Source organism: Pseudomonas sp. OV546 (genome assembly GCF_900116845.1).
In the GTDB taxonomy this organism is placed as follows: Bacteria; Pseudomonadota; Gammaproteobacteria; order Pseudomonadales; family Pseudomonadaceae; genus Aquipseudomonas; species Aquipseudomonas petroselini.
Window position 1 is genome coordinate 57,672 of record NZ_FPCE01000015.1, and the last position, 57,671, is coordinate 115,342.

53 protein-coding genes (2 of these 53 cut by a window edge) are annotated in these 57,671 nt (G+C 59.3%); 29 read left to right on the plus strand and 24 right to left on the minus strand.

Going from position 1 to position 57,671, the window contains the following annotated elements; all coding sequences use genetic code 11:
* The 3 genes in view from BM403_RS26495 to BM403_RS26505 are tightly spaced (at most 3 nt apart) and all read right to left on the minus strand, a layout consistent with a single transcriptional unit that may run on beyond the window.
* Positions 1-261: the 5' end (the start) of an ABC transporter permease gene (locus BM403_RS26495; RefSeq protein ID WP_012722920.1), read on the minus strand. 597 nt of this gene lie to the left of the window's left edge; only the first 261 of its 858 coding nucleotides appear in the window; it begins with the start codon at positions 259-261; its stop codon lies off the left edge, out of view.
* Complete coding sequence (locus BM403_RS26500) at positions 258-1,205, minus strand: ABC transporter permease (protein WP_093545939.1); 948 nt, start codon at positions 1,203-1,205, stop codon at positions 258-260. The genes BM403_RS26495 and BM403_RS26500 overlap by 4 nt, the downstream gene beginning before the upstream one ends.
* A 3-nt stretch (positions 1,206-1,208) precedes the next feature.
* The gene (locus tag BM403_RS26505; protein WP_012722918.1) at positions 1,209-2,096 is read right to left on the minus strand and encodes a proline iminopeptidase-family hydrolase; all 888 of its coding nucleotides are present in this window, start codon (positions 2,094-2,096) and stop codon (positions 1,209-1,211) included.
* Positions 2,097-2,278: 182 nt separating this feature from the next.
* On the opposite strand from BM403_RS26505, the gene BM403_RS26510 reads away from it, so the two are divergent.
* Together BM403_RS26510 and BM403_RS26515 are read left to right on the plus strand one after the other, a co-directional pair.
* The gene (locus tag BM403_RS26510) at positions 2,279-3,043 is read left to right on the plus strand and encodes a LuxR family transcriptional regulator (protein ID WP_012722917.1); all 765 of its coding nucleotides are present in this window, start codon (positions 2,279-2,281) and stop codon (positions 3,041-3,043) included.
* 92 nt (positions 3,044-3,135) lie between these two features.
* Positions 3,136-4,068 carry a proline iminopeptidase-family hydrolase gene (locus BM403_RS26515; RefSeq protein WP_012722916.1) on the plus strand — a complete coding sequence of 311 codons (933 nt, stop codon included), beginning with the start codon at positions 3,136-3,138 and terminating at the stop codon, positions 4,066-4,068.
* Positions 4,069-4,184: 116 nt separating this feature from the next.
* Here BM403_RS26515 and BM403_RS26520 read toward each other — a convergent pair whose 3' ends face one another.
* Positions 4,185-5,687 carry a nucleobase:cation symporter-2 family protein gene (locus BM403_RS26520; protein WP_093546036.1) on the minus strand — a complete coding sequence of 501 codons (1,503 nt, stop codon included), beginning with the start codon at positions 5,685-5,687 and terminating at the stop codon, positions 4,185-4,187.
* A gap of 158 nt (positions 5,688-5,845) precedes the next feature.
* On the opposite strand from BM403_RS26520, the gene BM403_RS26525 reads away from it, so the two are divergent.
* Positions 5,846-6,679 carry a nucleoside-binding protein gene (locus BM403_RS26525; RefSeq protein ID WP_093545942.1) on the plus strand — a complete coding sequence of 278 codons (834 nt, stop codon included), beginning with the start codon at positions 5,846-5,848 and terminating at the stop codon, positions 6,677-6,679.
* Positions 6,680-6,807: 128 nt separating this feature from the next.
* On the opposite strand, the gene punC is transcribed toward BM403_RS26525, so the two are convergent.
* The gene (gene punC, locus BM403_RS26530) at positions 6,808-7,992 is read right to left on the minus strand and encodes a purine nucleoside transporter PunC (protein ID WP_046035080.1); all 1,185 of its coding nucleotides are present in this window, start codon (positions 7,990-7,992) and stop codon (positions 6,808-6,810) included.
* 122 nt (positions 7,993-8,114) lie between these two features.
* Here punC and punR point away from each other — a divergent pair, with 122 nt between their 5' ends.
* Entirely contained in the window at positions 8,115-9,029 is a 915-nt protein-coding gene (gene punR, locus BM403_RS26535; protein WP_093545945.1) for a DNA-binding transcriptional activator PunR, read from the plus strand.
* Positions 9,030-9,151: 122 nt separating this feature from the next.
* Here the strand turns inward: punR and BM403_RS26540 are convergent, their stop codons facing one another.
* Entirely contained in the window at positions 9,152-10,321 is a 1,170-nt protein-coding gene (locus BM403_RS26540) for an aspartate aminotransferase family protein (protein WP_093545948.1), read from the minus strand.
* A gap of 102 nt (positions 10,322-10,423) precedes the next feature.
* On the opposite strand from BM403_RS26540, the gene BM403_RS26545 reads away from it, so the two are divergent.
* The gene (locus BM403_RS26545) at positions 10,424-11,329 is read left to right on the plus strand and encodes a LysR family transcriptional regulator (protein ID WP_012722910.1); all 906 of its coding nucleotides are present in this window, start codon (positions 10,424-10,426) and stop codon (positions 11,327-11,329) included.
* A gap of 275 nt (positions 11,330-11,604) precedes the next feature.
* The gene (locus tag BM403_RS26550; protein WP_256577224.1) at positions 11,605-12,834 is read left to right on the plus strand and encodes a CyaA/EF/ExoY family adenylyl cyclase toxin; all 1,230 of its coding nucleotides are present in this window, start codon (positions 11,605-11,607) and stop codon (positions 12,832-12,834) included.
* Positions 12,835-12,912: 78 nt separating this feature from the next.
* On the opposite strand, the gene fabV is transcribed toward BM403_RS26550, so the two are convergent.
* Positions 12,913-14,106: an enoyl-ACP reductase FabV gene (gene fabV / locus BM403_RS26555; protein ID WP_012722908.1), complete on the minus strand. Its 1,194-nt coding sequence runs from the start codon at positions 14,104-14,106 to the stop codon at positions 12,913-12,915.
* Positions 14,107-14,416: 310 nt separating this feature from the next.
* Here fabV and BM403_RS26560 point away from each other — a divergent pair, with 310 nt between their 5' ends.
* The 4 genes from BM403_RS26560 (at position 14,417) to BM403_RS26575 (ending at position 17,874) form a co-directional block, all read left to right on the plus strand.
* Entirely contained in the window at positions 14,417-15,241 is an 825-nt protein-coding gene (locus BM403_RS26560; protein ID WP_012722907.1) for an aspartyl/asparaginyl beta-hydroxylase domain-containing protein, read from the plus strand.
* Between the two features lie 150 nt (positions 15,242-15,391).
* The gene (gene ppnN / locus BM403_RS26565) at positions 15,392-16,765 is read left to right on the plus strand and encodes a nucleotide 5'-monophosphate nucleosidase PpnN (protein WP_025856956.1); all 1,374 of its coding nucleotides are present in this window, start codon (positions 15,392-15,394) and stop codon (positions 16,763-16,765) included.
* Positions 16,766-17,041: 276 nt separating this feature from the next.
* Positions 17,042-17,299, plus strand: coding sequence for an AbrB/MazE/SpoVT family DNA-binding domain-containing protein (locus tag BM403_RS26570; RefSeq protein WP_043204978.1), 258 nt, complete (start codon positions 17,042-17,044; stop codon positions 17,297-17,299).
* Between the two features lie 200 nt (positions 17,300-17,499).
* Positions 17,500-17,874 carry a hypothetical protein gene (locus BM403_RS26575; RefSeq protein ID WP_046035083.1) on the plus strand — a complete coding sequence of 125 codons (375 nt, stop codon included), beginning with the start codon at positions 17,500-17,502 and terminating at the stop codon, positions 17,872-17,874.
* 7 nt (positions 17,875-17,881) lie between these two features.
* Here the strand turns inward: BM403_RS26575 and BM403_RS26580 are convergent, their stop codons facing one another.
* Positions 17,882-18,211: a YXWGXW repeat-containing protein gene (locus tag BM403_RS26580; RefSeq protein ID WP_043204977.1), complete on the minus strand. Its 330-nt coding sequence runs from the start codon at positions 18,209-18,211 to the stop codon at positions 17,882-17,884.
* Between the two features lie 176 nt (positions 18,212-18,387).
* A complete protein-coding gene (locus tag BM403_RS26585) occupies positions 18,388-19,284 on the minus strand; it encodes a LysR family transcriptional regulator (protein WP_012722902.1) in 897 nt (298 codons plus the stop codon).
* A gap of 100 nt (positions 19,285-19,384) precedes the next feature.
* On the opposite strand from BM403_RS26585, the gene BM403_RS26590 reads away from it, so the two are divergent.
* Positions 19,385-20,050, plus strand: coding sequence for an NADPH-dependent F420 reductase (locus tag BM403_RS26590; protein WP_093545954.1), 666 nt, complete (start codon positions 19,385-19,387; stop codon positions 20,048-20,050).
* 85 nt (positions 20,051-20,135) lie between these two features.
* On the opposite strand, the gene mqo is transcribed toward BM403_RS26590, so the two are convergent.
* Entirely contained in the window at positions 20,136-21,782 is a 1,647-nt protein-coding gene (gene mqo / locus BM403_RS26595) for a malate dehydrogenase (quinone) (RefSeq protein WP_012722900.1), read from the minus strand.
* Positions 21,783-22,163: 381 nt separating this feature from the next.
* On the opposite strand from mqo, the gene BM403_RS26600 reads away from it, so the two are divergent.
* The 6 genes from BM403_RS26600 to BM403_RS26625 are packed head-to-tail and all read left to right on the plus strand — an operon-like array spanning position 22,164 to position 27,959.
* Positions 22,164-22,736: a fimbrial protein gene (locus BM403_RS26600; protein ID WP_046035085.1), complete on the plus strand. Its 573-nt coding sequence runs from the start codon at positions 22,164-22,166 to the stop codon at positions 22,734-22,736.
* Positions 22,737-22,794: 58 nt separating this feature from the next.
* On the plus strand, positions 22,795-23,493 hold the full coding sequence (locus BM403_RS26605; protein ID WP_046035086.1) for a fimbrial biogenesis chaperone: 699 nt from the start codon (positions 22,795-22,797) through the stop codon (positions 23,491-23,493).
* Between the two features lie 30 nt (positions 23,494-23,523).
* Entirely contained in the window at positions 23,524-26,100 is a 2,577-nt protein-coding gene (locus BM403_RS26610; RefSeq protein ID WP_052958863.1) for a fimbria/pilus outer membrane usher protein, read from the plus strand.
* A 2-nt stretch (positions 26,101-26,102) separates the two neighbouring features.
* A complete protein-coding gene (locus tag BM403_RS26615; protein WP_244886029.1) occupies positions 26,103-26,996 on the plus strand; it encodes a fimbrial protein in 894 nt (297 codons plus the stop codon).
* A 10-nt stretch (positions 26,997-27,006) separates the two neighbouring features.
* Complete coding sequence (locus BM403_RS26620) at positions 27,007-27,474, plus strand: fimbrial protein (protein ID WP_046035087.1); 468 nt, start codon at positions 27,007-27,009, stop codon at positions 27,472-27,474.
* Complete coding sequence (locus BM403_RS26625) at positions 27,471-27,959, plus strand: fimbrial protein (RefSeq protein WP_046035088.1); 489 nt, start codon at positions 27,471-27,473, stop codon at positions 27,957-27,959. The genes BM403_RS26620 and BM403_RS26625 overlap by 4 nt, the downstream gene beginning before the upstream one ends.
* Here the strand turns inward: BM403_RS26625 and BM403_RS26630 are convergent, their stop codons facing one another.
* The 4 genes from BM403_RS26630 to BM403_RS26645 all read right to left on the minus strand — a co-directional run bounded on the left by BM403_RS26630 (position 27,960) and on the right by BM403_RS26645 (position 35,665).
* Entirely contained in the window at positions 27,960-28,607 is a 648-nt protein-coding gene (locus tag BM403_RS26630) for a response regulator (protein ID WP_046035089.1), read from the minus strand. It abuts the gene before it with no gap.
* The gene (locus tag BM403_RS26635) at positions 28,607-31,522 is read right to left on the minus strand and encodes an ATP-binding protein (protein ID WP_093545957.1); all 2,916 of its coding nucleotides are present in this window, start codon (positions 31,520-31,522) and stop codon (positions 28,607-28,609) included. The genes BM403_RS26630 and BM403_RS26635 overlap by 1 nt, the downstream gene beginning before the upstream one ends.
* 124 nt (positions 31,523-31,646) lie before the next feature.
* Positions 31,647-32,846 (minus strand): response regulator cyclic di-GMP phosphodiesterase PvrR, encoded by a 1,200-nt coding sequence (locus BM403_RS26640; protein ID WP_093545960.1) that lies wholly within the window; start codon positions 32,844-32,846, stop codon positions 31,647-31,649.
* Positions 32,843-35,665: an ATP-binding protein gene (locus BM403_RS26645; RefSeq protein WP_093545963.1), complete on the minus strand. Its 2,823-nt coding sequence runs from the start codon at positions 35,663-35,665 to the stop codon at positions 32,843-32,845. Before BM403_RS26645 ends, BM403_RS26640 begins: the two co-directional genes overlap by 4 nt.
* 156 nt (positions 35,666-35,821) lie before the next feature.
* On the opposite strand from BM403_RS26645, the gene BM403_RS26650 reads away from it, so the two are divergent.
* Positions 35,822-37,009, plus strand: a complete 1,188-nt coding sequence (locus BM403_RS26650) for an MFS transporter (protein ID WP_093545966.1) — start codon at positions 35,822-35,824, stop codon at positions 37,007-37,009.
* A 100-nt stretch (positions 37,010-37,109) separates the two neighbouring features.
* Here the strand turns inward: BM403_RS26650 and BM403_RS32300 are convergent, their stop codons facing one another.
* Positions 37,110-37,331, minus strand: coding sequence for a hypothetical protein (locus tag BM403_RS32300; protein ID WP_093545969.1), 222 nt, complete (start codon positions 37,329-37,331; stop codon positions 37,110-37,112).
* A gap of 145 nt (positions 37,332-37,476) precedes the next feature.
* Positions 37,477-37,842, minus strand: coding sequence for a DUF6124 family protein (locus BM403_RS26660; protein ID WP_093545972.1), 366 nt, complete (start codon positions 37,840-37,842; stop codon positions 37,477-37,479).
* 1,453 nt (positions 37,843-39,295) lie between these two features.
* Between BM403_RS26660 and BM403_RS26665 the strand changes: the two genes are divergently transcribed.
* The 5 genes from BM403_RS26665 (at position 39,296) to tal (ending at position 45,911) form a co-directional block, all read left to right on the plus strand.
* Positions 39,296-41,131, plus strand: a complete 1,836-nt coding sequence (locus BM403_RS26665; protein ID WP_093545975.1) for an AAA family ATPase — start codon at positions 39,296-39,298, stop codon at positions 41,129-41,131.
* 889 nt (positions 41,132-42,020) lie between these two features.
* Positions 42,021-43,370, plus strand: a complete 1,350-nt coding sequence (locus BM403_RS26670) for a RelA/SpoT domain-containing protein (protein WP_175538111.1) — start codon at positions 42,021-42,023, stop codon at positions 43,368-43,370.
* A gap of 52 nt (positions 43,371-43,422) precedes the next feature.
* Positions 43,423-43,602: a hypothetical protein gene (locus tag BM403_RS31730; protein WP_139238006.1), complete on the plus strand. Its 180-nt coding sequence runs from the start codon at positions 43,423-43,425 to the stop codon at positions 43,600-43,602.
* Positions 43,603-43,743: 141 nt separating this feature from the next.
* The gene (dusA, locus tag BM403_RS26675) at positions 43,744-44,730 is read left to right on the plus strand and encodes a tRNA dihydrouridine(20/20a) synthase DusA (RefSeq protein WP_064052306.1); all 987 of its coding nucleotides are present in this window, start codon (positions 43,744-43,746) and stop codon (positions 44,728-44,730) included.
* A gap of 254 nt (positions 44,731-44,984) precedes the next feature.
* Complete coding sequence (gene tal, locus BM403_RS26680) at positions 44,985-45,911, plus strand: transaldolase (protein WP_012722872.1); 927 nt, start codon at positions 44,985-44,987, stop codon at positions 45,909-45,911.
* A 200-nt stretch (positions 45,912-46,111) separates the two neighbouring features.
* Here the strand turns inward: tal and rssC are convergent, their stop codons facing one another.
* Both rssC and rssB read right to left on the minus strand, forming a co-directional pair.
* The gene (rssC, locus tag BM403_RS26685) at positions 46,112-46,594 is read right to left on the minus strand and encodes an anti-sigma factor antagonist RssC (protein ID WP_003172602.1); all 483 of its coding nucleotides are present in this window, start codon (positions 46,592-46,594) and stop codon (positions 46,112-46,114) included.
* A complete protein-coding gene (gene rssB / locus BM403_RS26690; RefSeq protein ID WP_012722871.1) occupies positions 46,594-47,775 on the minus strand; it encodes a two-component system response regulator RssB in 1,182 nt (393 codons plus the stop codon). The genes rssC and rssB overlap by 1 nt, the downstream gene beginning before the upstream one ends.
* Positions 47,776-48,051: 276 nt before the next feature.
* Between rssB and BM403_RS26700 the strand changes: the two genes are divergently transcribed.
* Entirely contained in the window at positions 48,052-48,348 is a 297-nt protein-coding gene (locus BM403_RS26700; RefSeq protein ID WP_012722870.1) for a PilZ domain-containing protein, read from the plus strand.
* A gap of 239 nt (positions 48,349-48,587) precedes the next feature.
* On the opposite strand, the gene BM403_RS26705 is transcribed toward BM403_RS26700, so the two are convergent.
* The gene (locus tag BM403_RS26705; RefSeq protein ID WP_012722869.1) at positions 48,588-49,277 is read right to left on the minus strand and encodes an MlaA family lipoprotein; all 690 of its coding nucleotides are present in this window, start codon (positions 49,275-49,277) and stop codon (positions 48,588-48,590) included.
* 195 nt (positions 49,278-49,472) lie between these two features.
* On the opposite strand from BM403_RS26705, the gene BM403_RS26710 reads away from it, so the two are divergent.
* The gene (locus BM403_RS26710; protein ID WP_093545981.1) at positions 49,473-50,081 is read left to right on the plus strand and encodes an HAD superfamily inactivated hydrolase PcrP; all 609 of its coding nucleotides are present in this window, start codon (positions 49,473-49,475) and stop codon (positions 50,079-50,081) included.
* Between the two features lie 110 nt (positions 50,082-50,191).
* Positions 50,192-50,458 (plus strand): DUF4404 family protein, encoded by a 267-nt coding sequence (locus BM403_RS26715; RefSeq protein ID WP_012722867.1) that lies wholly within the window; start codon positions 50,192-50,194, stop codon positions 50,456-50,458.
* A gap of 62 nt (positions 50,459-50,520) precedes the next feature.
* Here BM403_RS26715 and queF read toward each other — a convergent pair whose 3' ends face one another.
* Together queF and BM403_RS26725 are read right to left on the minus strand one after the other, a co-directional pair.
* Positions 50,521-51,351 (minus strand): NADPH-dependent 7-cyano-7-deazaguanine reductase QueF, encoded by an 831-nt coding sequence (gene queF / locus BM403_RS26720; RefSeq protein WP_012722866.1) that lies wholly within the window; start codon positions 51,349-51,351, stop codon positions 50,521-50,523.
* A gap of 69 nt (positions 51,352-51,420) precedes the next feature.
* On the minus strand, positions 51,421-51,933 hold the full coding sequence (locus BM403_RS26725) for a copper-resistant cuproprotein CopI (protein WP_046035142.1): 513 nt from the start codon (positions 51,931-51,933) through the stop codon (positions 51,421-51,423).
* A 154-nt stretch (positions 51,934-52,087) separates the two neighbouring features.
* On the opposite strand from BM403_RS26725, the gene BM403_RS26730 reads away from it, so the two are divergent.
* Entirely contained in the window at positions 52,088-52,768 is a 681-nt protein-coding gene (locus BM403_RS26730; protein ID WP_012722864.1) for a heavy metal response regulator transcription factor, read from the plus strand.
* A complete protein-coding gene (locus tag BM403_RS26735) occupies positions 52,765-54,111 on the plus strand; it encodes a heavy metal sensor histidine kinase (RefSeq protein WP_093545983.1) in 1,347 nt (448 codons plus the stop codon). The genes BM403_RS26730 and BM403_RS26735 overlap by 4 nt, the downstream gene beginning before the upstream one ends.
* Before the next feature lie 106 nt (positions 54,112-54,217).
* Here BM403_RS26735 and BM403_RS26740 read toward each other — a convergent pair whose 3' ends face one another.
* From BM403_RS26740 to BM403_RS26750, 3 genes are all read right to left on the minus strand, one after another.
* A complete protein-coding gene (locus BM403_RS26740; RefSeq protein WP_093545986.1) occupies positions 54,218-55,462 on the minus strand; it encodes a lipoprotein-releasing ABC transporter permease subunit in 1,245 nt (414 codons plus the stop codon).
* 61 nt (positions 55,463-55,523) lie between these two features.
* Positions 55,524-56,207, minus strand: coding sequence for a lipoprotein-releasing ABC transporter ATP-binding protein LolD (gene lolD / locus BM403_RS26745; protein ID WP_012722861.1), 684 nt, complete (start codon positions 56,205-56,207; stop codon positions 55,524-55,526).
* Between the two features lie 7 nt (positions 56,208-56,214).
* Positions 56,215-57,465, minus strand: coding sequence for a lipoprotein-releasing ABC transporter permease subunit (locus tag BM403_RS26750; protein ID WP_012722860.1), 1,251 nt, complete (start codon positions 57,463-57,465; stop codon positions 56,215-56,217).
* A 94-nt stretch (positions 57,466-57,559) separates the two neighbouring features.
* Between BM403_RS26750 and BM403_RS26755 the strand changes: the two genes are divergently transcribed.
* On the plus strand, positions 57,560-57,671 hold the 5' portion of the coding sequence (locus BM403_RS26755; protein WP_012722859.1) for a PilZ domain-containing protein. It continues 473 nt past the right edge of the window; the window shows 112 of its 585 coding nt (coding positions 1-112); it begins with the start codon at positions 57,560-57,562; its stop codon lies off the right edge, out of view.

Sequence of the window (57,671 nt, forward strand, 5' to 3'; positions counted from 1 at the left end):
AATGCGCGCGCCCCAGATGACCCGCGACAGGATGTCCCTACCGTAGTTATCCGTGCCAAAGGGATGAGCAAGGCTCGGGCCGAGCAAACTGATATCGGTGTTTTGCGCAATCGGGTCATAAGGTGCAATCCACGGCGCACACAGCGCCAGCGCCAGCCACACCAGCAAAATCAACAGGCCCCACGCAGCCGTCAGCCGGCCATTGCGAAAACCAAAACGCAGGCGCAGACGCCACGGGGCAATCAACGGGCGGCTGCTCATTGCATCTTCACCCGTGGGTCGAGGGCCACGGTCACCACGTCGGCGATGAAGTTGACCACCACTGTCGCGCAGGCGAGCACCATGGCGACGCCCTGCACCACCATGTAGTCGCGGGTGAAAATGCCGCGCACCAGCAACTGGCCGATGCCGGGAATGGCAAACAGGCTTTCGATCACCACCGTGCCGCTGATCAGCCAGCCGATATTCACCGCCAGCAGGTTGACCGCCGGCACCAGGGAATTGGGCAACACATGGCGGCGAAACACGGCGGCTTCCGACAGCCCACGAGCCCGGGCGGCGGTGACATGGTCAGCCTGCAACGCCATCAGCATGCTCGCCCGCAGGTTGCGCACCAACACCGCCGACAGCGCCAGGGCGATGGTCAGGCACGGCAGCACCATGTGATGCGCCTTGTCCAGCCAGGTGCGACCGTAACCGGACACAGGAAACAAGCCCCACTGCACGCTCAGCAACAGGATCAGCATCAAGCCCAGCCAGAACGCCGGCATGCCCAGGCCGACCGTGGTGAACACGCGGATCAGGTTATCCGCCCAGCCGCCCTTGTTACGCGCGGCCAACGTCGCCAGCGGCACCGCGATCAGCAGCGCCAGCACCACGCTGCCGAGCACCAATACCAGCGTGGGTTCGATGCGGGTGACGATCAGCTTGAGCGCGTCGACCTTGTACAGCAGCGATTGGCCGAGGTCGCCCTTGAGCAGATTTTTCAGGAAGTAGAAATATTGCAGCCACAACGGCTGGTCGAGGCCGTACTGGGCGCGGATTTTCAGCAAGGCGTCCGGCGTGCTGCGCGAACCCAGCAGGGCACGGGCCGGGTCGCCGGGAATCGAGCGCACCAGCACAAAGGTAATCAGGCTGATGCCAAACAGCACCGGCAGCAACTGCAGCGGCCGGGACAGGACAAAACGGTAGCGCGCCAGGTTCATCCGTCAGCCTCGATGACGCGCAAGGAAGTCCAACAGCACCGGGAAGTACGCCTGGGGTTCCTCATAAAAGGGCATATGGCTGCTGTTGGGGAAAACGTGCAATTGGGCGTGTTTGGCCGCCATTTTCATGCGCAGGGCACAGGCCGGGGTGAGTTCGTCGTGCTGGCCGGTGGTGATCAGGATCGGCATCGTGAACGCGGCCATCTCAGGGATGCGGTTCCAGTCCTTGAGGTTACCGATGTAGAGGAATTCGTTGGGGCCTTGCATGGTTTCGTAAGGGCCCATGTTCCAGTCGCCGAGGGAACGTTTGACCGGCTCGGGCCATTCGTCGAGACGGCACACGTGGCGGTAGTTGAGCAAGGTGATCGCGGCCTGGTACTGCGGGTGGTCCAGGGTGCCCATGGCTTCGTGGCGCTGCATCATCGCCACGGTTTCGCTGCCGAGGGCGCCACGCAGGCGTTCGAGCTCCTGGGACAGGTGCGGAATGTCACCGACGGTGTTTTCGAGGATCAGGCTTTTCAGCGCGTCGGGGTAATGGATGGCGTATTCGATGCCCAGCCAGCCGCCCCAGGAATGCCCGAGCAGATGCACGCGGCCCAGGCCCAGGGCTTGGCGCACGGTTTCGACTTCTTCGACATATCGGCCGATTTCCCACAGCGAAACGTCGGTGGGTCTGGCTGATGCGCCCGTGCCAAGCTGGTCGAATGCAACCACTCGCAGGTTGTGTTCCTTGAGCCAGCCATGGGCGTCGCGCAGGTAGTCACACGGCAGGCCCGGCCCGCCGTTGAGGCACAGCAGCACCTCATCGCCTTCGCCAAAGCTGTAGACCACGAGGTTATGGCCGTCGACTTGCACGTTGTACTGCTGGTCGGGGGCAATTTCACGCCACATGCATACATTCCTTGTGTTGTGTCGGCCTGGCAGGTAGCGGCCGTTTATCGACCAACACTACCGAGGATGCCGCGCGTCCATAACCTAGCATTTCTTATAGGTTTGGCCTGGCAGTCCTTCGCCGGGGCGTGGCATTCTACTTGCAGCAAGTCGAGATTCAAATGAATTCGGGAGCAGAACGGATGCTGGCCAAGCTTACTGCCTTAAATCACCGTCTGATGCCGGGCAGGAGCCTGGACGAGCAGATGGACAACACGTTTATCCTCGCCCAGCAGTTGGGTTTCGATGCACTGGTGTATGACTACACCCCGGTGCCGATCGACCAGGATGGCGCCTTGATCACCCCTTCGGTGCTGGAACTGCGCAACACCCCGCCCGACTGGCACGCCTTATGGTGCAGCAAGGGCTTCTACCAGATCGATCCGGTGCAACATCTGGCCCTGAGTACGGTGTCGCCCTTCGTGTGGTCCTACGATGTCAAGGTCGACACCCCCCTGCAAAAGATCATCGATCCCTGCCACGCCCCGGTGTCGACCTACCTGCATGACCAGCAGTTGACCTGCGGCGTCAGCGTGCCGATCCACCTGCCACGCGGCGGCTTCGCCTCGCTGACCGGCTTGCGTACCGGCAAGGCCCACAGTGTGCTGCAGGATGCGCAGCAGACCTTGTCGGATTTCAGCCTGATTTCCCACGCCTTGCAGGAAGCAGCCTACCCGCTGTTCAGCAAGGAACTGCGCACTTACCCGCATATTCACCTGACCAAACGCGAACGCGAGTGCCTCAAATGGGCCGCCGACGGCCTGACCGCCGCTGAAATAGCCACGCAACTGAGCCGCTCATTGGCGGTGGTCACCCTGCACCTGGCCTCGGCGATGCACAAGCTGGGGGCCAAGAACCGCGTACAGGCGGTGGTTCGCGCCACTCATTACCGCCTGCTGGAGGACTGACCGTCCGGCAAAACCTAGCTGTTTTGCTAGTTACTTAAATTTCCATGACGCCTTATCGTGTCCCTGATCCTTTTTTCAGAGCAGGGCACGAAATGGAATTCATCGAAAAGATCCGCGAAGGCTATGCGGCGTTTGGCGCCTACCAAACCTGGTACCGCGTCACCGGTGACCTCTCCAGCGGCCGCACCCCCTTGGTGGTTATCCACGGCGGCCCCGGATGCACGCATGACTATGTAGACGCCTTCAAGGACGTCGCCGCCAGCGGCCACGCCGTGATCCACTACGACCAGTTGGGCAACGGCCGCTCCACCCATCTGCCTGACAAAGACCCGTCCTTCTGGACCGTGGGCCTGTTCCTCGAAGAACTGAACAACCTGCTGGACCACCTGCAGATCAGCGATAACTACGCGATCCTCGGCCAGTCCTGGGGTGGCATGCTCGGCAGTGAACATGCGATTTTGCAACCCAAGGGCCTGCGCGCCTTCATCCCGGCCAACTCGCCGACGTGCATGCGCACCTGGGTCAGCGAAGCCAACCGCCTGCGCAAATTGCTGCCGGAAGGTGTGCATGAAACCCTGCTCAAGCATGAAGCCGCCGGCACCTATCAGGACCCGGAATACCTCGCGGCGTCGCGGGTGTTTTATGACCATCACGTGTGCCGGGTCAACCCTTGGCCGGAAGAAGTGGCACGCACTTTCGCCCAGGTCGATGCGGACCCGACGGTGTACCACGCCATGAGCGGCCCGACCGAATTCCATGTGATCGGCAGCTTGAAGGACTGGAAATCCATTGGCCGCCTGTCGGCCATCAACGTGCCGACGCTGGTGATTTCCGGCCGGCACGACGAAGCGACGCCGTTGGTGGTCAAGCCGTTCCTGGATGAAATCGCAGATGTGCGCTGGGCGCTGTTTGAAGACTCCAGCCACATGCCGCATGTGGAAGAACGCCAGGCGTGCATGGGGACCGTGGTGAAGTTTCTGGATGAGGTGTGTTCAGTACCGCACAACGTGCTCAAGGCGGGCTGAATGCTCAAGCTGGATGCATTCCAATTGTGGGAGGGGGCTTGCCCCCCGATAGCGGTGTGTCAGGAGCCAATCACTCAGCTGATACACCGTAATCGGGGGCAAGCCCCCTCCCACATTCAGGCCTCGCTAGCCTCGGGTTTGGTGACCTTCCTAGGCACCTCCGCCACCAACGGGATCTCCCTGCCCTCGGCATCAAACAGCTTGCCGCCTTTGAAGTAATCCCCATCACGCAGTTCCGACACATCACGGAAGCACAAACTGCGCTCAGTCCCCGCCACAAACACCGATTGCTGGTCCGAATTGCCCACGGTGAAATGGTTGAACGCCAGGTTCAGCAGGATCGCCATGATCGCCGAGGAGCTGATCCCCGAGTGAAAGATGGTCGCAAACCAACTCGGAAAGTGATCGTAGAAGCTCGGCGCAGCAATCGGGATCATGCCAAAACCGATGGATGTCGCCACGATGATCAAGTTCATGTTGTTGCGGTAATCGACCTTTGACAAAGTGCGGATACCGCTGGCTGCCACAGTGCCGAACAGCACAATCCCCGCCCCGCCCAGCACCGAGGTGGGCACCGCCGCGATCACTCGCCCCATAAAAGGCAGCAGGCCGAGGACCACCAGGAACAGCCCGCCCGTGGCCACCACAAAGCGGCTCTTGACCCCGGTAACCGCGACCAGGCCGACGTTCTGGGCGAAGGCACTCTGGGTGAAGGACCCGAAGATCGGCGCAAACATACTCGACAGCATGTCGGCGCGCAGGCCATTGCCGAGGCGTTTGGAATCAACCTTGGTGTCGATGATTTCACCCACGGCCAGGATGTCCGCCGAGGTCTCGACCAGGGTCACCATCACCACGATGCACATGGAAATGATCGCGGCGACATGGAAGGTGGGCATGCCGAAATGGAATGGCGTGGGGAAACCGAACATTGGCCCCTGGGTCACGCCGGAAAAATCGGCCATGCCGAGGAACACTGCAATCACGGTGCCGATCACCATCGCCAGCAGGATCGACAAGCGCGAAATGGTCGCGCTGCCGATCTTGCTCAGCAGCAACACCAGCACCAGCGTCAATGCCGCCAGGCCGATATTTGACATGCTGCCGAAATCCGCGGCGCGGCTGTTGCCGCCCATGGCCCAGCGCGCCGCGACGGGCATCAGGGTCAGGCCGATAGTGGTGATCACAATACCCGTCACCAGCGGCGGGAAAAACTTGGTGATCCGCGAAAACACCGGGGTAATCAGTAGCCCGATAAACGACGCGGCCATCACCGCCCCGAGAATCGCCGGCACCCCGCCAGCGCCATCGCTGCCGACAATCGCCACCATGGTTGCCACACCGGCAAACGAGACGCCCTGCACCAGCGGCAACTGACAGCCAAAAAACGGTAGCCCCAGGGTCTGCAATAGCGTGGCCAAGCCACCGGCAAACAATGACGCGGCAATCAGCAAGCCGATGTCTGCCGGCGACAACCCGGCTGCCTGGCCGACGATCAACGGTACCGCGACGATACCGCCGTACATGGTGAGCACATGTTGCAGGCCGTAAGCCATGTTGGCGGCGACGCCGAGATTCTCATCTTCTGGCCGCTGCGGTGACGCCTTCGGGATAGTCATGGTGAGGAGTTCTCTGTTTTTGTTGTGCGGCCACTGTATGCAATGTTCGGACTGGATGTCCATAGAGTTGTATACAATCAATCGAACAAGATACCCTCCATCGGCGTTACAAAAACAATTCGGCCGAGATGAGCCAGAACGCCAAAGGACCTAGAACAATGAAAAAGGCATTACAGGGCGCCACCGTTGCACTCACGCTCCTCGGCGGTGGGGAGGCCGTCGCGGTGGAATGGATGAACAACAGCGTAGGATTTCGCTACGGCCAGCAATTCACCAACCCGAATAACCCCGACGAGTTCAGCAAGCGCATCTACAGCTTTACCCACGCCAGCGGCTACCGGTACGGCAGCAATTTCCTCAACCTTGATGTGTTCCTGTCCGACAGCCGCGACCCGCGCAAGGGCACCGATCATGGTGGGAGTGAGGTGTACGCGGTGTATCGCCACCAGTTGTATGCGTCGCGGGTATTCGACGTGCCGCTGGGCACCGGGCTGATCAAGGATTACGCGCTGACCCTGGGCTTCGATGCCAACCGCAACAACAACTTCGCCTCAGCCAAGAAGCGTGCGCTGGTGATCGGCCCGACCTTGAAGTTCAACACCGTCGGCGTGCTGGACCTGAGCCTGATGTACTACAAGGAAAGTAACCACACCGGCATCCCCGGTGCAAAAGAGTCGAACCACACCTTCGACGACACCTACCTGCTCAACCTGACGTGGATGCGCCCGTTCGAAATCGCCAACCACGCGGCGAAATTCCAGGGTTTTATCAATTACGTCGGCGAAAAAGGCGAGGACTACCACGGCCGCGACACCGCGCCGGAAGCCCTGATGCGCACCGCGCTGATGGTGGCGGTGCGACCGGGCAAAAGCGTCAAGCCGAACCTGTACCTGGGGGTGGGTTACGAGTACTGGCATAACAAGTTCGGCGTGGATGGCGGCCGGGGTAGCCGCACCTCAACGCCGACGGTGAACCTTGAGGTCACCTTCTAATACCTGAAGGAATCCAATCAAGTGTGGGAGCTGGCTTGCCTGCGATGGCATCGCCCCGGTGCAACTGACACATCGAGTCGCCTGCATCGCAGGCAAGCCAGCTCCCACACTTGGATCGGATTGTCACTTCAGGCTTGTGCCAGTGCCGAATTACCCTTTTTGGGCCGCGCCAGCCAGTAACCCAACACCGCCAACGGCGCGGTCGCCAACATCACGATCACCGTAATCAGCAGCGGCTCATCGATCATCCACGACACTATCAGGCTCGCGAGAAAGCACAGCCCCAGTTGCAGGGTGTTTTGCAGGGCTGCCGCCTTGCCGGAATTTTCCGCAAAGGGCATCAGCGCATTCGCCACCACGATGGGGTAACTCGCGCCGTTGCACAGCGCCATCAGGCAGAACGGAATCAGCAAGGTAGTGAGGGTCGGTACCGTCAACGTGGCGACCAGGTATAACGCCACCATGCTGATGCAGTACGCCAGCAGCAACCAGGGCAGCAGCGTCTTGCCCTGAACGTGCTGCAGGGCGCTGCGGCAACTGTAGCCACCGACCAGAAACGCCAAGGTCGGCAGCACGTAGCTCAGGCCAATGTCATTCGGGCTGTAGCCCATGCCACCGAGGATGAAGGGGGACGCCGTCAACCACGCGAAAAAGCTGGCAGAGCACGCGGCGAAGATCATGACGTTGCCGGTAAACACGCGCGAGGTGAACAACTGGCCATAGCCCAGGCGCGAAGGTGCGCCCTCCTGCGCCCGAGGTTTCGGCGGCGTACGCAGGAACAACGTCGGCAGCAGTAACAGCAGCGACACGCCCAGCAATACACCGAAGATCGCCTGCCAACCGAAGTGGTTCAGTACCATTGCACCCAACAACGGCGCCAGCGCTGGCGACAATGACATCAGTGGCATGATGCTGGCGAACACACGGTGCGCCTTGTCGGCCGGGTAGCGGTCGATGACCAAAGCCTGCCAGCTTACGGCGGCGGCGCACACGCCAATTGCCTGCATAAAGCGCAGCGCCAGCAGTTGCGGCGTCGTCTCGACCCAGAACATCCCCGCGCAGCCCAGCACAAACAGGCTCAGGCCGGCGAGCAGCACCGGTTTGCGCCCCAGGCGGTCGGACAACGGCCCCCACACCAGTTGGCCCAGTGCAAAGCCGGCGAGGAAAATACTCAAGCTGGCGCCTACCGCGCCCGCGCCAATGTGCAGGTGCTCGCCCATGGCGCCGAACGCCGGTAAGTACATGTCCATGGCCAGGTAACCGAGCATGCTCAGCCCCGCCAGGTACCAGGTGAAACCAAAAGAATTTTTCATTGAAGCCTTGCTTAACCTGCCATCAAACTATTTGCTGACTGGCGCCCATTATGAAGCTGACAGTATGTGTGTGAAGCGATAATAATTGGACACTCTTATCAATATTTTTGAAGGCACTCGCCATGTGGTCCGAATACTCCCTGGACGTGGTCGACGCCGTGGCGCGCCATGGCAGCTTCAGCGCCGCCGCCCAGGAATTGCACCGTGTGCCGTCCGCTATCAGCTATACCGTGCGTCAGCTTGAGGAATGGTTGGCAGTGCCGTTGTTTGTGCGCCGACACCGCGACGTAGAGCTGACGCCCGCAGGTCGGCTGTTTATCGACGAAGCCCGTAGCGTGATGAAAAAAATGCTCGGCACGCGGCGTTTGTGCCAGCAAGTGGCGAATGGCTGGAGTGGCCAGTTGAAGGTCGCGGTGGATTCCATCGTCAAACCTCAGCGTTGTCGGCAACTGGTGCTGGATTTCTATCGACAGTTTCCCGAGGTGGAATTGCTGCTGGAGTACGAGGTGTACAACGGTGTATGGGATGCCCTGGCAGACGAGCGCACCGATATTGTGATCGGCGCCACCAGCGCGGTGCCGGTGGCCAGTCACTTTACCTTTCGCGATATGGGCTTGTTGAACTGGCTGTGCGTGGTCAGCGCGCGGCACCCACTGGCGAGCATCGACGGGTTGCTGAGTGACGATCAACTGCGCCCTTTCGCGTCACTGTGCATGACCGACACCTCGCGCAACCTGCCCAAGCGCGACACCTGGACCCTGGATAACCAGCGGCGGCTGGTGGTGCCCAATTGGTCCTCGGCCATCGATTGCCTGCGTGACGGCCTGTGTGTCGGCATGGCCCCCGCGCATCAGGTGTTGCCGTGGATCGAACGCGGTGAACTGGTGGCGCTGCAGCTGAGCCGGCCGTTTCCGGCCAGCCCGTCGTGTGTGGCCTGGGCGCAGAGCAAGCTGTCGCCGGCCATGGCGTGGTTGCTGGAGTATTTGGGGGATACCGAGACGATGAACCAGGAGTGGCTGAACGGAAACGATCCCTGACAATCATGGAGATCCCCCTGTGGGAGCGCGCTTGCCCGCGATGGCGGAGTGTCAGTTTGCCAATATTTCGACTGATACACCGCTATCGCGGGCAAGCCCGCTCCCACAGGGTGGACGTCATTTCAATCCAATAGACGGGTGATGGCGCGCACGATCATCTCGACTTCCTTGGCATCCAGGGTCAGCGGTGGCAGCAGGCGAATGACCTTGCCCCGCGTGACGTTGATCAGCAAACCGTGCTCCTGTGCGGCACGCTGGGCCAGGTCACGATAGGGGTTCGCCAGCTCGATACCGATCATCAACCCCTGCCCCCGAATCGCCAGCACCTGCGGGTGCTCACTCAACTCCACCCGCAACCGCGCCAGCAAGCGCTCACCCTGCTGCGCCGCGTTCTGCAGCAAGCCTTGTTCTTCGATGATGTCCAGCACGGTGCACCCGACCCGACACGCCAACGGGTTGCCGCCGAAGGTGCTGCCGTGGCTGCCCGGTGTAAATAACTGAGCCACGGCGGCGCGGGCCAGGCAGGCGCCGATCGGTACACCGTTGCCGAGGCCTTTGGCCAGGGTCATCACGTCCGGGACGATGCCTTCATGCTGGAAGGCAAACCAGGCGCCGGTGCGGCCGATGCCGGTCTGGATTTCGTCGAGCATCATCAGCCAACCGTGGCGCGTGCAGTGATCACGCACGGCTTGCAGATAGCCCGGCGGCGCCGGCAGTACGCCACTTTCGCCTTGGATCGGCTCCAACAGCACCGCCGCGATACGCGTGCCAAATGCTTGTGTGATGGCTTCTATCGCGGCGATATCACCAAAGCACACCTTGAGAAAATCCCCCGGCAAACGCTGGAAGCCCAGGCGCACCGATGGCCCATCGCTCGCGGCCATCGTGCCCAGTGTGCGGCCATGAAAGGCGTTTTCCATCACAACGACCAGCGGCGCTTCGATGCCCTTTTTCCAGCCATGCAGCCGCGCCAGTTTCAGCGCTGTTTCGTTGGCTTCGGCACCGGAATTGTTGAAGAAAGCGCGGTCCAGGCCGGACAGCTGGGCCAGGCGCTGGGCCAGCCGTTGTTGCCAATCGATGCTGTAGAGGTTGGAGGTATGCAACAGCAAACCCGCCTGCTCGCTGATCGCCGTCACCAGCCTGGGGTGCGAATGACCGACATTGGTCACCGCCACGCCGGCCACCGCATCCAGGTATTCGCGACCTTGCTGGTCCCACAGGCGCGTGCCCAGGCCACGGGTAAAACTCAGGGCCAAGGGTTGGTACGTGGTCATCAGGCAGGCGGCAGTCATGGTGCGGGCTCCAGTGCATCGTAGTGATGGGAGCAGTATCGTTAACCACCTGAGCTGGATAAACTGCGCATTCCTGCAATGACTTTAAATCAGGGCTTGATAATGGACCTGTTCCAGGCAATGTCGGTGTACGTGAAAGTGGTCGAGGCCGGCAGCATGACGGCGGCAGCCCAAGCCTGCGGCATGTCCACGACCATGGTCGGCAACCACCTGCGCGCCTTGGAGCAACGATTGGGCGTCAGCCTGCTCAAGCGCACCACGCGCAAGCAAAGCCTCACGGAATTTGGCGGGCAGTATTACCAGCGCTGCCTTGAGGTGCTGGGGCTGGTGGCCGACTCCGAGCAGCTTGCCGAGCAAGCCCACAGCGACATCCCCAAAGGCACCCTGCGGATCACTGCGCCCCCCGTGTTCGGCACCGAACGCCTTACACCGGCCTTGAGCGAATTTTCCCGGCGCTACCCGCAGATCAACCTGTATGTGGTGCTAAGTAATGAGCGGATGGACTTGGTCGACAGCGGCTTCGACGTGGCCATCCGTCTTGGCGAACTGGAAACCTCCAGCCTGATCGCCAGGCCCATGCAGGACTACACCCTCACCCTCTGCGCGTCGCCAGCCTACCTGGCGCGACGCGGCACGCCTTCGAGCCCAGCAGAACTGCAGCAGCACGACTGCCTGGCGTTCGCCTACCCGGCGAATGACAACTGGCGCGATACCGAAAAACTGTGGCGCATGACCGGTGATGGAGGCGAGCTGGAGGTTCCGGTGTCCGGCTCATTGACCATCAACAGCTCGCAAGGCTTGCGCCAGGCGGCCGTAAACGGCATGGGCATCATCATGCTGGCCGATGCCCTGGTGCAACCGGACCTGGAGAGCGGCAAGTTGGTGGCCTTGCTGACCACCTATAAACTGCCCAGCCGCCCCATGCACCTGCTCTACGGCCAGGACCGTTATCGCCTGCCCAAGCTACGCGCCTTTGTGGATTTCGCCATGGAGAAATGGGCGCGCTAGAGACCGTGTGGCAATCGCTACATCGGTGACATCGCCACGAGTCAATGCGCGTAGGACTGTTCTGATAAATTTCCGATGTGCACACAACAAACCTAACCTCCCCCGCGTATTCGACCTTGAGCGTTCTTTCTCCAACTTTGTCTCATACAACCAGTCATACATTTCCCTCCCAGGCAAACAGAGACTTCTCTAGTGTTTCCTGCGTAACCGAAGGAATGCTTCGGTCAGGACGAAATCATCCGACGTATCGGTAAACCATGCCTTGGAGACATTCAATGACAAACTTACTCACCCCCGCTATTTCACCTTCCGCGCTCAGCTTGAACACGTTACAGCGCTCCTCAGCTGATCAACCGAACGACGCCACCCAAGAGACGAATGATCCGGTAATCGCCGCATTTGAGCGCGCAAGAGAAAACACAGGAATAGTCTCGAGCCACCTTCTTCCGTTACAGAAAGTCGCGGCGCAGACCAACTCCATCATCGGCATACGCCCAGTAGAAAACGTCGCAACCGGGTTGATCGAAGCGGGCCATCCCACCAAGGACTTTCATATCAAGGGAAAAAGCGCCAACTGGGGACCGCAAGCCGGACTGATCTGTACTGACCAGGCTTTCAGCAAGCTTGAAAAGTTCAAGGACGATGCCCCCGAAAAAGTGACCAACGCGAATAAGCAAATCCAGGCGTGCATCAGCGACGGGCATGCAGTTGCGACCCCCCTGAAGGTCCCGCGCAGCCGTCTCGACGAATTGATGAAACTCGGCCTGATCAATGAGCTGGCAACGAAAGAGCACGGCGGCACACTGAGTTTCACTGCCCAAGGGCCAAGTCAGCATCTGTACGCCTTCGAAGGTAGACGCACATCGCCTTTAGAAGACAGTTATTTCATTAGCCATCAGGGCAAGCCGGTTGATGTCCTGGCGAAACACGTAGGAAAAGACGCAATTACGGCCGACTATGACCTGCACATGGTGGCGCCCCACATCAGCGACCTGGGCCCCCAGGACAGGCTTCCAGTACCCGATATTGCACACAGTGTTTTCACCACACGTGTCGATCACTACAGACAGCAACAACCAGACCCCAGGGCTTTCCTGGTGCCGGAAGCGTTACGCGCAGACTATGAAAGCGCCGAACATTTCTATCAAAAGGAAAATCCCGATCTGGGCAATGCCACACCGCGAATAGAGCAAATGATCAGACTGATCAATGACCGGCTGGTGACTCCCCCCAGTGAAGAGCGGGTGGTACACCACAATGCAGACTCCGGCAGCTACGTAACAGATGTGAGCGCCAACTATCCGGCGACTTTCTTCTTGCCCACCAAATTGGGGCGTTTCGACGAAATCTGCATCATCAACGACAGCAAAGAAATGGCGGAACTGATCAGAACAGCCAAAGACAGTGGTTATCACGTGCCGCTGAATCCGCTCTGGGAGAGCGAAGTGGTCAGTATCAAGCGCACCGGCTTTACCCATGCACAAGAGCGGCTGGCGTCAGCCTAGCGTCAAGGTTGAACGCCTGGCGCACACAAAAACAGCAGCCTGATAACAGGGTTATCGAGGCTGCTGTCGGGCCCGCATTTATGCCGAGATCAGACCGTTGATCTTCACGGTAGGATTCACGTCAGCGTCGTAGTCCACGCCGTCGATTTCAAAGCCGAACAAACGCAGGAACTCCGCCTTGTAACCGGCGAAATCACTGATCTCGTTGACGTTGTCGTCGGTGACCTGGTTCCACAGCGCCGCCACGGCGTCCTGGACTTTCGGTTCCAGCTCGGCCAGGTCGGCACGCAGGCGGCCGTCGGCGTCGAGTTTAGGCTCGCTGCCGTACAGGCTGTCCTTGAACAGGCCGTAGACCTGCTCGATGCAACCTTCGTGAGTGCCCTGCTCTTTCATCACTTTGAACAGCAGCGACAGGTACAGCGGCATGATCGGGATGGCCGAGCTGGCCTGGGTGACCACCGCCTTGAGCACCGACACACGGGCGTCGCCCTTGAGTGCAGCGAGGTTGTCGCGCAGGGTCAGGACTTTCTTGTCGAGGTCTTTCTTGGCTTCGCCGATGGAGCCGTTCCAGTAGATGTCCTGGGTCAGCTTTTCACCGAGGTAGGTGAACGCGGTGGTCTTGGCGCCTTCGGCGAGGACGTCGGCGTCACGCAGGGCGTCGATCCACAGCTGCCAGTCTTCACCACCCATGACTTTCACGGTGCCGTCGATTTCTTCCTGGGTAGCCGGCTCAAGGGTGGTGTCGACCACAACGCCTTTGTCGGTGTTGATACCGCGCAGGGTCACGGCCTTGCCGATCGGCTTGAGGGTGGAGGTGTGCACCACGCCTTGTGGGTCGGTACGGCGTGGCGCGGCCAGGCTGTAGACGACCAGGTCGATCTTGCCCAGGTCTTTCTTGATGGTTTCGATGGTCAGGCGCTTGATCTCGTCGGAGAACGCGTCGCCGTTGATGCTCTTGGCGTACAGGCCTTTTTCGACGGCAAACTTCTCGAACGCAGCGCTGTTGTACCAGCCGGCGGAGCTCAACTTGCCTTCTTCGCCTTCTTTCTCAAAAAACACGCCCAGGGTGTCGGCACCGCAGCCAAACGCGGCACTGATGCGCGCGGCCAGGCCGTAACCGGTGGAAGCACCGAGGACCAGCACCTTTTTCGGGCCACCTTCGATGACGCCGTGTTGAGTCACGTAGTCGATCTGTTCCTTGACGTTCGCTTCACAGCCAACAGGGTGAGCGGTCACACAGATAAAGCCACGAACCCGCGGTTTGATGATCATAAAATTTCTGCCTCTTCCAAGGTGTCGAAGGCCAGTGGTGGCCACTCAACTTCAATCGTACCGGTCTATGACGTCCGAAAAACCGAAGCGTCACGATAGTCGTAAATCTTCCGTTTACAAAATCCAATCCAATCAACGCATCGAGGGGTTAAAAACCGTGTAAGGCCTTCACAATTTCGCACTATTTAAAACGCCAATCCCGCGCAGAACGCCTTATTATGCGGTAGTTGTTTCAACATGTTTCAAAACCTAACCACTCGCGGCCACGGATCCGGACCTGTCGAATGGCGTCCTGCTGGAGCTGAGTTACATGAATATGCCTGCCTTGCGTAAAAAAGCGGTATCGGTCGCCTGGGTACTCGGCGTGTTGCTGATCATTGATGTGTTCCCCGAGACCACCCTGGTCTTTCTCGGCCTGGTGGTGGTCTGCGGTATCTACGACTTCCTGCGCAATGGCCTGTATGACGCGCCCACGATCAAGAAATACTTTATCGGCAGTGGCCGCAACACCTGGCTGCTGGCGCCGTTCAATACCCTATTCGACCTGGTGAGCTCGCATAACCGCCATGTCTACACGATGCAGGACCTGCCACCCGCCTGGCGAGAAGACCTGCAACGGGTGATCGATGACGCCATGGCCCACAAGGACGAAATCATCGGCTACCTGGACGAACGCATGGCCGAGAAGAAGCGCGGCATGCTGTTTTTCCAGTGGTATGGCCACCCCATCGAGACCACCCTGGACATTCCGCAACTGCGCAAAAAACTCCCGTTCGTGAAAACCATTGGTGTGTCGGTGTTCAATGAGAACCGCTCGACCTCGTTTCACTTCGGCCCCCTGCGCATGATGTTCCGCGTGCTCTACAACATGGCCCCGGCGCCCCATCACGAGGGCGTCTACATCCAGGTGGGCAAGCACAAGCATTACTGGCACGACGACCCGCTGTTCATCTTCGATGACACGTTGATGCATGCGTCTTTCAACAAAAACGATGCCAAGCGTTACTGTCTGTTTATCGATATCGTGCGGCCGACCCCGGTACCCCGGGTTCTTAACGCCGTGATCGCTGGGTTTGCCGGCATGGCCTTTACCCTGCGTCGGGTTTTCTACAAAAACTGGAAGCTGATTCAGTGAGTTCTGCGGCATGATGGTGCTGGACGGTGTTTGCACTCGGCCTTGCGCCTGAGTTAAATAACCGTCTCGTGCGTCCGAATTCGGCGCCCATCATTCTCAAGCCATCGCAGCCCCTCGCGGGTGCGGTGGCTGCGCTTTCAAGGAATCAGAATGCCCCAACGTCAAGTCATCAACGCCTCCGTCAGCCCCAAGGGCAGCCTCGAAACCCTGTCCCAACGTGAAGTGCAGCAACTGAGCGAAGCCGGTACCGGCAGCATCTACACCCTGTTCCGCCAGTGCGCCCTGGCCATTCTCAACACGGGCGCGCATATCGACAACGCCAAGACCATCCTCGACGCTTATAAAGACTTTGAAGTGCGCATCCACCAGCAGGACCGCGGCGTGCGCCTGGAGCTGTTGAACGCCCCCGCCGATGCCTTCGTCGACGGCGAAATGATCGCCAGCACCCGCGAAATGCTCTTCAGCGCCCTGCGTGACATCGTCTACACCGAGAACGAGCTGGACAGCCAGCGTATCGACCTGAGCAATTCCCAGGGCATCACCGACTACGTGTTCCACCTGCTGCGCAACGCTCGTACGCTGCGCCCCGGTGTCGAGCCGAAGATCGTGGTGTGCTGGGGCGGGCACTCGATCAATACCGAAGAATACAAGTACACCAAGAAAGTCGGCCACGAACTGGGGCTGCGCAGCCTGGATGTGTGCACCGGCTGCGGCCCTGGCGTGATGAAAGGCCCGATGAAGGGCGCGACCATTTCCCACGCCAAGCAACGCATTACCGGCGGGCGCTACCTGGGCCTGACCGAGCCGGGCATCATTGCCGCCGAAGCGCCGAACCCGATCGTCAATGAGCTGGTTATCCTGCCGGATATCGAGAAACGCCTGGAAGCCTTCGTGCGCGTCGGCCATGGCATCATCATCTTCCCCGGCGGCGCCGGTACGGCAGAAGAGTTCCTGTACCTGCTGGGCATCCTGATGCACCCGGATAACCGCGACCTGCCGTTCCCGGTCATCCTCACCGGACCGAAACACGCCGCGCCCTACCTGCAACAGCTGCACGCCTTCGTCGGCGCCACCCTGGGTGAAGCAGCGCAAGCGCACTACCAGATCATCATTGATGACCCGGCCGAAGTGGCGCGCCAGATGACCGCGGGGCTCAAGGCGGTGAAGCAGTTCCGCCGCGAGCGCAACGACGCCTTCCACTTCAACTGGCTGCTGAAGATCGACGAAGGCTTCCAGCGCCCGTTCGACCCGACCCACGAGAACATGGCCAGCCTGCAGTTGAGCCACGCACTGCCGCCGCACGAACTGGCCGCCAACCTGCGCCGTGCGTTCTCGGGGATCGTGGCGGGTAACGTGAAGGACAAGGGCATTCGCCTGATCGAGCAGAACGGCCCGTATGAAATCCACGGTGACCCGGCCATCATGAAACCGCTGGACGAACTGCTACAGGCCTTCGTCGCTCAGCACCGCATGAAGTTGCCGGGCGGCGCGGCCTATGTGCCGTGCTACCGCGTGGTTCAATGAATTAGCGCTCAACCGACCCTGCACAGCACGAAGTCTTGCCGACTTTGACTGCGATCACGTCGCCGGCGGGCTCGACAATGGCGTGCAGGGAAGGCGGATAATGGGGTGGCGGTTGGTCATGGTTTGTATCGCTTTAAACCCGGTGGAAGGGGGGCGAGCAAGGACAGTTGGGACTAGTGTTTTACCTGTTCCAACTCACCCACACCCAATGAGCGACCTATGGACCAACGGATATTGTGCTCTGTCATTCCTTACCCCAGGGTAAGGAATATCACGATGGAGCACTTCACTATGGCAACCGCCACCCTGACCTCGAAAGGTCAAATCACCATTCCAGTCCAAGTCAGGACTGCCCTCGGCCTGGAAACAGGAGACCGGGTTGAATTTGTCGAAATGGAAAACGGACAGTTTTCCATCATTGCCGCGAGCAAGACGGTTCAGGACCTCAAGGGGCTGATCCGCAAACCTGCCAAGGCCGTCTCCATCGAACAGATGAACCAGGCCATCGCAGCGCAGGGAGCAAACGCCGGATGATCGGGCTGGATACCAATGTGCTGGTACGCTACGTCACCCAGGATGATCCCGTTCGCCGCCGGTTGCGAGTACACGGCCACCTTCGACCTCAACGCGATCAAGACAACGGGCATGAAGCGGCTGGCCTGAACCACAGCGTTGCGACAGCGAGCGGGCTTTGGTAAAAAGCGGCTTATCACCTTGATCGAGAGAAAGACTACGTGCGCACGTTTCTACTCGCAGCGCTGGCCATCGCCCCCACCCTCGCCCAGGCAGACACCATCGCCTGGCCCGACCTGCCGGAAACCTGCTTTGTCAGTGGTCGCTCTGCCACCAGCACGGACGTCGACGCTGGCTGTGCGGCGTTCCTGATCAATGTAAAAGGCAAGGCCGCCGGCACGCCGATCAAGCTGGATATTCCGCAGTACGCCCTGCACATCGACGAAACCACCGGCAAGGAAACCCCGGTGATCCTCATCCAGGCGGAGGAGAACGGCGAGGTCAAGGCAGTGGGCTACAGGGAACTGGGCACCGATCAGCTCGGTGCCGCGCTGCTGCGGGAGGTTCGACTCCTGGGCACCCAGAAGCCGATTTAGCCGAGACTCAGCGAACCCAACCGCCACCCTGCCAGTGGTACCCATCATTACGCTGCACCCAATGCGGATGCACATAGCGATAGCCCTCGCGCACCGGCTCCCAATGGCCGTGCACCGCGACATAGCGCCCGCCTTCCCAGCGCCAGTAACCGCGTGACCATATGTAGCCGTAGCGCACCGGTGGCTCGACTTCGATCACCTGCACCGGCGGCGGTTGCGGCGCGACGACTTCTACATACTCCCGTTGCACCGGCCTGCGCTCATGCACGACGCGCTCTTGCACACACCCGGATGCCGCGACGACCATGGCCGCCAATGCTGCATAACGTAGCCACATACAAACCCCTCGGGCGCTGACGCCCACCACTTACACTGCAAAAAATGCCCCCTTGTTGCAGCCGCTCTCCTGATCGGCCATGGATCTTTTTTAACAGGTAATGTCTGTCGGGTTGCTGAACCTGAGGGCGTTGCACTCAGGAGCGCAGATGAAAGGCACCGTCAGCATTGGCCCACTCAAGCGGGCCCGAAACGCTCCAGCACCGCCTCCACAAACCGTCGCAACTTGGCAGTGCGCTGGCGATTTGCGGTGTAGAGCAAATGCATCGGCCGGCTCGGGGCCTCGAAGTTCGCCAGCACTTGCACCAACTCGCCCCTCAACAGCGCCGGGCGCAGGAAGTCTTCGGGCCCCAGGACAATACCGAAGCCCTCCAGCGCAGCCGACATCAACGCCCTGCTTTCGTTGATTTGCAGTCGGCTGGCAACCTGCACGCGGTAAGGTGTCGGGCCTTGGTAAAGCACCCATTCACGATCTGCCGGGCGCGACCAGAAGGCGTAGCCCAGGCATTCGTGATGCATAAGGTCGGCCGGCACCTGCGGCGTACCACGCGCCGCCAGGTACGCAGGCGAGGCGCAGACGACCAAGCGATAAGGTGCCAGAGGCCGAGCCGTCAGGCTGTTAGTAGCCAAGGGACCGATGCGAAATGCCGCTTCATAGCCCTCGTCCACCAGGTCGACGAAACGATCTGTCAGGTGCAGGTCGATTTCCACCTCGGGGTTATCACGCAGAAATTCGGTAATCAATGGCATCAGGCTGTAGGAACCGAAGGTCACCGGGGCAGTAATTTTCAGCTTGCCACGCGGGGTGTCATTCATGATCTGCGCCAGGGAATCGGCGGCCTCGGCCTCCGTCAGGATGTGTTTGCAGCGCTCGTAGTACGCGCTACCCAACTCCGTCAGGCTTTGGCGACGCGTGGTGCGGTTGAGCAAGCGCGCGCCGAGGCGTTGCTCCAACGCACTGACATGCTTAGCCACCATCTGCGGTGACAGGTTCAAACGCTCGGCGGCGCGGGCGTAGGAGCCCAGTTCAGCGGCCATCACGAAGGCACTCATGCTGGATAGACGGTCCATCATTCCCAACTCCCAGTAATAACAGCCACGCCAGAGCGATCATTTATCGCCAAACAGTTGCCAATCATCATAGCGACTCCCCCCTTTCAACAGGAGCAAGGCGATGAAGATCGGTGTTATTGGAGCAGGTTTTATCGGGCGCGCCGTGGCCCAACTGGCACTGGCGGCCGGGCATGAGGTGATGTTGAGCAACTCCCGCGGCCCACACACCATGAGCAGCGTGGTCAGCGGCATACTCGGCGTGCAAGTGGGCAGCGCCGAAGACGCCGCCAAATTCGGCGACGTGGTGCTCGTGGCAATCCCCTTGGAACATTACCGCAGCGTCCCGGCGCAATGGCTTGAGGGCAAGACCGTGATGGACGCCAATAATTACTACCCGGACCGCGACGGGCATATCCCGGCCCTGGATCGCTTTGAAACCACCACCAGCCGACTGCTTGCCGAGCATTTGCCCCATTCGCACGTGGTGAAAGTATTCAATGCAATCTTCGCCCCCGACCTGACGCAGGACGCCCGCCCACATGGCGCACCCGAGCGTCGAGCATTACCGGTGGCCGCGGACGACACGGCAGCGAAGGCACAGGTCATCACGTTACTCGACGAACTGGGTTTCGACGCCGTGGACGCCGGAGGCCTGGATGAAAGCTGGCGGCTGGAACGGGGCAAGCCTGCGTATTGCGTCCCGCTGGACCAAGCGGGTTTGAAGGCAGCGCTGGCGGCCGCCGAGCGTACGGTTGAACTGCCGCCTGTCGAGCGCTCCCGTATTTAAAAACACAAAAAAACCGCTGACCGTTACCGGTTCAGCGGTTTTTTCGTGACCGGTGAGATCCTGATCTCAGAACCTCGCCAGCGCCTTACAACGCCAGGTCAGATGCCGGCTTGCTCGGCTCAGCCGCAGGCTTGGCAGCCTCAGGCGCCTTCACAGCGGCCTTTTGCGGAATCACAGGCGGTGTTGGCAGTTGCAGGATATTGGCGGTGTAGGCCCATTCCTTGGCAACGGCCTCAGGGCTGTCGTTCAGCTTGGTGCCGTAGCTCGGTACGATCTGGTGCAGCTTGGACTGCCACTCAGGGGTCGCTACCTTGTCCTTGAACACTTTCTGCAGCACGGTCAGCATGATCGGAGCCGCGGTGGACGCGCCTGGCGATGCACCCAACAGGCCGGCGATGGTGTTGTCGGCGGAGCTGACCACTTCGGTGCCGAGTTTCAGGACGCCGCCCTGCTCTTCGTCACGCTTGATGATCTGCACGCGCTGACCGGCCTGCCACAGGCGCCAGTCGGATTGCTTGGCGTTCGGGAAGTACTCTTGCAGCGCCTTGAAGCGGTCGTCATCCGACAGCATCAGTTGGCCGGCGAGGTACTCGACCAGTGGGTATTCACGAATACCGACTTTGGTCATTGGCCAGATGTTGTGGGTGGTGGTGCTGGTCAGCAAGTCCAGGTACGAGCCTTCTTTCAGGAACTTGGTCGAGAAGGTCGCGAATGGGCCAAACAGAATAACGCGCTTGCCATCCAGTACGCGGGTGTCCAGGTGCGGAACCGACATCGGAGGCGCGCCAACCGACGCCTTACCGTAGGCCTTGGCCAGGTGCTGCTCGGCGACGGTTGGGTTATCGGTCACCAGGAACGAGCCGCCCACAGGGAAGCCTGCGTATTCCTTGGCTTCAGGAATGCCCGACTTTTGCAGCAAGTGCAGTGCACCGCCACCGGCGCCGATGAACACGAACTTGGCATCGGTTTCAGTCTTGGTGCCGTCTTTGAGGTTTTTGTAGCTGACACGCCACGAACCGTCGGCGTTCTTGGTGATGTCCTGCACTTCGCTCGACAGTTTCAGGTCGAACTTAGGGGTGGTTTGCAGGTGAGCGACGAACTGGCGGGTGATCTCGCCGAAGTTCATGTCGGTCCCCAGCGGGCTCCAGGTGGCCGCGATTTTCTGGTTCGGGTCACGCCCTTCCATCATCAGCGGAACCCACTTGGCGATCTGCGCCGGGTCTTCGGAGTACTGCATGCCGGCGAACAGCGGGCTCGCTTGCAGGGCTTCGTAGCGTTTTTTCAGGAACTTGATGTTGTCATCGCCCCACACAAAGCTCATGTGCGGTGTGGAGTTGATGAACGAACGCGGGTTCTTCAGCACGCCCTGCTGGACCTGCCAGGACCAGAACTGACGGGAGATCTGGAACGCTTCGTTGATCTCGACCGCTTTCGGGATCTCAACGTTGCCGTTCTTGTCTTCCGGGGTGTAGTTCAGCTCAGCCAGGGCCGAGTGACCGGTACCGGCGTTGTTCCAGCCGTTGGAGCTTTCTTCGGCCACGCCATCGAGGCGCTCGACCATTTCCATCGACCAGCTCGGTTCCAGCTCATTGAGCCATACACCCAGGGTCGCACTCATGATGCCGCCGCCGATCAGCAGCACATCGACTTTCTTTGCCTCTTCCGCTTGAACGGACGTAATCCCCAGCGACAAAGCCAGCCCCAGCAGGGCAGTGTTTACTTTTTTAAACATCAGTAGCACCTATGATAAAACGCCATCCGCCCCACCGCCCCTGACTCTCAAGGCCGCAGGGTGAGCACACAAGGCCGATGTATCGACCTCACTTTTATGTCCCTTCTGCGCTGACTTCTTATCATTATTGGCTTCAGCTACCTGGGCGACAGCCAACCGCCGGGACGTATACGGATGTACGTACCAGAGAACGACCAGACCAAGATGGCGCGCAGAATATCACGGCCAGCGCCGGATATGGGCTCGCCGGTCGAATGGCGCCACTACTTCGCCATTTTTTTAAGATCCGTCTCATGTGCCTCACAACCGCCGCAATGCACCATGGATTGGCTCACTCAAGCGTGAGCAGACAACCATCCATCTCTCTAAAGGGGCATTGCAATGCTGAACAAACTGAGCCAACTCACCCTCGCCTGCGGCGCTTGCTGGCTGCTGGCCGGCACCGCACACGCGGCCGATGGGCAGATCGAGTTCACCGGTTCCGTCACCGATAACGCCTGCACCATCACCACGGGCGACGTGAATAAATCCGTGACCCTGGACGCGGTACGCATCGCCGACTTCGCGCCCACCGTGGGTTCCACCGCCAAGCCCAAAGCGTTCTCCATCAGCCTGGACAACTGCAGCACCGCGACCCGCAAGAACGCCGCCATTACCTTCAGCGGTCAGCAGGACGCCACCGATTCGACCCTGCTCGGCCTGACCGGTGAAAACCAGGTGCGCGGTATCGCGATCCAGATCGCCGACGCCCGTAACGGTAACAAGCTGCCACTGAACACGCCGACCGCCGACTACGACCTGCGTGCGCAGTCCAACACCTTCGACTTTACCGCCGCCTACGTGCGCACCGTCGCCGACACGACCACCGGCGAAGGCGATACCGCCAAGACCACGTCCGGTATCGGCACCGGTCAGGTGCACGCCCTGGCCAGCTTCGACGTTACCTACAAGTAATTGCTCGTCAATACCGTGGGCCGTCCGCCGTCCCACGGACTTCCAAAGGTCACTCATCATGCGTTTTAAAGTGTACTTTTTGCTGGCCCTGTTCCCGCTCTGGCACAGCGCGGCAGCCAACGCCGCCGTCACGGTCGGCGCCACGCGGCTGATCTACGACGGCGCTTCCAGCGAAGCCAACCTCACGGTCAGCAATCGCGAAGACACCTCGCCCTACCTGGTGCAGTCCTGGGTCAGCCGCTTTGGCGGCGGCAATGAAGAAAGCGTCGACAGCTTTATCGTCACCCCGCCGCTGTTCCGACTGGATGCCAACAAGGAAAACATCCTGCGCGTCATTTTCACCGGCGGCACCGATGTGCCCCAAGACCGCGAAAGCCTGTTCCTGATGAACGTCAAGGCAATCCCGGCCATGAGCGACGACCAGAAAGGCAAGAACGTACTGCAGATTGCCCTCAAGACCACCATCAAGCTGTTCTACCGCCCGGCCGGCGTCAAAGGCTCGCTCAAGGACGCGGTGGCCCAGGTGGGCTGGACGTCCAAGGCGGGGGCATTGCATTTCAATAACGGCTCCAAGCTTCACGTGGTGGTCAGCGAACTCACGCTCAACGGCCTGCCGATCACCCAGGCGCCGGATGTGCTGCGCCCCGGGGAACAGCGCGAACTACCGATCCAGGCCAAGGCTGGCGATGAAGTGTCGCTCAGCTATATCGACGACTACGGCAGCATCGTGACCGCCCCTCTTATCCGCATTCACTGATACACGCGCACGCCCCCACCAGGAACGCCCATGCCCCGTTCATTCCGATTCACGCGCCGTCGCGCCGTGAAGGCTTTCGGCTGCCCGCTCGCGGCGGCCGTGGCCTTGCACTTGGCCCCCGCACACGCCGGCTACGAGTTCGATGCGTCGTTCCTCGAGATCGGCGGCGGGCAGAGTTCGGCGGCGGTAAAACAACAAGTCAGCGCCATGAGCGAAGGCCAGTTGCCGGGTATTTATCGGGTGGATGTGCGGGTCAACCAGCACGCGGTCGAGCAACGCGATGTGCATTTCGTACGCGCCACCGGCACCGCGGACCGCTCGGCCACCGGGCTGTTTCCGTGCCTGGATGTCGAGTTTTTCCGCGCCCAGGGAGTGGCCGACACCGCCCTGCACAACAGAAGCGACGCCGACACCACCTGCATTGCCTTCGACCAGGGCCTGGCCGGGGTGGTCTACGACTACGACTTCAACCACCAATTGCTGTCGATCGAGATTCCCCAAGCGTACCTGGGCAGCATTCCGTTTGAGGTGCGCCGTCGACAGTGGAGCGACGGTGAGAACGTGGCGTTCACCAACTACAGCTTCAGCGGCAGCACGGCAGAGTCCGACAGCGGCCGCCGCCAGAACCAGTTCGGCAGCCTGCGCAGCGGCATCAATGCCGGGGCCTGGCGCCTGCGCAATTTCTCGACCTGGCAGAAAGGCACGGGCGACGCCGGGCGCTGGGAGTCGATGGAAACCTACGCCCAGCGGGACATGGGCAACATGATGGCGATTGCCACGCTGGGCGACGCCACCACCGAAGGCGACCTGTTCGACGCGATTCCCTATCGCGGCCTGGGCATCGCCTCGGACCTGGACATGCTGCCCGACCAATCCCGTGAATTCGCGCCGGTGGTTCGCGGCATCGCCAATGGCCGCTCGCGGGTGATCATCCGCCAGCGCGGCTACGTGATCCATGAGCAATGGGTGCCCTCAGGGCCATTTGCCTTGACCGATCTTTATCCCACCGCCAGCAACGGCGACATCGAGGTCACGGTGGAAGGCCCGGACGGCCAGCGCCAGGTCTACACCCAGTCGTTTTCGTCGGTGCCCTACATGCTGCGCGAGGGGCAACAGAGCTACTCCGTCTTCGCCGGCCAATACCGCCCGGCGCAGTCAGCGTTTGTGCAAGAGACCCCGACCTTCATCCAGGCCTCGCTACGCCGAGGCTTGAGCGGCAGTACCACGCTGTTCGGCGCCAGCCTGCTCAGTGATCAATACAACGCCGGCCTGCTGGGTTTCGCCCACGATTTCGCCGGCTTCGGCGCGATTTCAGTGGACGTGACCCACGCCCGCAGCGACGCCATGGGCCATGAAAAAACCAGCGCCAGCGGCCAGTCGTTCCGCTTTCGCTATTCCAAATCCCTGGCGGCCACCGACACCAATTTCAGCCTGATCGGCTACCGCTACTCCACCGGCGGCTACTACTCGTTCAACGAGGCGCTCAACAGCCGCAACGCCGGGCAAACCCTGGACACGTACCGCAGCGGCCATATGAAAAGCAACTTCACCGCCAACGTGTCCCAACAACTGGGCGGCTACGGCGGGGTGTACGCCAACGTGTCGAAAACCGCGTATTGGGACAAGGGCCAGGCCGACACCTCGATCCAGTTGGGTTACAGCGTGAGTTCCGGGAGCATTTCCTACTCCCTCGGGCTGGGCCTGAACAAAGGCGCCGACAGTCACGATCGCAGCCTGTCCCTGAGCATCAGCATGCCCCTGGGCGGTACGCGCAACCAGCGGGTCACCGCCAACATGAACCAGAGCGCGCGCGGCGCGGCGTCACGCACCGCGACCCTCAGCGGCAACGCATTTGAAGACGACACCCTGGCCTACAGCGCGGGTGTGTCACAGCAAGTCAACGGCGCCCAACGCCAGGCGGGCGGCACGTTCGCCGCCCAGTACGACGCGCCGAGCGCGATTGTGCGCGGCGCCTACAACGAGTCCACCGGCAACCGCCAACTGGACCTGGGCGTGGAAGGTTCGGTGGTGGCGTACGGCAGCAACCTGATGTTCAGCCAGCCGCTGGGCGAAACCAATGTGATCGTCGCCACGCCGGGGGCCGCCGACGTGGCGGTCACCAACAAGCGCGGGGTGCGCACCAATGCCAATGGCTACACGGTGGTGCCGTCCGCCCTGCCCTATCGCAAGAACCGTGTGTCGCTGGACACCCAGTCGATGTCCACCGACGTCGACATCGCCGAACCGGTGCAGGACGTCACGCCCAATCGCGGCGCCTTCGTGCTGGCGGACTTCGACACCCGGCGCGGCAAACGCATTCTGTTCCGCATCCGCGACACCCAAGGCGAAGCCGCGCCCTTTGCCGCCCGCGCCGAACTCTTCGCGGCAGACGGCCGTTCGCTGGGCAACACCCTGGTGGCGGACAAGGGCCGCGCGTTCCTGACCGGCGTGCCGCCCGAGGCACGCCTGTTGATCAGCGTGGACGGGCAACCGTGGTGCAGCCGCGAATTGAAACTGCAAGACGACGGTCCTGCCGAGGGTGGGATTACTCAATTGAACATTCAATGTGAGCGCGCGGCCGGTGAGCCGGGCGCCAAGGATTCGTGATCATGAACATACGCAAGCGCATGACGCTGGCGCTGTGGGCCGGCGTGCTTTGCTGCCTGTCGTTCCAGGCGCAGGCGCTGATCGGCGGCAACGTCGAGTGCGGAACGCCGGGCTACCCGACCTATGGCTACCGTTTCCAGCCGGGCGAAGCGATCAATATCGAGTACAGCGGCACATGCACGATTCGCCGTGCCTTTCCCTATGCCGCAGGCGTGAACACCAGCATCACCTACGGAACCGGCTACAACCATGCCGCCCTGCAGTTTGTAGACCCCTCCAGCTGGACCGTTATGCCGCTACTGGATATTGGCCAATTCAGTGGTATCTGCCTGGGGGGTACGTGCCAGCGATTGCCCATCAACACGGTGGTGCGCTACCGCTACAACCTGGTGGGCACCGCGCCCAGAACCACCGGCACGCGCAATGTGCAGGTACGCATTGGCGTGACCTCCCTTAACTACCTGGCATGGGCCGAGTGGTTCCTGGATATGCCTTTTATGTACACCGTCTACACGCCGGCGTGCACGCTGAGCTCGCCCAGTGCCGTCAACCTGCACTTCGGCACTATCAGCAACGCCGACCTCAGCAGCCAAGTGCAATCCACCACGGTGTCGGTCACGTGTGCGACCGCCGTGCAAGCCACGGCCACCCTGAGGCCGAGCCAGGCAGTGGTCAGCGCCACCACCGGGGTATCGCGCACCACGCTGGCCGGCCTGAACATGCAGGCGATCTGGACCGACTCCTACAACCCGGTGGACTTCAGCGGCGTGCGCAACCTGCAACTGAAGACCGGCAGCAACAACGTCAATCTCAGTTTCAAACCGCAACCGGTCGCCGGCCAGTCGCCCACCGGGGCCTTCCAGAGCCAATACACCCTGACTATCGATTACCGCTGAGGCCCTTGCCATGAAAACTTCGCTGTTCGCTCTGGCGCTGCTCAGCGCCACCGCCCAGGCCGCCGACACGGTCAATATCACCGTCAGCGGCACCCTCACCCGCCCACCCTGTGTGCTGAACACCGGCACCACTCTCACCGCTGCGTTCGGCAATGTGCGCACCGACCAAGTGGCGGCCACCGAAACCGTCGCGTTGCCAGTACGCATGACGTGCCCGGCAGGTTCATCGCTGAACGTCAGCTTCACCGCCAACAACGGCACCTACACCGCCACCGTGGCCAAGACCACCGCCGACAACCTCGGCGTCTCGTTGCTGTGGGCGGACGACACGGCGGCGAGCCTCAACGGCACCACCAAGACGTACAGCAACCTCAGCGGCACCGTGGATATCAGCCTCAAGGCCAAGCTGGTGGAGCGCGGCACGCTAGTGCCTGGCGCATTTACCTCGTCGATGGTCATGACCCTCAATTACCTATGAAAGCGCTCACCTGGATACTGCTGGCGGTGGCCGGCACCGCCCTCGCGCAATCGGCGGATGACGCGCAGATCGACGTCACCGGCAAGCTGATCGCGCCCCCTTGCTCAGCGCGTTTTCCCAGTACGCAACAGGTGGACCTGGGCAACGTGAACCTCAACCAGTTGGCCGACGCCAGTGCCGGCGTCACCGACGTGCCGCTGGTGTTCGATTGCCAGCCCAACAGCCAAGTCAGCCTAACCCTCACGGCGGGCGTGGGCAGCGTTGACAGCCACACCCTGCTCACCAGCCGCCCGGCCCTGGGCTTGCAGCTTGGCTTGTTGAATAAAGGCGTGAAGGCTGATTTCAGCCTGGGGGAAACCGGCACCTGGCCGGTAACCGACGGACCGCTGGAACTGACCCTGCGCGTCAAGCCCGTGTCCGTGGGTGAACTGCCCGCCGCGGGCAGCTACAGCGCAATGCTGTTGATGCAAATCACCTACCGCTGACTACTGGAACTGCCGCGCCTCGATGCAATAGGTCAGCAACGCCTGGTCACTGTCCACGTCCAGCTTGCGCATGGCGGAGATTTTCTGCGCGCTGACGGTCTTGTTGCTGCGGCTCAGTTGCCGCGCGATATCGCTGACGCTCATGCCCGTCACAAATAAACGCAGCACCTCCATTTCCCGCGGCGACAGGCTCTGGAAGCGCTCCTGCACCTGGTACGCATTGCCCACCACCGACGTCGCCGCAGGCATAGGCGCCTGGTAATTGCGCTGGGCACTGATGGCGCCCAGGGCTTTTTCGATTTCGTCGTGCAGGTGGTTTTTCTGGATCACGCCGGCCACGCCCAGTTCCTGCAAGCGGGTAAGAATCAGGCTGTTGGAAATCATGGTCAGCACCAGCACCTGGGTGTCGGGAAAGTGGCGCAGGATGTACTCGATCAGTTTCAGGCCATCGCCGTAGGTGTCATCACCCGGCATGTTGAAATCCGTGATCAGCACTTGCGGCCGATGCGCGCGCAACAGCTCGATCAACTGGCTGGAACTGACGGCCTCGCCCACCAGGCGATAACGTGAATCGCGCTGCACAATCTCGCGCACGCCCACCAGTACGATCGGGTGGTCGTCGGCGATCACAACGTTCATGTCTCGCATTATTCAGCTTCCTTGTTCTGGGCAGAAAGTTCTGCAAGCAAGCACTGCGCCACCGCCGTCAGCCGCGCGCACAACCCGCGGATCTGCGTGGCGGCGTGATTATCGAGAGGGGCTTCGTACAGCGCGTTTTCCCATGCCTGACACGCACCGGATAAAACCCCGGCGCGCACACTGGCCAGCGCACCGTTGAGGCTGTGCAGGCGCTGGCGCACCCGCTCGGAATCGCCGACGGCCAGGCCCTGCTCGATGTGCTGCACGTCCGCCAGCAAGGTGTCGCCCATCAATTGGCGCATGGCCGGGGACAACTCGATCCAGCCGTCGCGGTCGCGGTCTGACGGGGGCACCGTCAAGGCATTTGCGCGGCGACAGTGCGCCATCAAGGCCTGGCGCAGCATGCTCATGCTCAACGGTTTGACCACCCAGGCGTTCATGCCCACCGCCAAGCAACGCTCGCCCTCCTCGCGCAGGGCGTTGGCGGTGACGCCGATAATCGGCACCTGCACGCCCTGTTCACGCAGGGCGCGGGCCAAGTCGTAGCCGTTGAGGCGCGGCATGTTGATGTCGGTGATCACCAGGTCGAACGGCTGCGAGCCCCAGATTTGCAGGGCGTGTTCACCGTCGCGCGCCACGGTGGCTTGGGCGCCGAGGGCTTCGAGCTGTTCCTGCAGCACGGCTTGGCTGACCGGGTTGTCTTCGGCCACCAGCACCCGTACGTTCAAGCACGGCGCGTCAAGACACGGCGATGCAAACTCAGGGCTGGCCACTGAAGGGGCGCTGTCAACAATCGGCAAGGTGATGAACAGCGAAAAGCTGCTGCCCAGCCCAGGCTCACTGACCACGCGCATGCTACCGCCCATCAGCTCGCTCAGGCGCGAGCAGATCGACAAGCCCAGGCCTGCGCCGTTGCCATCCTGGCCGTTGGCCACTTGGTAGAACGGCTTGAATAACTGGTCCAGGGCCTTTTCCGGAATGCCCACACCGGTGTCGGTGACCTGCCATTGCAGGGCGACTTCATCCGCGAGCAGCGCCTGTACGGTCAACCGCAAACGCACGCGCCCCGACTCAGTGAACTTGATCGCATTGCCCAGCAGGTTGTGCAGGATCTGCCGGATACGCCCCGCGTCGCCGAGCAATTGGCAGGGCACTTGGGGGTCGATCTCCGCATCAATCTGCAAGCCCTTGTTGCGCGCCGTGGCGGTAAAGCCCAGCACCGCCTCCTCGACCAATTGCTGCGGGTTGAAGGGCGCCGCCTCCACGGCCATTTGCCCGGACTCGATCTTCGACACGTCCAGAATATTGCTGATCAGTTGGAACAGCACGGTGGAAGAGCCCTGGATGATTTCCAGGTACTGGCGCTGGCGCTCGCTCATGGCGGTCAGGGCCATCAGTTCCAGGTTGCCGAGCACGCCATACAGCGGTGTGCGGATTTCGTGACTCATGGTGGCCAGGAACACGGTCTTGGCTTCGTTGGCGGCGGTGGCTTCCTGACGCGCCTGGTCGAGCAGCAGAGCTTCGTCCACATGCCGGGTGATGTCGTTGCAGCCGCACAGAAACACGTCTTCGCCCTCGTAGCGCGCGGCAACCACCACCACCTGCAGGTAGCGCCCCTGTAAGGCCAGGCACATCTCGCCGGGGGTGTCCGGGCCGTTATTGGCGCGGAGTACGTCCACCAACGGCGCGGTGCCGCCCAGCTGCAGGGCACGCTGGTTTTCCAGCAGCAATTGGCAGTCGCTGCGCCGCACCACGCACAGGCCGGCCGGGGCGTTGTGCAACATGATGCGGTTGAACGCTTCGCTCTCGAACAGACGCTCTTGGGCACGCTGGGCCGGGCTGACGATACGGGTCTTGTACCAATGGTTGATCCACCAGCCCAGCAGCACCGCCGCCAGAAATGTAAGACCCAGGCCCAGCAGCGGCCATTTGGCGTAGCGCAGGAAATCCTGGTAGCTGATGGCGTACAAGCCGGTCCAGTGCTCGCCGCCCTCACTGATCATCTTGAAGCGCAGACCCTGGCTGTTAAAGCTCAGCCCAAGCGGCGCCAAGTGTTCATCGCCAAGGCTGCCGAGCAATACATCGCCCTGAGGCGAGATCAGCGTGAACTGGTTGTAGACCGACAGTTGCAGCACCCGCTCGAACTCATCGACCTGAGACGTATCGACAACCGCCGCTAACGTCAGCAGGCCCTGAGGTTGGTTGGCCGGCAATACGGCGGCGGGCGCATCGAGGCCGATCATCGCGACGAGGCTGCGGGTGTTTGGATACAGCTGCAAGGGTGCGCGCATCCAGCGCACGCGCCTGTCAGTGAGCAACAGGTTTTGGCTCTGCTGCAACTGGTGCAAACGGCTCACCACGTCGCGGTAGCGCTCGCGCAACAACGGCTGATGCTGGCGCAGGCCGCCGATGCCAGGGACGGCCAGGCTGGCGACGTCATTGGGGGTAAACACGAACAGCTGCGGTGAGGCGTAGAACGAGCTGGCCCAATAGCCGCCGTAGTAGTCGGTCAATTGCACACCAAACGCCAGCGCGCGGCGCGTGTCATCCGCCGTGAAATCCGCACCGTAAGACAACGTGAACGGCAACGACAGCGCGAAGCCCTTGGCCTGCACCACGACCTGCCCGGCGTCGTGCTGCAATTGCACGACCTGGGTGGATTGCACCACCGGCAGTGGCGGCGCATTGCTGCGGCTATAGCCGACCGCAACGTTGCGCAGGAACGCCTCATGCTCATGGATGATTTCCACCACGCGGGCGAAGTGAAACTCGACTTTTTCCTGTTCGGCATCGAGCAACCGCGACACCGCCCAGTAGCAACTGCTGGACAGCAACAAGGCGAGCCCGGTGAGCAACAACAGGGCTTTGTTCAGGCGCTGGGAACTTTGCGCGAGTTTATCCAGGCGCAAGCTTGCATGTTTCATCGTCAGTACCGCAGAAGCCTGAATCAGGACGTGGAGCCTATGCGTGATCCCGGCATTGGCCAATAACGCCCGGCGAACCGGGCGACCCTTCCTTCGGGCTTCTTGACTGTGTGACCCTGGCCGCTCAGATAAGTGCTGGCGCAGGGCCATCTTCGATCAACAACGCGCTGAATTTATCCGCCGTCACGCCCTGGGAGATCAGGAAGCCTTGCACCTGGTCGCAGCGAATACGCCGCAGTACCGCCAGTTCCGCCTGTGTCTCAGCGCCTTCGGCAGTGGTGGTCAGCCCCAGCTTGCGGCTCAGTTCGACAATGCTTTGCAGGGCCGACGCCAGGCTTTCATTCTCGGCACAGCCGTGCACCAGCGAGCGGTCGATCTTCACTTCGTTGAACGGCGTGGAAACCAGGTTGAAGTAAGAGCTGAACCCCTTGCCAAAATCGTCCTGCGCCAAGCCAAAGCCCATCATGCGCAGGCGGCATGCTCCAGCGTAGTAGCTACTGGGCAACCTTGTGGTGGAGCTTTCCATCAATTCGAAGGTGATTTGCCGAGGCTCGGCATCGCGCTGCTGAACCTGGGCCAGCAGGCGGTCTACCAGGTCGCATTGGTCAAGCAAGTGCGTGGGCAGGTTGATCGACACCGGCAACCGGTAGCCGAGCTGCGCCCACTGGGCCTGGGCGGTCAGGGACTGGGTGAGGATGCAGGTCAGCAGTTGGGTTTCCAGGCCCAGCCGCTCGATTTCACCGAGGAACTCACTGGGCAGCAACAGCCCCTCCACCGGATGGACCCAGCGTGCCAACGCTTCGGCGCCGACGATGCGCCCGTCATGCAGGGACTTCTTGGGCTGGAACCAAGCCTGGATTTCACCGTTGGCCAAGGCGCGCACCAAGTCCTCTCGGGCCAGACCGACACCGCGACGGCAGCAGGGTGTGCGGGCCTGTTCGGCGAGTTTGTCGAGGCAATCGCGCAGGGTGCGCACCTGGGGCTCGCGCACCGGTTTGGAGATCAACCCCGCGACAGTGAGGCCCAGGTTATCCGCCACCTGGCCCGCGCCCACCAGCATGCGCCGCGAGGCCACGCTCATCAGTGCCAAGGCCGGTGGCGCCTGCAGGTGCGCCAGTTGCTGGATCAACTGCACGCCGTCCATGCCCGGCATCATCAAGTCGCTGAGCAACAGGTCATAGCGCTGGCGGGCCAGGCGCTGCAACGCGCTCGCGCCGTCCCAGACCACGTCGACGTCAAAGCCGCCGATGCCCTGGAACACGTTGATCAGGTACTCATGCTGAAAAGGATGGTCTTCCACAATGAGCACGCGATAGGCACTCAAAGCACGCTCCTCTGATAAGGCTGCAGGCACTGGTGAAGCACGCGCAACGTGAAGGGCTTGACCAGGCAGTGGTCCATGCCCGCGTTGAGGCAGCGCTCGGCTTCATCGAGCATGGCGTTGGCGGTGGCACCGATGATCGGCAAGGCGCAGCCCAGGCGCCGCAATTGCTCGGTGAGTTCGTAGCCATTCATGCGCGGCATGTTGACGTCGGTGAGAATCAAGTCGAACGCGGTTTCGCCCCACAGCGACAGCGCTTCAATGCCGTCGCCCGCGAGCACCACGGTGCAGCCGAGCTCTTCGAGTTGATCACGCAGGATCAACTGGTTGATCAGGTTGTCTTCAGCCACCAGCAGGCGCAGGTTGAGGTTGATCTCGGCCGGCACCTCGCAAGGCGTTGGCGACGGGTGTTCCTCGATACCCTGGGCGCGGCTGACCGCGCGATTGAGCGCCTGCAGTTGGTTCAGGCCGATCTGCCAGCAGGCACCCGGCCCTTGATGGACACCATGCTCATCGGCGGCCGCCATCACCCGAGGCCCGGACCAGCGCAGCCGTTGGCCGGGGTCGACCGGGCCGGGATACAGCTCCACCAGCACCGCGCCGGGGTCGGCCTCGACCGAGTGCGGCAGGCCCAATTGCGCCCGCGCGCCCCAACGCCGCAACCAGCCGCCAATGCTTTCGGCCAGCTCGCGTACCGGCGACACTACATAGACGCGTTCGCCCAGCAAGGGCAACGCCCACGGCTCATGCGCGTATTCGTCAACCTGCTCCAACGGCAAGGTGAAGGTAAAACTGCTGCCCAGTCCCGGCTCGCTGACCAGCCGCAGCGTGCCGTTCATGAGGTGCACCAGGCGCTTGCAGATCGACAACCCAAGCCCGGTGCCCGCCACCACATTGGCATTGCCGCTGGCCTGGAAAAACGGCTCGAACAAATACGGCTGATCGTGCGCCGCAATACCCTTGCCGGTATCGACCACTTGCCACTGCAACAGGGCGCGCTCGCCTTCGCGGCTCTCCAGGCGCAAGCGCAATACGATGCGCCCGCTCTCGGTGAACTTGAGCGCATTGTTGAGCAGGTTATTGAGGATCTGGCGGATACGCGTGACATCGCCGCGCACCTGGTCGGGCAGTTGCGGGTCGAGGCAGGCAAACAGCTGCAAGCCCTTGCTCTGGGCGGCGCCCGCGTAGCCTTGAATCACCTCCTGCACCAGCTCCAGCGGGGAAAATACGCTGAGTTCGAGGGACAGTTGCCCTGCCTCGATTTTCGACACATCCAGCACATCACAGATCAGTTGCAGCAAGTTCGCCGACGAGCCTTCGATGGCATTCAGGTAGCCGCGCTGCTGGCTGTTGAGGTCGGTACGGGCGAGCAATTCCAGGGTGCCCAACACCCCGTAAAGGGGGGTGCGGATTTCATGGCTCATGGTCGCCAGGAACAACGTCTTGGCCTCATTGGCCGCATCCGCCAAGGTACGCGCCTGCTGCAAGGCCAGCTCCACCTGTTTGCGCTCGGTGATATCGCTGAACGCGCAGATCAACACTTCTTCACGTTGATAACGGATGGGTGCGAAGCTCAGGAACAAGTGGCGACCGTCGGCTATTTGCAGCTCGTCGGTGTTGCTTTGCTCGCAGGCGTGAAAGGCCCGGCGAATCCAGTCGTGGCACAACTGCTGGCGCTCCTGCCCGTTGCCCAGCCATTGGCGCGACAAGGGATTCTCCAGCACCACTTCGCCGTCACTGCGGCGCAATACGCACAAGGCCACCGGCGCGATACGAATGACCGCGCTGCTGAACGCCTCGCTTTCTACCAAGGCTTCGATGCGATTGGCCGCCGGGATGATCAGCCGCTGATCGATACGTCGCACCAGCCGCATCATCAACACGCTCGCCAGTGCGCACAGCAGCAGGCACACCAACAGCGGTAACGCCAGGCTGGGCAGCAACGAACTCAGCTCCAGGCTGTAAACGATCTGCCATTGGGAATAGCCCAGGTGTTTGCGGATGGCCAAGCGGTCCGGCAACCAGCGACTGCCCTCCCAGCCGAAACTGGCCGTGGAATGATACTGGCGCAGCACCTGCGCCGCCGCTGGTTGATCGGGCGTGCTGCTGAAAATCAGCTGGCCTGCGGCGTCGAGCAACATGAAGTCGCCAGCCTTTTCATGCTGCAGGGCGTTGATCAGGTCCGGCCCACCGACCTCTAGGCCGAGCCAACCCGAGGTGGGGCTGCGGTCATCCAGGCGGGTAAAAATATACAGCGGCGAATCCAGCCGGCTTTGCTCGGTGAGCCACAGCTCGTCGCTGACCGAGACCTTGCCGGTATCGACCGCCATCAGCCGCTGCAACACCGTCTCCGGCACCGCCTCCGGTGCCGGGCCGACGGTGAACAGGCGCTCCACGCCAGGCTCGGCACGCTGGGCCACATAAATCAGGTTGACCTGGTTCGCCTCCAAGTAGTCGAGCAGGCGTCGGGTCAGCCACAGGCTCCAGATATTGCCCGCTTCCCCCAGGGTGATATGCACTTCCTCGGCGGGCACATTATTGAGGTTGCCCACGGGCGGCGTCACATGCCGCACGGTGGACAGGCCGAGGCTTTTCAACAGCGTTTGGCGGCTGACAAAAAAACTCTGCGCATCGGAAATCGCCTCATTCATATAACTGCGCCGCAACGAAATCTCCTCGCTGAACGCAGCGCGCAAATAGCTGTAGGCGCCCGCATACACACCCAACACCAACGCCAGGGCGAACAGGCGCAGCAGCTTGCGGGCGGCCTTGGGCGTGGAGAAAGTGGCGTCGAGGGGTTGCAGGAAATGTTTGAGTTTCATCACCGCAAGCCTACGGAGCACAAGGGGGCGGGAGAATAAGACGGATCTCAAAGCGCCATTGAACTCTGCCGCCAAACGCTGTTCTAGACAGGTTCGCCGCGGCGTGCGTAGCATCCGCGGCGGTCTTTCGTGTTATTCATCCCAACAGAGCGATCCATGTCTATCCACCAAACTCCCGGGCACGTGCTGCCCGCGCGCAGTGCCGCCAAAATGGAAGCGGCCATGGCCGTGGGCGCTTTCGCTATCGGTACTGGCGAATTCGCCATCATGGGCCTGATGCCCGACATCGCCCAGAACCTGGGTCTAAGCGAACCCCAGGTCGGCCACGCCATCAGCGCCTACGCCCTCGGCGTGATGGTCGGCGCGCCGTTGCTGGCCATCCTTGGCGCCAAGCTACTGCGCAAACACATGCTGCTGTTGCTCATGGGGCTGTATGCCCTGGGTAACCTGGCGACCGCGTTTACCCCCACCTTTGGTTCGCTGGTGGCCTTCCGCTTTATCAGCGGCCTGCCCCACGGTGCTTATTTCGGGATTGCCGCGGTAGTGGCGTCCAGCATGGTGCCCAATGACAAACGCGCCGGCGCCGTGGCCCGCGTCATGCTGGGCCTGACCCTGGCCATGCTGCTCGGCAACCCCATCGCCACCTTCCTCGGCCAACACCTGGGCTGGCGCTCGGCGTTTGCGTTGGTGAGCGTGATCGCCCTGTGCACCATCGCCCTGGTCTGGCAGTTCGTGCCGCACCGCCACGACGAACAACGCAGCGACCCGCGCAAAGAACTGCGCGCCTTCACCAAGCCTCAGGTGTGGATGGCATTGTCGATCGGTGCGATTGGGTTTGCCGGGATGTTCTGCGTGTTCAGCTACCTGGCGCCGACCATGCTCGAAGTGACCAAGGTATCGCCACAGTGGATTCCGTTTGGCCTCGCCGCGTTTGGCGTGGGTGGGATTATCGGCAACATCGTGGGCGGCAAACTGTTTGATCGCATGCAGTTTCGCGCGGTGGGCCTGATATTGGTGTGGTCGATCGCCGTGTTGCTGTTCTTCCCCTTCGCCGCGTCCTCGCTATGGGGCGTACTGCTGAGCATGGGCCTGGTCGGCACCATGGTGTCGTTGGCTGCGCCGTTGCAAATCCGCCTGATGGATATTGCCCACGAAGCACCGAGCTTGGCGGCGGCGTCCAACCATGCGGCGTTTAACCTGGCGAATGCGTTGGGGCCGTGGTTTGGCGGGATGGCGATTACGGCGGGGTATGGCTGGACCAGCACCGGCTACATCGGCGCAGCTACGGCACTGGCCGGCCTGGGCCTCTACCTGATCGCCCGGCGCATGAAGGGCGGCCACTAAAGCCCACAATTTTGCCCCCACCACAGATCGAATGTGGGAGGGGGCTTGCCCCCGATAGCAGTGGGTCAGTCAACACACCAACGCCTGACCCACCACCCCATCAATCATCATGCAACAACCCCGACCCATACTCCCCATAACTACTCCCCAACCCACTGCCGCCAAAATTCATCTTGGCGGCCTTGCTCGGGCAGTGGTCTCCAAACGCCTGGCATCCCCCTGAAAAGCACGGGTCGCTGTTCACGTTCGACGAACTCGACGAGCAAGCGCCCAAGAGCAATGTGCCGGCGATCATCATGGCTTTGGCGAGGTTTGAGATCATGTTTTCAGTTCCCTGTGGGCTGGAGGTGTGGGCGTCCTCTCTTGAAGAGGATCGTAGACCTCAAAAGCGCCGGGAATGATGAAACTTGGCGGGGTGACAGGATGGGTTCAGGTTGCCGCCTTGGGTAAGGCGGCGAGGTTGAATGTCAGGCTGTGGTCAGGATGGCGGCAGGCGCAACTTGCTCCTGGGCTCGGTCGATGAGCAGAGCGCTTAGGTCGATTAGCTGCTGGATGCCCAGGACGATGGCACGGTGCGGGTCTTCGAGGTCGAACGCCAAGGTGGCGGCCATTTGGTTGGCGGAGGCGAGGTTTTCGGCGGCATTGGCGAGGAGGGTTTCGGTGTCGATGTTGGGGCTGACTGAGAACAGGTTGTTGCTTGGCTGCTCGGCGGGTACAGCATCTTCAGACTGAGGTAGGTACTGGTGAATTGCTCGCCGAGCCGCAGCTTGAAGCTTGGCGTCGGAGAATGCAGCGTTTAAAGCATAAGGCGGATTTGGCGTGACCTTGTACATGGCGAAGCTCCTTAACTATTCAGGAACTGCCAAACTCACTTCCACATGAGGGTGGCAGCCGTACGCGGGTGTGGAAGACCAGGGCTAAGGACCCGGCGCACCGAAGTGCCCCGCGCACAGCCGCCAAAACACATGATACATGCGTAAAAAAACGCCGATAGGTGTTTGTGACGATTGCGTCTTAGCTTGGTACGGACTTCCACATCCGGCCGCTGGCTTGGCAGCGGCTGGAGGAGGTTAGCTATGGGTGGTCTGATGGGCAAGCCGAGAAAAGTGTGGGAAATTTCTTAGAGAACTCTTGCCTACCGCTGCTCCGTCGCGCCGATGATGGATTGGATGGACATTCTGTTAACCCCCTATTAGTAAAGACCCAAACGCCCCCCCTTACCTCGTACCACCTATGTACCACCAACATCAGCTCCCATCCCCTCGCCCCTCCTACCAGCCGCTCAAGCTTAAGCATCCGTTTTAAGCTCCCATCACGGCACTATCGCTGCCAAGCTGTCAGGTTTCATCGGAAGCTTCCCAAGCTGATAACGAGGGGTCAATCGCGTCCATCTATGCCACTATTTCAAGGCATCCATTGGTTTCAAAGTAGCGTCAGGGCTAAGCATGTGAGCTTTACAAGATTTGTGTGGGAGCGCCGGTCTTGCACCTTATCTCTGCAATTTCCGGCTTTCATGTTGACCCCTGGGAAAAAGGTAATTTTGGTAATTTATCGTTTTAATCGAATAAAAATCTATAAAAATCAGATAGTTGCGTGGACTCTATCAAGGTAATAACAAGGTAAGAAACAGGTTAGAAAATTACCTTTGAGCATAGTAATCTCACGCTTTAACAAAACCCTTTAAAATTAGTAAGTTGGGAAAATATTACCTTCAGCCTTACCCAATATTACCCTCAGAAGTAATACGTCAAAGCCACATGATATAAGGTCTACAGGCCCGATTCTGCACCGCCTTACCAAAATTACCCTTTCCCCGACCCCAACCTGAAATTGACCTTTCAATTCGCTGCTATGCTTGCGACTTTCCGAACGGAGTCGAAGCCATGGCCAGCGAATATTCCCTCCCAATCGTCCTTGAAAAATCTACGAAATCAGTTGACCTTAGAAGCAGCGATCATGGAACAGACGCTCCAGGCTGAACGACAAGGCTTCGACGATACCCGTACTGCCATCGGTTGAATTGGCGAGTGCCGGCTCTATAAAGCAGGCCTCAGCGCGCCTGAGAGCGATGGGAAAGTATTAATGAATGCATTAACTTCTGTTGCGGCTTCGCTCTCTCACAGGTGCTTAAGGCTAGGAGTGAGTATGGAATGCCTAACACACGATAGGCAATTTACTGACTTCAATTAAACATATTGAACTTATTAAATCATCTTATGAAGCTTCAACCTGTGACAGCATTGAAATTTGACGCCCCCCTATTAACCAACCCTACGAGCGGTCATAATGCTTATAAATAAAATTTGGTCGAGTGACATCAAGGGATACAAGACGGACACAGATAATGAAAAACACCTAAGACTTCAGAAGCTAAACTTTCTTATTGGACCAAACAACAGCGGAAAAAGCAGGCTTCTTCGAACGCTATTCTCAACCCAAGATAAAAATTTAAGTTTCGGTCTTGGTAGCGACTTTCAAGATGCTTGCAATGAGCTTGGTGATATTTTCAAAGTCATATCAAAAGGAAAACAGGTTGTCGACTTGAACTGTTCAAAGTTTATGGAAATTTACGCCGGAGAATGTAAGAACGGCGAGGAAATCAAGTCCCTCACTGAGAACCTTTCAAGCTTAATAAATCAGGCCGCCCAAACTAACTTATATTTTAGCGGCGGATTAGATTTAAGCGCTTTTTATGAGATTCAACGTATAGTTCAGAGACATTTCCCTGCTAACGAACTTAACAACATCACAAGAATTAGCAATGGAGCCACAGAAACAAAAAGACACTACATCCCTATACTTCGAGGGATGAGACCACTAGGAGACAGTTCAGATCTTTACCTAGAGCGCACATACAAGGATTACTTTTCCACACATAAAAAAGAATCACTAAAAATAGTAACTGGCTATGACTTATATAATTTATTGGCGCGGTTTTTATTGGGACAACCTGAGGAGCGCGAACTAATTAGAGAATACGAGCGAATATTAGGCAATGAGTTTTTTGGCGGAAGAGAAATAACATTAATCCCTCAATACAACAAAGATACAGTTGCAGTTAAAATCGGAACTGACGATCAATTCTCTATATATGATCTAGGTGATGGCCTGCAGCAGGTAATTATAATCACCTCTGCGGCATACCTAGAACAAGATCCCTCTATATTTTTTATTGAGGAACCAGAGGCATGTCTGCATCCTGGCCTTCTGAGAAAACTGGCGCTTTTTTTGCTAAACCATACGAGCCATCAATATTTGGCTACGACCCACTCAAACCATTTGCTTGACTTAGCTGAAAACATTAAAGATGTGGTAGTACACAAGGTTTCTAAGGTTAATGATGAGGATGGTCCCGCCTTTCAGATCCAGGAGTGTACAAGAGATAGAGATCTGTTAGCTGAGCTTGGTGTATTAGCCTCATCGGTTTATTTGGCCAACTCTACTATTTGGGTTGAAGGAATAACTGACAGGCTTTATCTGAAAGTGTTTATGAAGAAGCACTTGGAAGATTTAAGCGATTCCGTTTTCAAGATAAAACTTGAGGGATTATTAGAAAACTTCCATTACGCGTTCGTCGAGTATCAAGGTGGAACACTTGGCCATTGGGGCTTTGATGATAGTGACACTACGGACCGTTTAAACGCTTCAAAACTTTGCGCAGCAGCATTTCTTATTGCTGATGGAGATATTTTAGGTAAAGGCGATCGAACCGAAATATTGAACCATGAATTGAAAGAACGCTTTCACTTACTGCCGAGCAAGGAGATAGAGAACTTACTACCACTGAACATTATAGAAGAAGCTTCCAGAAGAATATTAAAACGTAAAAAAGGTAAAACCACGATCGGACTTGAAGTTGATGACATAAGCAAAATTTTGGACAAGTCAGTATCAGCATCCAAGTATGGCATCGGGTATCATCTAGATAAATGCCTTGGTTTAAAAGGTAGCGGGAAATCAACTCGTCGTGTTTTTGCTGACGAGAGTGGAACTATAAATGAAAAGGTTAAATTTTGCCGAGAGGCTATTGAAGTAATGAGTACAACAGACTGGGTATTGCCTGAGTCAGTTAGAGCGTTATGCACAAAAATTTACGCCCATATTATGAAATTCAATCATTAAGCTACATTGCTTATCGAATCGCGCTGGTTTGCCAAACGTATCTGATTGATTATTTTTGGTGTGATCCGCCGCCGACTCGAACGAAGTCATTGGGCGGAAAGTGGACCGTGGCAAGCTACCGCTTTTGGTATATTCCCACCGTCCAAACTAACCAGCCTGCATGGCCACCTATGAAATGCGCTAATCCGCCTAAAGGCGTGCCGCAGCAGGGGGGGTCAGGCAGGTTGATATCCCTCCTGAAAAACGTCCAACGGTTCCTTGGTGCGAGTTAATAAGAAATCAAAACTCGATAAAAACGCTTGTTTTCAGCCGCCCCCCCTTGCAAACCGGGGCCTCTAGCAATCAACCACCAATCTGGACAGCGTTGGTCGCGGTGTAAATCCCCTGCACTACTTTGCAAAACCTTGCACTCCGTGAAATTACCAAATTCCGCACAGATCCCGCAGCGGGATTAAGGACAGCATTGGTTGAACCAACACCCGCCGTTGCACAAAAAATAGATGCAGGGCCCGTCGGCGGGAGGGGGATAAGTGCTTTTTTCATAGAATTTTTTCTTGGACGAATACTTTAGTTTGTCTCTACGAGCCGTAAAGGAGGGTCAATTGGAAGGTAGGACGATATGCCGCTGGACCTTCGAAGGACCGTTCAAACCCGACCCTTGGTCATATTTACCCTGCTAAAAAACCGGCCATCCCAGGCGCTACATCAGCGCATTGCACAGAACGACGGCACGAAGCCCCTTAGGGAGAGGACAAGTGCTTCTTAGGTAGTTTTTCCTTGCAACCGCTGGAAAATAACCTCAGGTGGGAAATTAGATAATGGCAAAAGGACACGCGCTTGATTTATAGTCAGCGCATGCTGACTAACGGGGTATCAAATGACTTTCCAGATGAGTAAAGAAGATTTTCTTTTAAAGGCTAACTATACGGTGGATGATTGGGAACAATCCTCGCTCAACTGGGAACAGTTTATTGGGATAGCAAATCAGCATGAAAAAATGCGACCTACATTAGTGCTATACGGTGGTGCTATTGCTAACCGAATCCAAGCCTTTGAAGGTGTTCACTCAGTTAGATGGCGAATCAAAGACACTTTCACGCTATTAAAGAAAATACTAAGAAAAAATCTTGAAGCACAACCAAAGGATAAATGGAAAACAATCACACCAGAAAACTACAGATCGGTTTTTTCTGACCTGATTGGTGTTAGAGCACTGCACTTACTGAAAGAAGAATGTATCGTAGTCGACAAACAGATACGTGAAACTTGGCATGTAGACGATATTACTATTTTTAAAAGAGATGGGGATACTGAGATATCCGACATCATTGCACGCGGTGCCGCGGAGGAAATACATAGCGCGGGATATAGATCAATTCATTACGGCATCGCCTATAAACCTGAAAAAGAACCCATACTAGTCGAAATACAAGTTAGAACTATATTCCAAGAAGGCTGGAGCGAAATTGACCACAGAGTAAAATACCCTGACTTCTCTAACAGCGAGATCCTAAAATACTTTCTAAACGTATTTAATGGCTTATCTGGAACCGCCGACGAAATGGGGTCATTTGTAATACTCCTAGACAACCTAATAAAACAGCAGAGCGCCTCCTTAATTGAAAGCGAACTAGCTATATCAGTCAGAGATGCCGAAGTAGAAAAACTTCAAGAAGAAATTAACAAGTTGCGTTCTGACGGCAGAGCGCCAGACGACTCAATTGACTCCCTTCAAATTAGCGTCGACAAAATCAAAGACCGTAATACGTCATTCAAAAATAGCTCATGGATCAATAATATTATAAAACCCAACTCGCACGGTTTGAGCCAGGCAGCGGAACAAGCACGCGCTTTAATGGCTGGCCTATCCATCAATCCGGAATTTGCAGCAGCGATGAGAAACCAAAGCGCTGCGTATTCAGATGCGATCAAGCTTATCAACACACCTAACCCAGCGATATTAAGCGCCATACAAAACTTTACTCGGCCAAATGCCGCTATATTGGATGCAATAAAGGGAATGAATATCCCTCTCGCGAACATATCAGCACCAACCTCACAAAGAGATAGTTATCAAATCGACGAATTAGCTATCACCCAAGATTGCAAACCATTGCCCTCATCTTCGACTAACGATAAAGAAAGCCCACCAGTTGTCAAAACTAGAGAAGACAATCAGTCATCTAAAAGCGTTGAGGATACAGACAAACCAAATGACGAAGAAAAACCAAAAACATAAATTTTACTACCATTCCTATTCACATTAATAACTTGAGATCGCAGGAAGACAAATGGATATTGAAAATTTCAGCAACTGCCTCAACTATATATCTTTGGCACAAAGCAAAAAACCTACTATTGAGTTGATAATTCCATTAATAACTACAGCAGTTGGCATTTTTATTGGTTTCGGAACCAACCTAATTCGAGATCGAAAAAAAAGGATATCAGGGTCAGACCACGATATGTGATGCATTGGCCGCCTGCAGATACTGAGAGTATTCCGACAGCGTCTCCGGTTAGACGTGTTAAATGGCACAGAACACACCCCCCACACCCAGGACCCATCCCTGATAAACTGCGCCCCATTCGCCTCGCTAACTCAGATTCCCATGCCCCTACAAACCGCCCCACTCTCCCGCCGCTTCTCCGTCGCCCCCATGATGGACTGGACCGACCGCCACTGCCGGTTCTTCCTGCGCCTGCTCTCCAAGCACGCGCTGCTCTACACCGAGATGGTCACCACCGGCGCTATCCTCCACGGCGATCACGACCGTTTCCTGCGCCACAACGAAGCCGAGCACCCGCTTGCACTGCAATTGGGGGGTAGCGTGCCCGCCGACCTGGCCGCCTGCGCACGTATGGCCGAAGCCGCAGGCTACGACGAAGTAAACCTGAACGTCGGCTGCCCCAGTGATCGGGTGCAGAACAATATGATCGGCGCGATCTTGATGGCGCATCCGGCGTTGGTGGCGGAGTGTGTGAAGGCGATGCGTGATGCGGTGTCGATTCCGGTGACGGTGAAGCACCGTATCGGGATCAACGGGCGGGACAGTTATGCCCAGTTGTGTGATTTTGTCGGGACGGTGAAGGACGCTGGCTGCACCAGTTTTACCGTGCATGCGCGGATTGCGATCCTGGAAGGGCTGTCACCGAAGGAGAACCGTGACATTCCTCCTTTGCGCTACGACGTGGCGGCGCAGTTGAAGCAGGACTTTCCTGAGTTGGAGATTGTGCTCAACGGCGGGATCAAGACGCTGGAGCAGTGCCATGAGCATCTGCAGACGTTTGATGGGGTGATGCTGGGGCGCGAGGCTTATCACAATCCGTATGTGTTGGCGGAGGTGGATCAGCAGTTGTTTGGCAGTGAGGCGCCGGTGATCAGTCGGGCTGAGGCGCTGGTGCAGTTGCGGCCTTATATTGCTGAGCATTTGGCGACCGGTGGCTCGATGCACCATATCACTCGGCATATTCTGGGGTTGGGCACTGGTTTTCCGGGGGCGCGCAAGTTCAGGCAGTTGTTGTCGGTGGATATTCATAAGGCGAGTGATCCGTTGGCGCTGCTGGATCAGGCCGGGGCTTTGCTGGAAGGGCGGTGAGTGTCCGTGCAGGTCCGGGGTGACTGGCCTGCCGCTATCGGGGGCAAGCCCCCTCCCACATTTGGATTGTGGTGGTCATGCGGTAATTGGGTTGAACCTGCCGACCGTTTTGCCCTCCTATCTTGCAGCACGGCCGGTCATTCAAACGGCTGTTTTCAGGTTGTTGCCCTCGCAAACGATCGAACGCATTTGCGCCCTTGAGCGCCTGTCGGCGCTCGGGTAATGTCATCAGACCCACAGGACAGAGCACGCCCATGACTTCCAAGCTGGAACAACTCAAGCAATTCACCACCGTCGTAGCCGATACCGGCGATTTTTCTACCCTCGCCAAGCTCAAGCCGCAAGACGCCACCACCAACCCTTCCCTGCTGCTCAAGGCTGCGTCGATCCCAGGCTATGCCAAGCTGCTCGATGAGTGCGTACAGGACTGCAATGGTGATGTAGGCCTGGCCAGCGACCGTTTTGCGGTGGCGGTGGGTCAAGAGATTCTCAAAGTGGTGCCGGGCCGTATTTCCACCGAGGTGGATGCCCGCCTGTCGTTCGACACTGACGCCGTACTCAAGCGTGCGCACCGTCTGATCGACCTGTACGACAAAGCCGGCGTTGGCCGCGACCGTGTGCTGATCAAGATCGCCTCCACCTGGGAAGGTATCCGCGCCGCCGAGCAGCTGGAAAAAGAAGGTATCCAGACCAACCTGACGCTGCTGTTCTCCTTCGCCCAGGCGGTAGCCTGTGCTGAGGCTGGCGTGTTCCTGATCTCACCTTTCGTGGGCCGTATCTACGATTGGTACAAAAAGGCCAACGGCAACGACTACACCGGTGCTGAAGACCCGGGTGTGCAGTCGGTGACGCGCATCTACAACTACTACAAGGCCAACGGCTACAAGACCGTGGTGATGGGTGCGAGCTTCCGCAACCTCAGCCAGATCGAAGAGTTGGCTGGCTGTGATCGCCTGACCATCAGCCCGGATCTGCTGGAGAAGCTGGCGGCGGATGAAGGCAAGCTGGAGCGTAAGTTGTCGCCAGGCCATGCCGGTGAAGCGCGGGTGCATCTGACTGAAGCGCAGTTCCGTTGGGAGTCCAACGAGGATGCGATGGCGACTGAGAAGCTGGCGGAGGGGATTCGTCAGTTTGCTCGGGACCAGGAGAAGCTGGAAGCGCTGTTGTCGGCCAAGCTGTAAAAAGCGTAGGCGGCAAAAAGGGCGGTACCTTCGCGGGTACCGCCCTTTTTTTGCCTTTTGCCGGTCTCAAGCCGAGCAGCGTTCAAAGGTGGGAGGGGGCTTGCCCCCGATAGCGGAGTGACAGTCAATAAATTCATAACTGACCCACCGCCATCGGGGGCAAGCCCCCTCCCACAGTTGACCGTGTTCCAGGATTTGGATCAGTGGCGTTCCAGCGCGTTGACGAGGTCGTGGAAGGCTTCACGGTTGGACTCGTTCAGGCCCATCAGGATCTTGTGCGCTTCCAGCACCTTGACCCGCACCACTTCCTCGGACTGGTCCTGGGACGGCAGGTCGGTCAGGCATTCCGGGCAGGGGATCGGGCGGTCAACGATGTTGAACACCTGGTCGAAGCCCATGGACTGCAGCAGACGGGTGATGTCTTCGTGGGTGGTGACGACCGTCGGCAACAGGCCAACCTTCTGCCGAGACAGAATGGACAACTTGGCCAAGAGACCCAGGGTGGTGCTATCGATGCTGCGGGTTTCGGTCAGATCGATCACGATCGCCGAGAAGTTCAGCGCTGTGAAGATCCGCTCAATCGTCGCATCCAGCGCCGAACACAAGGTCAGGCGCACTTCACCGACAAATTTCAGGACAAAGGTCCCGTCTTGCTCGGCGAATTGGATTCTTCCGGTACTCATCAAAGATTCCTGCTCAACACCAATAGGGCGATATCATCCGGCATCTCCCCTAGCGTGGCCAATCCAAAAACCTGCCGCAGGCCATCCAGGCTGCCGCCCGCCGACTTGACCTTTTGGGGCAAGGCAGCTTCTTTCTCTTTGAGTGTAGGCTCTGGAAGAAGGTCCAGGATACCGTCGGACATCAGCGTAAGGCTGAACGTCGGCGGTAACTCCAGAATGTGGTCTTCATAGGTGGCTTCATTGAACAAGCCCACCGGCAAACCACGCCCTTCCAGGTAACGCACACTGTCAGGAGTGTACAAAACCGGCATCGGCAGGTGACCGCCGATGCTGTAGGTCAAAAGACCGGTTTCTTCATCAATCACGCCGCCGACCATCGTCACGTGCTTGCCCAGCTTGCAGCTGATCAGGCCCCGGTTGATGTGGCCCAGCACCTGGGAGGGAGTGAACTCCGGCAAGGTGCCATTGCGTTTGGATTCGAACAGCAACCGTGTGGTCATGAACTTCAACAACACGGTGACAAAAGCAGAGGAAGCACCATGGCCGGATACATCGGCCAGGTAGAACGCGACACGCCGTTCGTCAACGCGGAAGTAGTCGACAAAATCACCCGAGAGGTACAGCGACGGGATGATCTGGTGCGCAAACTGAAATTCGTCGATGGTCCAGGGGCTGACCGGCAGCATGTTCATTTGCACCTGGCGACCGGCGTTCTGATCTTCCTGGAGCAGGTTGAGGCTGGCTTCGAGTTCGCGGTTGGCGGTTTCGAGCTTCTCGCGATAGCGCTGGTTCTCCACCAGCAGGCGGGCACGGTCCAGGGCGCGGCGCACCGAGTGCTCCAGCACCGCCAGGTCTTCCAGGGGCTTGATCAGGTAATCGGCAGCGCCCAGGCGCAGGGCCTCGACGGCATCGTTCATCACGCCCGCGCCGGACACGACAATCACCGGGGTCTGCGGCGCGCGCTCGGTCACCTGGCGAATCAGCTCGAGGCCGCCCATCTGGGGCATGCGCAGGTCGCAGATCACGAGGTCGGGCTGGTCGCGCTCGAATACCTGGAGACCCTGTTGGCCATTACTGGCCTGCAGGACGCTGAAGCCACTGTCTTCCAAATAGGCCGCGAGGCTCGCGCGCACTACTTCGTCGTCATCGATTATCAGCAGCGTGGCACTGGTTTTTTGCATGTGGGCAAACGGCGCCAGAATTAGGTTGGCGTAGGCGGCTCGGCAATGGCCGGACTCACGTACTGGATTCGCTTTCTAGCCTCTCTGTCCTACAAAGCATTGGGATTTCGCCCATGCACAAAGGTAAAGCAGAGGTGCCCTTCTAAGGCGCAGACGGTACTCCCATCCGTGAGGGGTTTCAAGCTCATGCCGATGGTCGCCGGGCGTCTTTACATCGCAAATCACCGGGAGTTATAAGAACAGCCACGACCACAACACAAAGTAAGGATGGAACCTATGAGCGAACACGAGCGCGACTATGCCGAAAAACGCGATTTCATCCGCATGCGTGTGGATGCCGATGTGGCTTTGATCCATGCCGGCCAGGAGATTGCCGGGGTATGCGTGGACCTTTCCAGCTCCGGGATGCAGGTGCAGGCACCCCGCCAGTTCAACGTGGGAGATGAATTGACCGTACGCATCGATTCGGAGCATGCCGCCCTTGCCGGCCTGGAGGCGGATACCGAAGTGGTATGGACCAAGACGGCAGGCGAAGAGCAACAGCTGGGGCTTAAGATCTTGAAAATGCGCTGAAACCCGCGCACAAAAAAGGCGACCCCCAGGGTTAATGCCAGTCGGTTAACACTTAGAAAGGGTAAAAAATACCCTGTGGCGAGGGAGCTTGCTCCCGTTGGGCCGCGAAGCGGCCCCAAAAATGGGACTGCTGCGCAGTCCAGCGGGAGCAAGCTCCTTCGCCACAGGTACAGTGTTTGCCCTTAACTGACTGGCATTACCCCCAGGGTCGCCTTTTTTTCATTTCAAAACATCACAGCTTAAAAATCGTCAACCACCTTGCCATCCTTGACCTTGAACTCGCGGTTCTGCAGGTAGGCGTTGCGGATAAAGGTATACTTATCGCCGGTGATCAGCTTCTCACTGTCGAGCAGGCTGGCACGGGTGTCGACAATGTTCAGGCCCATGGTGCTGTTGCGCCAGCCGATATCGTTCATATAGCGGTACGGTTGGGTGTAGCTGTCCACGTACTTGGACGGCGCATCACGCAGTGTGCTTGGGCCCAGCAGCGGGATCATCACGTAAGGACCACTGCCCACGCCCCAATAACCGAGGGTCTGGCCGAAGTCTTCATCGCTGCGTTGCAGCCCCATTTTGGTGCCGACATCGATAAAGCCCAGCACGCCGAACGTGGTGTTGACCAGCAAACGGGCGGTGTCGACACCGGCGTTATGCGGTTTGAGTTGCAGCACGTTGTTGGCCAGGTTGCCCACATCGCCGATGTTGCGGAAGAAGTTGTGGATACCGTCTTCGACAAACTGCGGGGTAATCCACTCATAGCCTTGGGCCAACGGCTTCAGGGCGTAGGTATCAACGGTGTCGTTGAAGGTGAAGATCGGGCGGTTGATGCTTTCCCACGGATCGTCTTCCGACGCTGCGTGTGCGGCAAACGGCGCCAGCAGTACAGTGGCACACACCGACAGCTGAGCGAAATAGTGGCTCCAGCGCATAGCTTTTGCTCCTTGAATGGTCTGTCATGGGCGCTATGCCCTGAATAAGGCCGTCAGTATATGACGGAAGTCGCCATTTAGGCAGCAACAAGGAAGCGCCTGACATTAAATGGACAAAATTCCTACAATTAACAATCCTGTCATCGACTTGTCATCCTGCCTCGATAGCGTTAGCGCTATTTCAGGGATGTCGACATGCCTCAACCCGAGATTGCCATCGCCAGCGCCCCCGCCTTGACTGCCGTTCTGTTTGGCCTGAGTGGCTGCCTGGTGGATTTCGGTTCCCGGGCGCGCACCGATTCACCCTCCCCCGACTCCCAAGCCACACCGGGTGCGCTGAAAATCCTGCGCAGCCTCAAGGAACAGAGTGTTCCCTGCGCCTGGCTGGATGAACTCCCCCCCGCCGTCACCACGCCCCTGGCCGCCACGCTGCCCGACTGGGTCAAGGCGGCATCGCCCTCCGCCATTCGCTGGCCCGCGCCCCATGCCTGCTGGCAAGCCTTGATGGAGCTGAATATCGAGCGCCTGGAAGGCTGCGTGTTGGTCAGCGGCGAACCGCGCCTGCTGCAATCCGGGCTCAATGCCGGGCTGTGGACCATCGGCCTGGCCTCCTGCGGCTCATTGTGCGGGATGGCGCCCGAGCAATGGCTGGCATTGAGCGAACCGGAACGCGAGCTCAAGCGCGGCAAGGCCACCCTCGCGCTGTACGGGCTGGGCGTGCACTCGGTGATCGATCACCTGGGCGAACTCGGCACCTGCCTGGCCGACATCAGGCTGCGCCAGCACAAAGGCGAGAAGCCCTGACACGGATCATGCACAGTCGACGCCAGTGGATTAATCTACAGGTCAGCCCGTAGACCTTTCTCGGCGTGCCGCGGTCTATGCCAGTGACTATCGATAAAAGGAAACATGTCATGCCTGATCGCAAAAAACTGGAAGAACAGGTCGAGATCCTGCGCGGGCAATTGGAACAGGATCCGCCGCTGTCGGAAGAGAAACGTGAAGCACTGGAGGCTTTGATTGCCAAGTTTGAGTTACAACTTGAACTTGAACCGGCGACTCAGACACCCAGTATTTCCGATGATGTGAATCAAGCAGCCATAGAGTTCGACGCCGAGCACCCGGTGATTTCCGGGACATTGCGCAATATCATGAACACGCTGGGCAGCATGGGAATTTAATCTGCGCGCCAGCCCAGCGCAGATCCCAATGTGGGAGGGGGCAAGCCCACTCCCACAGTTGTTTACTGGCGAGCCAGGCGCACGTTCTGGAACGCGACATCCTCAGTACTGCGATACGGGTTGATATCCAGCCCACCCCGCCGCACATACCGCGCATACACCGTCAACTTCTCCGGCTTCAGCAAGCGCTGCAAGTCCAGGAAGATGCGCTCCACGCACTGTTCATGGAAGTCCGAGTGCTGGCGAAAGCTCACGATGTATTCCAGCAGGCTGGCGTGATCCAGCGCGTGACCACGGTATTCCACCACGACGCTGCCCCAGTCAGGCTGGCTGGTCACCGGGCAGTTGGATTTGAGCAGGTGGCTGTGCACGCTCTCCTCGACAACGCGCGCGTCATCGCAACGCAGCAGTTCCGGGCGTGGGTGCTCGTAGTTGCTGACACTGATATCCAAATCATCGATGCACACGCCGGGCAACGCCATTACGCCTTCAGCTTCACTTTCAGCCAAGGTGCGAATACGCACGGTCACAGGCTTGCCGGCAGCGGCGCTGAGGTCGGTGCGCAGGGTGGCTTCCAGGCTTGCCGTATCGGCAAACGCGGTCTGGTTGAGCGAGTTGAGGTAGAGCTTGAACGACTTGGACTCGATGATGTTCGGCGAGTCGGCCGGGATGCTGAATTCACCGATGGCCACCACCGGCTTGCCCGACGGCAGCAGCCAGGACAGTTCGAAGCAGTTCCAGAAATCCACGCCCTTGTAAGGCAGGGTCTCGGCGCTCAGGCCCAGTTCGGCCCATTTGGCCGCACGCGGGATCGGGAACAACAACGAAGGTGTGTAGGTGGAGATGTATTCACTGGACTTGCCCAGCGGCGAATGTTCGGCTGCGGGATGCATGGCGGAAACCTGGCTAAATAAACCGCGCCAGTCTACCAGCCTTTGCCCCCGCACCTAAGCGCCAGCGGATCAATCGACGTTGAGCGTGCCGACCATGCCCGCCTGGTAATGCCCCGGCAGGTTGCAGGCAAACTCCAGGCCCGTGGCCTTGGTGAAGGTCCAGGTCAGCTCGGCGGTTTTGCCGGGCTCGACCAATACGCTATTGGGATCGTCGTGTTTCATCGCACCGTGGCCCATGGCGCTATGATCCATCTTGCCCATGCCCGTGGAAGTGAGCATGCCACTGGCCTGCATCTGCAACATTTCCTTTTGATGCTCGGCATGCATTGCCGCATCACCCAGGTTGAATTCGTGCAGCAACTGGCCCTTGTTGACCAGTACAAAGCGCACCGTCTCACCGGCTTTTACGTCAATGGACTTGGGCGAAAAGGAAATGTCCTGCAGCGTCACTTCCACGGTACGCGTGGCCTTGCTCGCGGGTGCAGCCTCGCCGAACGCATAGGTGTGGGCGGCATCAGCCATCGCCTCAACACTCAACGCCAGCAGGCACGTCGCCAACAACAGGGGTTTACGCAATGCCATCATTCTTCTCCAAAATATCTGACTCATCTGGGGCACACTCTAAGCGTGCGCCGCTGCCAGCCAACTGACTGCTAGATTACAACTTTGTCAGGTTACCCCCCTGCCCTGGCACCCAGGGTATAAAGCCGTCGTCACCCGTTGCCAAGAGCCGCCCATGAAACTGCTGATCGTCGAAGACCAACCCAAAACCGGCCAGTACCTGCGCCAGGGCCTGACGGAGGCGGGGTTTACCACCGAACTGGTGGCCGACGGTACCAGCGGTCAGCACCTGGCACTGACCGGCGCCTACGACCTGTTGATCCTCGATGTGATGCTGCCGGGCCGTGATGGCTGGCAGATCCTCCAGGCCGTGCGCACGGCAGGCCTGGACATCCCGGTACTGTTCCTGACCGCCCGCGACGCCGTGGAAGACCGCGTGCACGGCCTGGAACTGGGTGCCGACGACTACTTGGTCAAACCCTTCGCCTTCTCCGAACTGCTGGCGCGCGTGCGCAGCCTGTTGCGCCGTGGCAGCAGCACGCCGCAGGAAACCGCCTTGCAACTGGCCGATCTGCGCCTGGACCTGATCCGCCGTCGCGTCGAGCGGGACGGCCAGCGCATCGACCTGACGGCCAAGGAGTTTTCCCTGCTCGAACTGCTGCTGCGCCGCCAGGGCGAAGTGCTGCCCAAATCGCTGATCGCCTCCCAGGTGTGGGACATGAACTTCGACAGCGACACCAACATTATCGAAGTGGCAATCCGCCGCCTGCGCCTGAAAGTCGACGATAACTTCCCGAATAAATTGATCCACACCGTGCGCGGTATGGGTTATGTGCTGGAGGAGCGCGTCAATTGATCAAGCGCCTGTCCCTGGCCAGTCGCCTGGCGCTGCTGTTCGCGGCCTGCACGGCGGTGGTGTCGCTGATCGCTGGCGTGCTGTTCAACCGCGCCAGCGAGGCGCACTTCATTGAGCTGGACCAGCAACAGCTCGACAGCCAGCTGGTGGCGCTGCGCAGCACGTTGCAGGGTGTCGACTCGCCAGAATTGTTCGCGCAACGTGAAGCCCAACTGCGCGCCGAGCTCAATCGCCAACCCGAGCTGGCGCTGCGCGTCACCGCCCAAGGCCAGCGCTGGTTTGACGGTGCACCCGGCGTCAATCTGCCCACCGGCCCCGGCCTGCACAGCCTGCAAAACGCCGGCACCGACTACCGCGTCTACAACACACCGTTGCGGGCAAACCAACCCGACTCGCCACAGTTGACGCTGGTGCTCGATATCACTCACCACCAGCATTTCCTGCAACGCATGCAGCATCTGATCTGGCTCACCGTTGGCCTGTCAGCCCTGGCGACCGCCCTGCTCGGTGCATGGGCCGCCCGCAGTGGCCTGCGACCGTTACGACGCATGGGGGAAGTGGCCGCGAGTGTGTCTGCCCACTCCCTGACGCAGCGCCTGCCCCAGCAGCACATGCCGGTGGAACTGGCCGAACTGGCTCAAACCTTCAACGCCATGCTCGGCCGCCTGGACGATGCGTTCCAGCGCCTCTCGGCGTTCTCCGCCGACATCGCCCACGAACTGCGCACGCCGTTATCGAACCTGCTGACCCAGACCCAGGTCATCCTCACTCAGCCACGGCCGCTGGAGGATTACCGCGAGGCGCTGCACAGCAATCTGGAAGAGCTGCAATGGATGGCGCAGTTGGTCAATGACATGTTGTATCTGGCCAAGGCGGATCATGGATTGCTGGTGCCTAAGCGCGAGCCTCTGGCGCTGGCAGATGAAGTGGAGGCGTTGCTGGAGTTTTTCGCGTTGCTGGCCGAAGACGCCCACGTCAGCCTGGTGCGCGAAGGCACAGCCCACACGATGGGTGATCGCGGCATGTTGCGCCGGGCGCTGTCGAACCTGCTCGATAACGCCCTGCGGTTTACTCCAGCGGGCGGCGAAGTGCGGGTGCGCATGGTGGACGGCGTGACGCTCACGGTGGAAAACACCGGGGCAGGCATTCCAGCACAGTTGTTACCGAGGTTGTTTGATCGGTTCTACCGGGCGGACCCGGCGCGGCATGAAGGCAGCAGCGAACATGCGGGGCTGGGGTTGGCGATTACCCAGTCGATTGTGCGGGCGCATGGAGGGAGGATTTATTGTGAGTCTGGGGCGGGGTGGACGCGGTTTGTGATTGAGTTACCCGCCGGAGATTGATGCAAGCGGTACCGGCCCTATCGGGGGCAAGCCCCCTCCCACAGTTTGAATATATTCACGCTTCACAATGTGGGAGGGGGCTTGCCCCCGATAGCGGTCTTGAATCTTACGAATATCTCAAGGCATGCGCCGGCTCAATCTTCGCCGCCCGATACGCCGGATAAATCGTCGCCAAAAAGCTCAACACAAACCCGGCCGTGCAGATCAGCAGCACATCCCCGTCTTGAAGCTCCGAAGGCAGATTGCTGACAAAATACACATCCGAACTGAAGATATGCTGCCCGGTAACCCGTTCCAGCCAGCCCACCAGCTCACTCACATTCAGCGCCGCAATCACACCCAGGATGCCGCCGATCAAGGTACCGACGACACCGATCACGGTGCCCTGCACCATGAAGATCGCCATGATCTGCCGCGGCGTTGCGCCGATGGTACGCAGGATCGCGATGTCCGCACCCTTGTCGTTTACCACCATAATCAGCGTGGCAATGATGTTGAACGCAGCCACGGCGACGATCATCAGCAACAGCAAGCCGATCATGGTCTTTTCCATTTTCATTGCGCTGAACAGGCTGCCCTGGGTGTGGGTCCAGTCATCCGGCTTGTAGCCGGCGCCCAGGCTGGCGGCGATGTCCTCCGAGACCTTGGGCGCCGCATACAGGTCTTTCACCGCCAGGCGCACGCTTTGCACCTGGTTCGGCTGCCAATGCTGGATCTCTGCGGCGTCGGCCATGTGGATCATGGCCATGGAGCCGTCCAGTTCGGCGCCGACCTTGAAGATCCCCACCACGTTCAAGCGCTGCATGCGCGGGGTGATGCCGCCCGGTGCGGTGCTGATTTCCGGCACGATCAGGGTCAACTTGTCGCCCACGTTCAGGCGGAAGCGCCGGGCGGTGATTTCGCCGACCACCACGCCGAACTCGCCAGGCTTCAGGTCATCCAGTTTGCCGCGCACGATATGCTGGGCCACGATCGACACCTTGCCTTCCTGTGCCGGGTCGATGCCGCTGATCTCGATCGGCTGCATGGCGCCCTTGTAGGAGAACATGCCGTCCATCTGCGTGAAGGGCACTGCCGCGGTCACTTCCGGGTTCTTCATCGCGGCGGCGGCCACGGGCTGCCAATCGTTGATCGGGTTCACGCCGACGATGGTCGCGTGGGGCACCATGCCAAGGATGCGCGAGCTCATTTCGCGCTGGAAGCCGTTCATCACCGACAGCACCACGATCATCGCCAGCACGCCCAGGGCGAGGCCGATCATCGAGGTCATCGAGATAAACGAGACAAAACGGTTGCGGCGCTTGGCGCGGGTATAGCGCGTGCCGATGAAAATCGATAACGGTCTGAACATTCGCGGGCACCGTTGAAAAAATGAAAAAGCCCAGCGCTTAAGGCGCCGGGCTTGAAACGGGTCAGATGGCGACCAGATGACCTTCCTGCAGGTGCAACACGCGGTCCATCTGCCGGGCCATGCTCATGTCATGGGTCACCACCAGGAACGCGGTGCGCATCTGGGTGCTCAGTTCCAGCATCAAGTCCTTGATTCCCTGGGCGGTGTGGGAGTCGAGGTTGCCGGTGGGCTCATCGAGCATCACCAGGCCTGGGTTGTTGACCAGGGCACGGGCAATCGCCACACGCTGACGCTCGCCGCCGGACAGCTCCGCCGGCTTGTGCTCCAGGCGATGGCCGAGGCCGACACGCTCCAGCAGGGCCTGGGCACGCTGGCGGGCTTGCGGGATCGCGGTCTTGCCGATCAACAGCGGCATGCACACGTTTTCCAGGGCGGTGAATTCCGGCAGCAAATGGTGGAACTGGTACACAAAGCCCAACGAACGGTTGCGCAGTTGCCCACGAGCCTTCTCACCGAGGGCCGACAGCTCTTCACCGGCCAGCCACACGCTGCCCTGGGACGGCGTATCAAGGCCGCCCAGCAGGTTCAGCAAGGTACTTTTGCCGGAACCGGAACTGCCGACGATCGCCACGCGTTCGCCAGGGTGCAGCTCAAGTTGCAGGTTGGACAACACCACCACCGATTCCGGGCCTTCCTCGTAGGATTTGCCCAGGTTGCGGCAGCTCAGGATTGCTTTTTCACTCATGCCCGATTCACTCATAACGTAAGGCCTGTGCTGGCTGGGTACGTGCCGCGCGCCAGGCTGGATACAGGGTGGCAAGGAAACTCAGGACCAACGCAGCGCCGCCCACCATCAACACGTCCTGGGCCTGAACCTGGGACGGCAAGTAGTCGATGAAGTAAACGTCGGCGTTGAGAAACTTGTGGCCGATCAGGGTTTCGAGGCCGGCGATGGCGGCACTCACGTTCAACGCAGCCAGAATGCCGACGGCCGTACCGATCAACGTGCCGACCACGCCGATCACGGTGCCCTGCACCATGAAGATCGCCATGATCTGCCCCGGCGTGGCGCCGAGGGTACGCAGGATGGCGATATCGCCCTTCTTGTCGTTCACCACCATCACCAGCGTGGAGATGATGTTGAAGGCCGCCACGGCGACGATCAGCAGCAACAGCAGGCCGATCATGGCTTTTTCCATGCGGATGGCCTGGTACAGGTTGCCGTGGGTACGGGTCCAGTCGCGGGCGTAGTACTGGTTTTCACCCAGGTGCTGGGCGATTTCCCAGGCGCCGCGCGGTGCGTCGAACAGGTCGTTGAACTTCAGGCGCAGGCCCTGCACCTGGTCCGGCTGCCAGCGATGCAGGCGCGCCAGGTCTGTGAGGTTGGTCAGGCCGAGGTAGCCGTCGATCTCGCCGGCGCCAACGTGGAAGGTGCCGACCACGGTAAAACGCTTCATGCGCGGGAACATGCCGGCCGGGGTCACGGTGACTTCCGGCGCGACGAAGGTCAGCTTGTCGCCGAGGCCCACGCCGAGCTTGGCCGCCGCCTTGTCGCCGATCACGATGCCGAAGCTGCCGGGCGCCAGGTCGTCGAGCTTGCCCTGCAACATGAACTTGTCGATGATCGAGACGTTGCGTTCCTGGGCCGGATCGATGGCATTAAGCAGGATCTTCTGCACCTTGCCGTCGTTAGTCAGCAACCCCTGCATCTGGGTGAAGGGCGCAACCGCCAGCACCTTGGGGTTCTGCTTGACCTTGGCCGCCAGGCTTTGCCAGTCGCTGATGGGCGCATCGCCCTCGATGGTCGCGTGGGGCACCATGCCCAGCACGCGGGTGCGCATCTCATGATCGAAGCCGTTCATCACCGACAGCACCACGATCATCACGACCACGCCCAAGGCGAGCCCGATCATCGAGGTGAGGGAAATGAACGACACAAAATGATTGCGGCGCTTTGCACGGGTATAACGCGTGCCGATAAATACGAAGAGAGGTCTGAACATGTCGGGGCTTGTTCGGAGGAAAAGAAGACGTCCCGGTGGCGGGGTGTGGTAAGCAGCTTTACACTCAGACCATTACCGTTACCTGGGGTTCGCCATGTCGACATTAGATGAAGAAGAGCGCCGCGAATACTACCGTATCGACGACATGATCGCACTCCAAATCAAAAGCCTGTCTGCCCCCGAAGCAGCGAGCAAGGAAGTGTTGC

Coding starts and splice junctions, on each gene's coding strand:
- BM403_RS26725 (WP_046035142.1), bottom strand. CDS start 51,933: ATGGCATTGCGTAAACCCCTGTTGTTGGCGACGTGCCTGCTGGCGTTG.
- rssB (WP_012722871.1), bottom strand. CDS start 47,775: ATGCAAAAAACCAGTGCCACGCTGCTGATAATCGATGACGACGAAGTA.
- BM403_RS26730 (WP_012722864.1), top strand. CDS start 52,088: ATGAAACTGCTGATCGTCGAAGACCAACCCAAAACCGGCCAGTACCTG.
- BM403_RS26590 (WP_093545954.1), top strand. CDS start 19,385: ATGAAGATCGGTGTTATTGGAGCAGGTTTTATCGGGCGCGCCGTGGCC.
- dusA (WP_064052306.1), top strand. CDS start 43,744: ATGCCCCTACAAACCGCCCCACTCTCCCGCCGCTTCTCCGTCGCCCCC.
- BM403_RS26515 (WP_012722916.1), top strand. CDS start 3,136: ATGGAATTCATCGAAAAGATCCGCGAAGGCTATGCGGCGTTTGGCGCC.
- BM403_RS26715 (WP_012722867.1), top strand. CDS start 50,192: ATGCCTGATCGCAAAAAACTGGAAGAACAGGTCGAGATCCTGCGCGGG.
- BM403_RS26520 (WP_093546036.1), bottom strand. CDS start 5,687: ATGACTATCCCGAAGGCGTCACCGCAGCGGCCAGAAGATGAGAATCTC.
- BM403_RS26705 (WP_012722869.1), bottom strand. CDS start 49,277: ATGCGCTGGAGCCACTATTTCGCTCAGCTGTCGGTGTGTGCCACTGTA.
- BM403_RS26635 (WP_093545957.1), bottom strand. CDS start 31,522: ATGAAACATGCAAGCTTGCGCCTGGATAAACTCGCGCAAAGTTCCCAG.
- BM403_RS32300 (WP_093545969.1), bottom strand. CDS start 37,331: ATGATCTCAAACCTCGCCAAAGCCATGATGATCGCCGGCACATTGCTC.
- punC (WP_046035080.1), bottom strand. CDS start 7,992: ATGAAAAATTCTTTTGGTTTCACCTGGTACCTGGCGGGGCTGAGCATG.
- BM403_RS26710 (WP_093545981.1), top strand. CDS start 49,473: ATGCCTCAACCCGAGATTGCCATCGCCAGCGCCCCCGCCTTGACTGCC.
- BM403_RS26545 (WP_012722910.1), top strand. CDS start 10,424: ATGGACCTGTTCCAGGCAATGTCGGTGTACGTGAAAGTGGTCGAGGCC.
- BM403_RS26665 (WP_093545975.1), top strand. CDS start 39,296: ATGCTTATAAATAAAATTTGGTCGAGTGACATCAAGGGATACAAGACG.
- BM403_RS26740 (WP_093545986.1), bottom strand. CDS start 55,462: ATGTTCAGACCGTTATCGATTTTCATCGGCACGCGCTATACCCGCGCC.
- BM403_RS31730 (WP_139238006.1), top strand. CDS start 43,423: ATGGATATTGAAAATTTCAGCAACTGCCTCAACTATATATCTTTGGCA.
- BM403_RS26525 (WP_093545942.1), top strand. CDS start 5,846: ATGAAAAAGGCATTACAGGGCGCCACCGTTGCACTCACGCTCCTCGGC.
- mqo (WP_012722900.1), bottom strand. CDS start 21,782: ATGTTTAAAAAAGTAAACACTGCCCTGCTGGGGCTGGCTTTGTCGCTG.
- BM403_RS26610 (WP_052958863.1), top strand. CDS start 23,524: ATGCCCCGTTCATTCCGATTCACGCGCCGTCGCGCCGTGAAGGCTTTC.
- BM403_RS26550 (WP_256577224.1), top strand. CDS start 11,605: ATGACAAACTTACTCACCCCCGCTATTTCACCTTCCGCGCTCAGCTTG.
- rssC (WP_003172602.1), bottom strand. CDS start 46,594: ATGAGTACCGGAAGAATCCAATTCGCCGAGCAAGACGGGACCTTTGTC.
- BM403_RS26505 (WP_012722918.1), bottom strand. CDS start 2,096: ATGTGGCGTGAAATTGCCCCCGACCAGCAGTACAACGTGCAAGTCGAC.
- BM403_RS26615 (WP_244886029.1), top strand. CDS start 26,103: ATGAACATACGCAAGCGCATGACGCTGGCGCTGTGGGCCGGCGTGCTT.
- BM403_RS26570 (WP_043204978.1), top strand. CDS start 17,042: ATGGAGCACTTCACTATGGCAACCGCCACCCTGACCTCGAAAGGTCAA.
- BM403_RS26670 (WP_175538111.1), top strand. CDS start 42,021: ATGAGTAAAGAAGATTTTCTTTTAAAGGCTAACTATACGGTGGATGAT.
- BM403_RS26510 (WP_012722917.1), top strand. CDS start 2,279: ATGCTGGCCAAGCTTACTGCCTTAAATCACCGTCTGATGCCGGGCAGG.
- BM403_RS26650 (WP_093545966.1), top strand. CDS start 35,822: ATGTCTATCCACCAAACTCCCGGGCACGTGCTGCCCGCGCGCAGTGCC.
- BM403_RS26750 (WP_012722860.1), bottom strand. CDS start 57,465: ATGTTCAGACCTCTCTTCGTATTTATCGGCACGCGTTATACCCGTGCA.
- BM403_RS26630 (WP_046035089.1), bottom strand. CDS start 28,607: ATGCGAGACATGAACGTTGTGATCGCCGACGACCACCCGATCGTACTG.
- lolD (WP_012722861.1), bottom strand. CDS start 56,207: ATGAGTGAAAAAGCAATCCTGAGCTGCCGCAACCTGGGCAAATCCTAC.
- queF (WP_012722866.1), bottom strand. CDS start 51,351: ATGCATCCCGCAGCCGAACATTCGCCGCTGGGCAAGTCCAGTGAATAC.
- BM403_RS26660 (WP_093545972.1), bottom strand. CDS start 37,842: ATGTACAAGGTCACGCCAAATCCGCCTTATGCTTTAAACGCTGCATTC.
- BM403_RS26700 (WP_012722870.1), top strand. CDS start 48,052: ATGAGCGAACACGAGCGCGACTATGCCGAAAAACGCGATTTCATCCGC.
- BM403_RS26560 (WP_012722907.1), top strand. CDS start 14,417: ATGAATATGCCTGCCTTGCGTAAAAAAGCGGTATCGGTCGCCTGGGTA.
- BM403_RS26540 (WP_093545948.1), bottom strand. CDS start 10,321: ATGACTGCCGCCTGCCTGATGACCACGTACCAACCCTTGGCCCTGAGT.
- punR (WP_093545945.1), top strand. CDS start 8,115: ATGTGGTCCGAATACTCCCTGGACGTGGTCGACGCCGTGGCGCGCCAT.
- BM403_RS26645 (WP_093545963.1), bottom strand. CDS start 35,665: ATGAAACTCAAACATTTCCTGCAACCCCTCGACGCCACTTTCTCCACG.
- BM403_RS26500 (WP_093545939.1), bottom strand. CDS start 1,205: ATGAACCTGGCGCGCTACCGTTTTGTCCTGTCCCGGCCGCTGCAGTTG.
- BM403_RS26620 (WP_046035087.1), top strand. CDS start 27,007: ATGAAAACTTCGCTGTTCGCTCTGGCGCTGCTCAGCGCCACCGCCCAG.
- BM403_RS26600 (WP_046035085.1), top strand. CDS start 22,164: ATGCTGAACAAACTGAGCCAACTCACCCTCGCCTGCGGCGCTTGCTGG.
- BM403_RS26580 (WP_043204977.1), bottom strand. CDS start 18,211: ATGTGGCTACGTTATGCAGCATTGGCGGCCATGGTCGTCGCGGCATCC.
- BM403_RS26585 (WP_012722902.1), bottom strand. CDS start 19,284: ATGATGGACCGTCTATCCAGCATGAGTGCCTTCGTGATGGCCGCTGAA.
- tal (WP_012722872.1), top strand. CDS start 44,985: ATGACTTCCAAGCTGGAACAACTCAAGCAATTCACCACCGTCGTAGCC.
- fabV (WP_012722908.1), bottom strand. CDS start 14,106: ATGATCATCAAACCGCGGGTTCGTGGCTTTATCTGTGTGACCGCTCAC.
- ppnN (WP_025856956.1), top strand. CDS start 15,392: ATGCCCCAACGTCAAGTCATCAACGCCTCCGTCAGCCCCAAGGGCAGC.
- BM403_RS26625 (WP_046035088.1), top strand. CDS start 27,471: ATGAAAGCGCTCACCTGGATACTGCTGGCGGTGGCCGGCACCGCCCTC.
- BM403_RS26605 (WP_046035086.1), top strand. CDS start 22,795: ATGCGTTTTAAAGTGTACTTTTTGCTGGCCCTGTTCCCGCTCTGGCAC.